Raw genomic sequence first — 56,167 nt, 5'->3', positions numbered from 1 at the left:
CCACGTCGATCACCGACATATTGGTCTGCAGCAGCAGCAAACGCGCCCGATGGAGGCGCAATTCGACGTAATAGCGGGCGGGCGAGCGATGCAGGTATTTCGCAAACAAGCGTTCCATTTGCCGGCTGGAAAGGCCTGCCGCATCGGCCAATTCAGCCCGGTCCAGCGGCTCTTCCAGATTGGCTTCCATTTGCTGGATGACCTGGATGAGCTTGGGATGGCGAACGCCGAGCCGCGCTGTGAGGGCCATGCGCTGATGGTCGTGGCGATCGCGGATGCGTTCATGGATGAACTGCTCCGAGACCGCCGCGGCGAGCTCGTGACCATGCTGCTGCGAAATGAGATTGAGCATCATGTCGAGGGCCGCCGTCCCGCCTGAACAGGTGAAGCGGTTGCGGTCGATCTCAAACAATTCCGAGGTCGTCTCGATCTCCGGGAAATTCTCGGCAAAGCTTGCCAGATTCTCCCAATGGATGGTGCAGCGATAGCCGTTGAGCATGTTGGCTTTCGCCAAAATATGGGCACCGGTGCACAAGGCGCCGATATCCGCCCCCTGCCGCTCGGCACGGCGCAGATGCGCAAACACATTCTTGTCTTCATAGAGATGGCCGTCGACACCGCTGCACAGCATGATGGTGTCGTAGTTGGTGATCTGCTCGACCGAGCCTTCCGGCGTCAGCGGGATATTGTTCGAGGCCTGGACCGGCTTGCCGTCCGACGTGAACAGGTGCCAGCGGTAAAGCTCCTTGCCTGCCACCCGGTTGGCAAGGCGCATCGGCTCGACCGCCGAGGTGAACGCAATCATCGAGAAATTCGGCACCAGCAGGAAAGCGATATCCTGGGGCAGTTTCACCGGCAGATCACCGAACACGGCTGCATTCCCTCTATGAGTGAGCTTGATCCGAAAACGTAAGCCGAGGGAAATATCTCATTTCCGACATGTCGTCCACAGGCAAAATGGCGCATGCGCGACATTGTTTAATCCCATCGGTCAGGAATGCCCGGTTTTCCGCCATTGCGCCAATTTCCTGTAATCTTGCGCGAATAATAGCTGCATCCCTAACGTACGTGTGGTTTTGAGGGCGGAAATCTCAAAACCTTATGAAATGTGGCAGCTTGACCCACGGCGTTAACACGACAATAGATGGCGCGCGATTGGCGGATTCGGGTTTGTTGCCTTGGCATTATCCGGCACCGTAAGTATCGCTGAACCCCGCCATTCGATCGCTATCCGGGGAAACCCCCAAATTGGGAATGCTATGAAGCAGAACTATTCGATCTTCAGCCTGGTCCGGAATGCGCTTAGCTACCACCAAGGCTGGCAGGAGGCCTGGCGCAGCCCGGCGCCAAAGCCGGAATACGATGTCATCATCATCGGCGGCGGCGGCCATGGATTGGCGACGGCCTATTACCTCGCCAAGGAACATGGCATCACCAATGTGGCGGTGATCGAAAAGGGTTGGATCGGCGGCGGCAATACCGGCCGCAACACGACCATCGTGCGTTCCAACTATCTGTGGGATGAATCGGCGCATCTCTACGAACATTCGCTGAAGTTGTTCGAGGGACTGACGCAGGACCTCAACTACAACGTCATGTTCAGCCAGCGCGGCCTGATGAACCTTGCGCACACGCAGCATGACATGCAGGCCCTGCGTCGCCGCGTCTATGCCATCCAGCTGAACGGCATCGACAGCGAGATCCTGACGCCCGAACAGATCAAGGAAATGGTGCCAATCCTCGATTGCTCGGCCAAGGCGCGCTATCCGATCATGGGCGCCAGCTTGCAGCGCCGTGGCGGTGTCGCCCGCCATGACGCCGTCGCCTGGGGTTTTGCCCGCAAGGCGGACGAGCGCGGCGTCGACATCATCCAGAACACGGAAGTCACCGGCTTCAAGATCGTCAACGGCGTGGTCAAGGGCGTGGAAACCACGCGCGGCTTCATCGGCGGCAAGAAGGTCGGCATCGTGGTTGCCGGCCATTCCGGCGTGATGGCGGGCCTTGCCGGCTTCCGCCTGCCGGTTGAAAGCCACCCGCTGCAGGCGCTCGTTTCCGAGCCGATCAAGCCGATCCTCAACACGGTCGTCATGTCGCCGCAGGTCCATGTCTATGTCAGCCAGTCCGACAAGGGCGAGCTGGTGCTGGGCGCCGGCATCGACGCCTACACCTCCTACGCCCAGGTGGGTTCACCGTTCATCATCGAGAACCAATTGAACGCGCTGACCGACCTTTTCCCCTGCTTCGGGCGCCTGCGCATGCTGCGCCAGTGGGGTGGCATCGTTGATACCTGCCCGGATGCCTCGCCGATCATCGGCAAGACACCGGTCGAGAATCTGTTCATCAATTGCGGCTGGGGTACCGGCGGCTTCAAGGCGACGCCGGGTTCGGGCAACGTCTTTGCCCACACCATCGCCACCGGCGAACCGCACAAGCTGGCGCAGCCCTTCGCGCTTGAGCGGTTTACCACCGGCTACCTCATCGACGAGCACGGCGCCGCCGGCGTCGCACACTAATCCCCGAGAGAGACAATCCCATGCTTCTCATCTCCTGCCCCCATTGCGGTCCCCGCGACGAGCATGAGTTCGCTTACGGCCATGAGGCGCATATCATGCGCCCGACGCTGGACCAGCAGAACGCCATGACCGATGCGGAATGGGCCGATTACCTGTTCATGCGCAAGAACCCCAAGGGCGTGCATTTCGAGCGCTGGGTGCATGCCCGCGGCTGCCGCCAATGGTTCAACGTGGCGCGCCATACGGTGACGCACGAGATCATCAAAGTCTATCCGATGGGCGAACCTGCCCCGAAGCTGGAGCAGAAGTAACATGAGCGCGCAGAAGAACCGCGTCGCCACCGGCGGCCGCATCGACCGCTCGAAGCCGGTTCGCTTCACCTTCGACGGCAAGACCTATTACGGCTATCAGGGCGACAGCTTGGCATCGGCCTTGCTGGCCAATGGTGTCACCCTGGTCGGCCGGTCGTTCAAATATCACCGGCCGCGCGGCATCATGACGGCGGGTCCCGAGGAGCCGAACGCGCTCATCGAGGTGGGTACCGGCGCCTACCGCGAACCCAACACGCGCGCGCCGCAGATCGAGCTTTATGATGGCCTCACCACGGCCTCGCAGAATCGCTGGCCGAGCCTTGATTTTGATCTCGGCGCCGTCAACTCAGTGATGAGCCGCTTCCTGCCGTCGGGCTTCTATTACAAGACGTTCAAATGGCCGAAAGATGGCTGGCTGTTCTATGAAAAGTTCATCCGCCGCATGGCGGGCCTTGGCACTGGACCGACGGAAACCGATCCCGATCGCTATGACAAGGTCTATGGCCATTGTGATGTGATGGTGGTGGGCGGTGGTCCTGCGGGCCTCGCGGCTGCCTTGGCCGCCGGCCGTGCCGGTGCCCGCGTGGTGCTGGTCGATGAGCAATCGGAACTGGGCGGATCGCTGCTCTCCGAGCGCGATCGTACGATCGACGGCAAGCCGGCAATCGACTGGGTCGCCGGCGTCCGCGCCGAGCTCGCCAGCATGCCGGAAGTCCGCGTGCTGACCCGCACGACGGCCTTTGCCTATCTCGACGCCAATATGCTGAGTTGCGTCGAGCGCCTGACCGATCATATCGGTCCATCTGCGACAGGTCCGCGTCAGCGCCTGTGGCGCATCCGCGCCAAGGAAGTGATCCTGGCGACCGGCGCCATCGAACGGCCGCTGGTCTATAGCGACAACGATCGTCCGGGCTGCATGCTGGCCTCGGCCGCGCGCACCTATGTCAACCGCTATGGGGCGACACCGGGCCAGCGCGTGGTCATCATGACCAACAACGATACCGCCTATCAGGTGGCGCTCGACCTCACCGCCGCCGGCGTGTCGGTCGCAGCGATCGTCGATCTGCGCACCAACCCGACCGGCGCCCTGCCCCAGGCCGTGCGCGGCAAGGGCATCGAGATCATCGAGAATTCGGCGATCACCCACGTCAAGGGTACGAAGAAGGTCCGCGAAGTCGACGTGCAGGCGCTCACCAGCGATGGCAAGGGCGTCACCGGCAGCGCACGGCACCTCTATTGCGACACGGTGCTGAGCTCGGGTGGCTGGCAGCCGACCGTGCATCTGCATTCGCAGACCCGTGCCAAGGTGGTATGGGACGACGGCATTCAGGCCTTCGTGCCCGGTCCGATCATGCCTGGCCAGAACAATCGCACAATCGGTTCCGCGCGCGGCCTGTTCGGCCTCGATGCGGGCTTGAGCGAAGGCCATCAGGCCGGCACGGAAGCTGCCGCGAAGTTCGGCTTCAGCAATGCGACCGGGAATGCGCCCAGCGCCGAAGCCGAGCCTCAGTCCCAGCCGCTGCGCTCGCTGTGGATCGTGCCGTCCAATGTGCCGGTGGGCCAGGGCGGCAAGCATTTCGTCGACTACCAGAACGATGTGACAGCTGCCGACGTGCAGCTGGCACACCGCGAAGGCTATGTTTCGGTCGAGCATTTGAAGCGCTACACCACGATGGGCATGGCGACCGACCAGGGCAAGACCAGCAACGTCAATGCACTGGCCATCATGGCAGGCCTCAAGAACGTCTCGATCCCGGAAGTCGGCACCACCACCTTCCGCCCGCCTTACACACCGGTCACCTTCGGCGTGTTCGCGGGATCGGACAAGGGCGACTTCCTCGACCCCATTCGCAAGACGCCGATCCATCAGTGGCATGCCGAGCACGGCGCACCCTTCGAATGCGTCGGCCAGTGGCACCGTGCCTGGTACTACCCCAAGGCCGGCGAGAGCATGCATGACGCGGTCAACCGCGAAGTGAAAGCGACCCGCGATTCAGTGGGCATCGTCGACGCGTCGACGCTGGGCAAGATCGACATCCAGGGACCGGATGCCGCCTGGTTCCTCAACATGGTCTATACCAACGCCTGGACCAAGCTGGAGCCTGGCAAGTGTCGCTATGGCTTCATGTGCGGCGAAGATGGCATGGTGTTCGATGACGGTGTCACCAGCCGCATCTCGGAAAACCATTTCCACATGACCACCACCACCGGCGGTGCGCCGCGGGTGATGAGTTGGCTCGAGGAATGGCACCAGTGCGAATGGCCGGACAAAAAGGTGTACTTCACCAGCGTCACCGAGCAATGGGCGGTCTTCGCGCTCAACGGCCCCAATTCCCGCAAGGTACTGGAGAAGGTCGTTTCGGACATCGATCTCTCGGAAGAAGCTTTCCCATTCATGACTTGGCGGGATTGCACGGTGGCTGGCGTCAAATCGCGCATCTACCGCATCAGCTTTACCGGTGAGCTGTCTTATGAAGTCAATGTGCCGCCGAGCTTCGCACTCCATGTCTGGCGTGCATTGATGACGGCCGGCGAAGAATTCAGCATCACCCCCTACGGCACCGAGGCGCTCCATGTGCTGCGCGCCGAAAAGGGCTTTGTGATCGTCGGCCAGGAAACCGACGGCACCATGACGCCGCAGGATCTCGGCTTTGAATGGATCATCGGCAAGGCGAAGCCGGATTTCATCGGGCGCCGCTCGCATCTCCGCTCCGACACCAAGCGGCCGGACCGCAAGCACCTCGTCGGCCTCCTGACTGAGAACCCGAACGATGTGCTGGCCGAAGGCGCGCAGGTCGTGGAGCATGTCAAAGACAAGCCGCCGATGACCATGATTGGCCACGTGACCTCGAGCTATTACAGCCCGAATGCGGGCCGCTCGATCGCCATGGCGGTGATCAAGAACGGTCGCAACCGCATGGGCCAGACGGTCTACCTGCCCTATGAAGGCAAGGTCATCGCGGCCAAGATCAGCAAACCGACCTTCCTTGAGGATGGAGCCCCCGCAAATGGCTGAAGCCTATACCCGCCGCAGCGCGCTGCAGCATTTCGGCCTGACCGCGGCCGCCGCCAAGAGCAATAGCGCCGGTGCCGATCTGCTGATCGGTGAATCCGCCCACCGCGCCATCGTCAATATCCGCGGCAACAGCAGCGATGCAGCGTTCGTTGCCGCCGTGAAATCGGTGACCGGCGTCGATCTGCCGGTGAAGCCAAATACCACGGCTCAGTCGGGTGCGTTCCGCGTCCTGTGGCTGGGGCCGGCCGAATGGTGGGTCGTCACCACCGGTGGCACGGAGGAAAAGCTGGTTGCCGATCTGCGCCAAGCCTTCGCCGGCCAGCATGCCGCGGTGGTCGACGTATCGGAGAGCCGCACGGTCATCACGATCTCGGGCCCCAGTGCCCGTGACGTGCTGGCACGCGGCTGCAGCCTCGATCTTCACCCACGGGTCTTCGGCCCCGGCCAATGCGCGCAGACGGGCCTCACCAAGGCCAACATCCTGCTGGACCAGACAGACGCAACGCCGTCCTTCGACATCTATGTGCTCAAAAGCTTCGGCGATTATCTGTGGCAATGGTTCTGGCTGGTCGGCCGCGACTACAAGTTCGCGATCAAGGCAAACTGAGTTTAATCAGAGGGTCGCACGCACACATCGACCCCAACCGTCATCCTCGGGCATGACGAGAGAGAGAAAGTATCGAAGGGCCGCTGGCGACAGCGGCCCTTTTTCTTTGCTGCAAGGGCGAAGGCACCGCCCGCATGAGGGGGACGCGTTAATAGAGCCCCTCGCCTGACCTAACCCATGCTATCCAGATGGATAATTAGTGCCGAAATTGCCCCGCAGTGCCTCATCATGACCGCCCTCAGTTTGCCCGCACCTACGTCAAAGGCTCTCTATCGCGCCATGCTGTTCATGGCGCTGGGCGTCTTCTTCTTCTCCGTGCTGGACGCGGTGACCAAGAAACTGACGGAGAATTACGGTACCTGGCAGATCAGCGCGACGTCCCGCATGATCACCCTCACCATCATGACGTTCATGATCCTGCGTCAGCATCGCGGCCTCCATGTGCTGCGCACGCGCTTTGTCCGCACGCATCTCATGCGCTCGGTCCTGATTGTCGCCACGACTTGGACCTTCTTCGAATGCCTGCGCTATCTGGAACTGGCTGATGCGATCGCCATCGCCTTTGCGGCACCTTTGTTCATGACCGCGATGTCCGGCCCGATCCTTGGCGAGAGCGTTGGCTGGCGCCGCTGGACCGCTGTGCTGGTCGGCTTTGTCGGCGTCATCGTCGCCCTTGAACCCGGCCGGCATGGCATCAGTTGGGGTGCCGTCCTCGCCCTCATCGCAGCACTCACCTACGCCATGGGGCAGATCTGGCTGCGGCCCCTGACCGGCCGTGAGCAAGGCCACAATATCGTCTTTTATGGGACGCTGTTCAGCGGCCTCACCGTTCTCGGTCCCGCGATCGCCGAATGGCAATGGCCGACGCCGATGGGCTGGGTCCTTTTCCTCACGCAAGGCATCTGCAGCACGCTGGGGCAACTCTCCATGGTGCGCGCCTTCCGTGTCGGCGAAGCGTCGCTGCTGGCACCGCTCGAATACACCGCGCTCGTCTGGGCGGGGCTCTTTGGCTATCTCTTCTGGGGTGACATACCGACCTTGCAGGTGATCGCCGGCGCCACCATCATCATCTGTGCCAGCCTTTACATCGCCCACCGGGAAGCGCAGAAACGCAAAGCATGAAGGTCAAGCCCATCGCCAAGCTGCTCTCGCCCATGGGCGCCATGTTCTTCATGGCTTTGGGCGTGTTCGGCTTCGGTGTCGCCGATGCCAGCACCAAATGGCTGACGGATGGCTATGCGACCTGGCAAATCCTCGCGGTCGGCCGTGTGCCGGCCCTGTTCGTGGCGCTCTACCTCACCTATCGCAACACAGGCAGCCCATTCCGGCTGAAGACCAGCTTCTTCAAGATCCATGCCATGCGCAGCGTACTGATCATGCTGACCGGCTATACCTTCTTCGAAGGGCTGCGCTATCTGCCGCTGGTCGACGCCATCGCCATTGCCTTCGCGGCACCTTTGTTCGTGGCAGCCTTATCCGGCCCGCTCATCAAAGAAAAGGTCGGGCCGCGCCGCTGGATGGCCGTCCTGGTCGGTTTCATCGGTGTGGTGATTGCCCTTATCGCAGCCCCCCGCGGCGATGGCAGTTTCTTTGCCCACCTCAACAAGGGTGCGCTCCTCGTGCTGGGCTCCGCCCTTTTCTATGCGCTCACGCTCATCACCCTGCGGCGCATTTCCGGCAAGGACAGCGCCCACAATATTCTCTTCCACACCTCGGCGGCGACCTTGGTCGTCGTCATCCCGCTCGCCGCGATGGATTGGCACTGGCCGAGCGGGCCGGACTGGGGGATCATGATCCTACAGGGAACCAGTTCAGCACTCGCCCAACTCTGCATGATCAAGGCGTTCCGTAGCGGTGAAGCATCCATGCTGGCGCCCATAGAATATACGGCACTGATCTGGGCAGCGTTCCTGGGTTGGTCGATCTGGCAGGAGATTCCGACACTGCAGACGTTGGCCGGTGCCGCGATCATCATCGCCGCCAACCTCTACATCGCCCATCGGGAGGTGCACCATGCCCGCAAGAAGGACATCGTTCCGGAGAATCCGGCGCTGCCTGAATAGGGCCGTCGGTGTCGCATTCCATGGCCACCAGACACCAAAATGATGAGTAGCTTCTCGTCGTCATGGTCCGCGAAGGCGAACCACCCACGAGTTTGCTTGCAATCGATAAAAGCAACCCGTGCGTCCTCCGCCCTCTCTTAAAGGCGTTGGGCGAAGGATGACGAATGGAAGGCGTTCAGAAGCTCGGCGTCTCTTCGAACGAGAGCAGCTGGTAGATCGGATCCACGTCATGGACGCCGTCTGCCCAGAAGTCGAGATCACGCAGGCGGCCATCGCGCACTGAATATGCCCAGCCATGGACGCTCAAGGGCTGGCCGGACTTCCACGCGTTCTGCACGATGGTGGTGTGGCAGATGTTGCGCACCTGCTGACGGACATTGAGCTCGCACAGCATGTTGAGGCGGCGCTCGATATTCGCCTCGGCTTCCAGCAGCTCGGAATTGGCAGCGTAGATATCTTTGATCTGGCGCAACCAATTGTCGATGAGGCCGAGCTCCGAATTACCCATGGCCGCACGCACGCCGCCGCAGCCGTAATGGCCGCAGACGATGATATGCTCGACCTTCAGCACGTTGACGGCGAATTCCAGCACCGACAGGCAATTGGTGTCGATGTGATAGACCAGATTGGCGATGTTGCGATGAACGAAGATCTCGCCCGGCGGCAGGTCCAGGATCTGGTTGGCCGGAACGCGCGCATCGGAACAGCCGATCCAGAAATATTTGGGTGCCTGCTGTTCCGAGAGGCGCTTGAAATACTCCGGATCCGCGGCAACTTGACGCTCCGCCCACCGGCGGTTGCGCTGGAATACCTCGGCATGGGTCTTTTCGGACATGATGAGCCTTGGGCTATGGACCTGGGACTAGGCAGGAACGCTGCCCTCGCATACCATGCCGCACTGCATCAGAACAATAGGACCGGCATCTGCAATGACCCCACAAACCGCCCCGAAATGGATCAAACCAGCGGTCGATTTTGGTCCCATTCTGATATTTTTCGTTGTTTCAAAGGTCGCTGGCATCATGGCGGGGACCGCCGTGATCATTGTGGCGACCCTTCTTGCTTTGGGGCTCGGCTACTGGGCGACCCGACGGCTGGCCGTGATGCCGCTGGTGACAGCCATTGTGGTGACTGTCTTTGGCGGGCTGACACTGTGGTTCGACGACGAAACCTTTTTCAAGATGAAGCCAACCATCGTGCAGGCCCTATTCGCCGTGATCCTGTTCGGTGGATTGCTGCTGAAGCGCCCGACCTTGCAATATGTGCTCGGCGAGGCACTGAAGCTGACCGATGAAGGTTGGTGGCAACTCACCCGGCGCTACGCCTTCTTCTTCGTTGCGATGGCTGTCTTGAACGAGATCGTCTGGCGGCATGTGTCGACCGACACTTGGATCGACTTCAAAGTGTTCGGCATCCTCGGCCTTACCGTGCTCTTCAGCCTGACACAGATGCCCTTGATGAAGCGACACATGATCGAGACCGGCGGCGAGCAGAGCTGATACCGCCCATATGCCCCCTGCCCTGCTAGCCCTGATGCCGGAGATGAGTGCCGCCGCCGCCGCCCTCCTGTTCGGCACGGTCTTTCTGGCCGGCTTCCTGCGCGGGTTCACGGGCTTTGGGTTTGCCTTGGCCGCGGTGCCGGTCATTACCCTGTTCGTCGAACCGGCCGCCGTCGTTCCGGCCATCCCCATCGTCGCCATGGTGGCTGGCGCCGAACAACTGCGCCGTGCCTGGAAAAGCGCCAATTGGCACGCGATCCAGCGGCTGCTGATCGGCGCCGTGCTGGGCGCACCTTTCGGCGTGCTGGCGCTTACCTATCTGCCCGCCAACATCATGCGCGCCCTCATCGGGCTGGTGCTGCTGCTGGCTGTGCTGGCGTTGTGGCGCGGCTATCGTTTCAAGCAAAGGCCGCCGACCTCGGCGCAGCTCGGCATCGGTTTCCTATCGGGCTTGTTGAACGGCTCAACTGCCATGGGCGGGCCGCCGGTTATCCTGTTCTTTCTGGCATCACCCGAAGGCGTCGCCGTCGGCCGCGCCTCGCTGCTGGTCTATTTCTTCTTTATTTCTGCCTGGAGCATCGTGACACAGGCCGTGGCGGGCCTTCTCGATTTGAAGGTTGTGGTGCTGGCCCTGCTGATGATCCCAATCATGGCCGTCGGCAATATCATCGGCGACCGCCTGTTCGACCGGTCAAATGCCAGCACCTACCAGCGCGTCGCCCTCGGTTTCCTGCTGGCCATTGCCATCCTTGCCATCGGCCGCGCGGCCTTAAGCTAAGCCCCTATTGTGGCACGGGCGGGCCTTTGATAGCCTGCCAGGTATCGTAAAGGATGTAGCAGATTGACTGGGCGTGGGCGCACGATCATCGGGCCGGACGGCAGCATGCTGGGCGCTGGCGACAAGGTGCCGAGCGAACTGGCTATGCAACGCGCCAGCAATGAATCCCGCCGTGTCTATGAAGCCTGGTACAAATTGCGCGTGGCGGACGATTTGCCATCGCTCTCCGACTGGAACGCCGCCGGTGCCGTCCCCGATCTGACGCACAGCATCCTGGTGACGCAAATTCTGCGTGCCGAACACGATTACCGTTATCTCAGCATCGGTCCCCGTGCCATCGAGGTCCGCGGCGACGATCCCACCGGCAAGACAGTGCGCGACTGTTATGAGGGCGAGGCGCTCGACTTCGTTCTGGACAATTACGACCTTGCCATCGCAAATCCCTGCGGCATCGTCGATTTCTCGATCGACGTGGTCAAGGACCACCGGGTCATCGAACTGGAAACATTGCTGTTGCCCCTTGCAGACGATGGCAAGGGGCCGAGCCATGTCCTGGTCTACGGCCACTATCTGATGCGCTAGCATGCACGATACCGTTCACATGAATCCCGCCAGCTGGGACGGCGAGGTGCACTATCTGCCCCAGCCGACCGGACGGTCCAACATGATCGGCATCGTGCAGGCCTATTGGCTCCGCCAGTGCCTGGGCAAGTCGTTCCCGGCACGTGCCGACATCGATCCGCTCTATCTCGGCCTGGTTCTGCCCTATCTGTCGCTGACGCTCATCCAGCCGGAACCTTTCCGCGTGCAATATCGATTGGTCGGCACCGAGGTCGCCCGTTTTTATGGCGGCGAGATGCGCGGCAAATGGGTCGATGAGATGACAATCTGGCCGACCCAGGACATCATCGACACGCACGAGACCTATCGCCGCATCTTCGAGGAGCGCGCGCCGAATTACGGCCTGTCGCTCATCGGTTGGGAAGAGCGCGACGATCACGTCTTCGAATTCGCCCGCTTCCCGATCTCGGAAGATGGCATCACCATCACCCACTGCCTCGGCATCGACGACTTCTCCATGATCGAACCACCCAGGAGCCGGGCGATCTAGGGCAGGATCCTGATTGGCGTGCCATCCGGCACGAGCCGCCAGATCTCCTCGATCTCCGCATTGTCGACGGCGATGCACCCCTCCGTCCAATCCACTTTCGGCGCCGATGCGCCGGGCCAATAATTGGGCAGGCCGTGAATGAAGATATCGCCGCCCGGTGGCGCCTCCAGCGCCGCGCTGGCAGCGCGATCGGCCGGCCGCGGATAGTCGATGTGCAAGGAGAGATGATAGGCGCTGTTCGGATTGCGCCCATCGATCACATAATCGCCTTCCGGCGTCCGCCCGTCACCTTCCCTGCGCTTCGGACCGATCGGATTGCCGCCAAGCCCGATCTCGTAGCTGCGAAGGACGATGCCATCGCGGTGCAATTCCAAACGCCGTGCCGATTTGTCGACAAAGACAAAGTCGGCGACCTCCTCCGCAGCAACCAGCCGGACTGGCGCATGATGGCGCGATAGAGCCGCGACCACGATGCCGGCGGCAAGGACAAGAAAGATAGCGAGGAGCGGGCGGAAGATCATGCCGCCGTCTTACCGACACAGTTGGGCGACCCGAGGGCGGAATTGTGGCGAAAACAAAAAGGGCGCCCCGAGGGACGCCCTTTCCGATTCAATGGTCAGCGGATCACACGTTGCTATCAGGCGTCGCCGATTTCTTCTTGGTGATGAATTCCTTCAAGGCTTCGTCGATCGCAGGATCGAGCGCCGGGGCTTCGTATTCCGAGAGCATGCGCTTGTAGATCTTGTTGGCGCGGGTGGTCGCATCCTGGGCGCCTTCCGCTTCCCACTGTTCGTAGGAATTGTTGTCGGCGATGTTGGAGCGATAGAAGGCCGTTTCGAAATTGGCCTGGGTATGAGCGCAGCCCAGGAAATGGCTGCCGGGGCCGACTTCGCGGATGGCGTCGAGCGCCTGGCCGTTTTCGGTGAGATCGATGCCCTTGGCCAGGGTCTGCATCATGCCGAGCTGGTCGGCATCCATGATGAACTTCTCATAGCCGGCCGAGAGACCACCTTCGAGCCAACCAGCGCCATGGAGCACGAAGTTCGTGCCGGCCTGGAGCGTCGGCAGCAGGGTCTGGGCGCTTTCATAGGCAGCCTGGGCGTCGGCAATCTTGGAGCCGCAGAGCGAGCCGCCGGTCCGGAACGGAATGCCGAGACGGCGGGCGAGCTGACCGGCCGCCAGCGAGACGAGTGTCGGCTCCGGCGTGCCGAAGGTCGGCGCACCGGACTGCATCGAGATCGAGGACGCGAACACGCCGAAGATCACCGGGGCGCCCGGGTTGTAGAGCTGCGAGGTGCCGGCACCGGCCAACACTTCGGCCAGCACCTGGGCCAGCGTGCCTGCCGCCGTCACCGGGCTCATGGCGCCCGCCAAGATGAACGGTGTCGTGATGCAGGCCTGGTTGGCGCGGGCGTAAACCTTCATCGCCCCCAGCATCGTGCCGTCCCAAACCATCGGCGAGTTGGCGTTGATGAGGCTGGTGATGACCGTGTTCTTGGCGACGAACTCCTCGCCGAACAGGATGCGCGCCATGGCGACGGTATCCTCGGCGCGTTCCGGCGCCGTGACCGAGCCCATGAACGGCTTATCGGAGAGCTTCATATGGCTGTAGACCATGTCGAGATGCCGCTTGTTGACCGGCAGATCGACCGGCTCGCATACCGTGCCGCCCGAATGATGGATCGAGGGCGACATGTAGGCGAGCTTCACGAAATTCTGGAAGTCGGCGATGGTCGCATAGCGGCGGCCGCCGTCGAGATCGCGCACGAAGGGCGGGCCATAGACCGGGGCGAAGACCGTGGCGTTGCCGCCGATCTGGACATTGCGCTCCGGGTTGCGGGCGTACTGGATGTATTGCTGCGGGGCCGATTTCTGGACGATCGAGCGCGCCAGGCCGCGCGGGAAGCGGATCCGGGTCCCCTTCACATCGGCACCGGCCTTGGCCCACAGTTCCAGAGCCTCCGGCTCGTCACGGAATTCGATGCCGATCTCCTGCAGGATGGTGTCGGCGTTGCGTTCGATGATGCTGAGGCCCTCTTCGTCCAGCACCGTCACCAGCGGGATCTTGCGCGTGATATAGGGGTTCTGGACGATGACCGGCTTCTGGCGGAGGGCGCGCCTTGCGTCGGCACCACCGCGGGTGCGGCGGCCGGTAACCGGCTGGCCTTCCACGGCGTCAGAAAGCGGTTCCACATTGGACATGATGAGAGGCCTTTCCCGTGAATCAAACTAATAGACCGATGACTTATTCGTCGCCCATATCGGCACCGGAAGGCCAGTTTCTCTAGCGAAAGGGCGACAGCCCCTCACCAGATCGCGCCAAATGCGCCATCCCCGAAAACATTGATTTTGCGGCGCAATAGCCGGACCTGTCCTATTTGCGCCGTAGCACCCGCCGTGGCGCATTTCGGCAATTTGTCGCCCCTGAATGTCCCGGCTCCGGGGCTGATTCGTCTGGCGATGTGCCCAAATCCCGGGGAAAATTGCTGGGAAAACAGCCGGCTAGCGCCGACTTTATGCAGTTCTTGTCGCGCGGCATTTTGCTAATGTCGCAAACAGGCAGCAATCACGTCGCCGCAGCGCCCTATATTCTGCCAGCAATTTTACTTCGGAGTAGCGGGCTATGGCAGAATTTCCGGCAAAGGCGAAGGTCGTCATCATCGGCCTGGGCGGCATCGTGGGGGCATCGATCGCCCATCATCTGGTCGCGCGCGGATGGGATGATATCGTCGGCATCGACAAGTCCGGCGTCCCCACCGATATCGGGTCGACGGCCCACGCCTCCGACTTCTGCTACATGACCAGCCATGACTTCCTGTCCTGCTGGTCGTCGCTCTACTCGATCGATTTCTACAGCAAGCTCGGTCATTACGACCGCGTCGGCGGCCTGGAAGTCGCCCGCGTCGGCGATGACGGCCGCATGGACGAGATCAAGCGCAAGGTCGCCTCGGCGAAGGCCTTCGGGACCCGCGCCCGCCTGGTGACCCCGGCCGAGATCAAGAAGAAATTCCCCCTCATCGAAGAAGACAAGGTCCAGGGCGGCCTCTGGGATCCCGATGCCGGCCTCGTCATCCCGCGCTCGCAGACCGTCGCTGGCAAGCTCGTGGAACAGGCCGAAGCCGCCGGTAAATTGAAAGTCTTCGCCCATACCGCGGCGAAGTCACTCGTGATCGAGAACGGCCGCGTCAAAGGCGTTGTCACTGATCGCGGTACCGTCATGGCCGATTATGTCGTCGTCAGCGCCGGTCTCTGGGGTCGCCTCATCGCCGAAATGGCGGGCGAGGATCTCCCCGTCATGCCGGTCGACCATCCTTTGTGCTTCTTCGGCCCCTATACCGAATTCGCCAACACCGGCAAGGAAATCGGCTGGCCGCTGCTGCGCGATCAGGGCAACTCCGCCTATATGCGCGACACCGGCGATCCCACCACCGCCGAAGGCGGCATGATCGAGTGGGGCTATTACGAAGAGAAGAACCCGCGCATGGTCCATCCGCGCGATCTTCTTGAAAAGGAGCAGGCGCGCCTCTCCCCCTCGCAGCGCGACCTCGACATGGAGCAGATCCTCGAGCCGCTCGAGCGCGCCATCGAACTGACGCCGATCCTCGCCGAGCTTGGTTATGAGGAGAAGCGCTCCTTCAACGGCCTGCTGCAGGTGACGACCGATGGCGGCCCGTCGATTGGCGAAAGCCAGAAGGTGCGCGGCCTGTGGTATGCCGTCGGTGTCTGGGTCAAGGACGGTCCCGGCATGGGCAAGCTCCTCGCCGATTGGATGACCGACGGCCGCACGCCGATCGATCACAATAAAATCGACTTCGCCCGCTTCTATCCGCACATGATGGAAGAGAAGTTCATCGAGGGCCGCTGCGGCGAAGCCGCGCGAAAGATCTACAACCCGGCGGTCCATCCCCGCGAACCCTATGATACCGGCCGCAACGTCAAGCGCTCGCCCTTCTACGAGCGCGAGAAGGAACTCGGCGGCTACTTCATGGAACTCGGCGGCTGGGAACGTGCCCATGGCTACAAGGCCAACGAGCATCTCCTCCAGAAATACGGCAACCGCGTTCCGGCGCGCGAGAACGAGTGGGACAACCGCCATTTCTGGCGCGTCTCCAATGCCGAGCATCTCGCCATGAGCGAGGATTGCGGCATCGTCAATCTCTCCCATTTCTACATGTTCGATGTGGAAGGTCCGGACCATGTCGAGTTGATGGAATGGATCTGCGCCGCCAAGATCGGCGGCGACGCCAATATCGGCAAGGGCATCTACACGCACTTCCTCGATGACGAGGGCATGGTGCGCGCCGATTTGACCGTCATCCGCATGCCTGACCGCATCCGCGTCATCGACGGCGCCGATGCCGGCCCCCGCGATTTCCACTACATCCGCCGCATGGCCGAGGATAAGGGCTACAACGTCAAGGTGACCGACGTTGCCGCCCAGTACGTCACCATCGGCATCTGGGGCCCCAACGCCCGCGTGACCCTGCAGAAAGTCGTCGAAGACCCGGCCGGTCTCGAACCCGCCGCCTTCCCCTTCGCCGCGATCAAGCAGATCAAGATCGGCGGCAAGAACGTGACAGCCTTCCGCATCTCCTATGTCGGCGAACAAGGCTGGGAACTTCACATGAAGTACGAAGACGGCCTCGCCGTCTGGGATGCTTTGCGCTCGACCGGTGTCATGGCGTTCGGCGTCGAGACCTATGCCAACAGCCGCCGCATGGAGAAGAGCCTGCGTCTGCAGAATGCCGACCTTCTGACCGAGTACAACCTCATCGAGAGCGATCTGCAGCGCCCGAAGGTCAAGGAAGCCGATTTCCGCGGCAAGTCGGCGAATATCAAGCACCGTGCACTGCCGAACCAGGCAGCGATGCTCTGCACGCTCGTGATGACCGACAACAAGGACAGCAAGGGTGTGGCGCGTTACCCCGTCGGCATCCTGCCGGTGATGGACCCGGAGACGAAGGAGACGCTCGTCGACGAACTCGGCCGCCGCTCCTTCACCACCTCCATCGCCTACGGCCCCACCATCGGCAAGAACATCGCACTTGCCTATCTGCCCTGGGCCTATTGCCAGGCCGGCCGCAAACTCACCGTCGAATATTTCGGCGAGACCTACCCGGTCGAAGTAGTCTCCATCGGCTACAAACCCCTCTACGACCCGGAGAATCTAAAGCCCCGGACCTGAGGGGCGGTCCTACGATCTGCAGAATCCGGCCAGCGGACAGCGTTTGGTTCGCTGGCCGGATCAGTTTCCGCGTCGTTCCCGCTATCAAGAACCTGGCAGCCAGTGATCCAGACCGGGCAAGTGCGACTGCACTGGGTCTTCTCGGCTGAGACCAAAAAAATGCCCCGCTGAGATTATGCACGTAATCGTCAAATCCGCTCTTCCACGCTTAAGCATGGCTGACGTGCCTGCAGTCCTCGGCAATCGCCGCCAATTCTCAACATTTGACATCAAATTTTGGCGCCCGGTGCCAGGGAGCAAGAAAGAGATGCCGTCGACCGTCTTGCCCAGGATCACCCCCTATTGATACAGATCAACTCGCGCCAAGAAAGGACCGGATAATAAACTCTCTGTAGATTATGCGACCGCTTGGCTGATAGCGACCACGCACCGATCGATCTCATGAGGAGTATGGGAATTGACCGAGCGATTTAAGACGGATCGCTCCGATGACGGCGATTGGCCTAAGGCAAGAATAGCCATTTATGCTGTACTGCTCGGCCTACTGGTCCTTGCCACCGCCTATGCCAGCATTCAACTGACACGCAGGGGCGGTAGCGTCGCCGCGATCTGGATACCCAACGCTATCGCCCTGGCCGCCATCATTCGCGGCCCTCGACAGAGCATGGGTGCCATGCTCGCCCTGGGATTTTTCGGCAACTTCGTCGCCAATCTCCTGGCGGGGGACGCGTATCCACTGGCCCTGGGACTCAGTCTCTGCAACACCGCAGAGGTCGTGATCGGATGGGCGACCTTTCGTCTCGGCACGTCCTGGATAGCCGATCGCAGGAACGACCTTTCCAACCCGCGAACCCTAGTCATCTTCATAATCACTTGCGGCGGACTAGCAGCGGCAGTGGCCGCAACGCTTGCCAGCAGCGTCTTGCGTCTGGTCGATGGAGTATCATTCGCCACGACGTGGCCCATTTGGTTCATGGCCAACTCGGTAGGGATGCTTTCCGTTGCCCCGGTATTGCTGTCTCTCGGCCGCGACGGTGCTGATGGGGTAATCGGCAAGCAGCATATCGCTCTAAATTCCGCGATCATCATAACAGCAGTCGTTGCTGCAGGCTTTGCGGTTTTTGGCAGCAGCCATATGCTCATCTTCTTGATGATCCCGATCGTGCTGCTGCCGGCCTTTCGGGTCGGCTTTGCCGGCGCGGCGTTGACCTGCTGTCTGGTATCGCTGATCGCAGCTGCCACGACCTGGCTTGGGTACGGGCCTTTCAATTCAATCTCTGCGCCGACTGAACAGGGACACATCCAACTGCTGCAAGGCTTTATTCTCGCCATCACGCTGATTGCTCTGCCCGTCGCAGCTGGATCGACGTCCCGGCGCCGCATCGACGTTGAACTGGCGGAGAGCCGCAATGATCTGATGCGCATCATCAACAGCATGCCTGCCATGATCGCTTCCTGGGACAAGACCCTCCATAATCGGTTTTGCAATCGCGCATACATTGAGTGGTTCGGCAAGAGTCCCGAAGAAATTATGACGGGGATGCACATCAAGGATGTGATCGGCCCTAAATTGTTCGGCCTCAATCGAGAGTATATGGAAGCTGCGCTCCGCGGCGAAGCCCAGACATTCGAGCGGGAGATAGTCGACGTGGCTGGCAAGCTGCGCGTCAGCGAGGCGCACTACGTGCCAGACGTGCGAGATGGCAAGGTTGACGGCTTTTATGTTCTGGTCTTCGACATCTCCAAGCTCAAAGAGATCGAGGTGGCGCTACGGGCCGCGAAGCACGAGGCCGAAGGCGCCAATCGCGCGAAGACGACCTTCCTCTCCACAATGAGCCATGAGTTGCGGACCCCGCTCAACAGTATTCTTGGCTACACTGAAATGTTGGCGATTGGATTGGCTGGCCCCATCAATGAGAAGCAGACCGAGTACTTGGGAAATGTGAGGACAAGCGCTGGGTATCTACTGCGCCTGATCAGCGACGTTCTGGACACCAGCATGCTGGAATCCGGCAAGCTGGCGATAGTCAGTGAGGCGGTTGCAGTCCGGCCGATTATAAAGGCGGTAATGGCGGGCCTCGAGGTTCTTGCTATGAAGGCCGACGTAAGCCTCATCGACCGGATCGGAGACATCCCGCCAATTCGCGCCGATGGTACGCGTCTACATCAGGCGCTGCTCAACCTCGGGTCTAATGCGATCAAGTACAATCAGCCGGGAGGACGCGTCGAGTTCTCGGCGGAATGCACCGAGGATGGTATGGCCCGGATCAAAGTCAGCGATACGGGCCGTGGCATCCCCGCAGCGCGCCAAACTGAACTGTTCAAGGAGTTCAGCCGCCTGGGCGCGGAGAGTGGCGCGATCGAAGGAAGTGGCATCGGCCTCGCATTGACCAAACGGGTTGTGGAAGCGATGCACGGCTCCATTGGCTTTGCCAGCATCGAGGGAAAGGGCAGCGAATTCTGGATTGATCTGCCAATTGCGCGGGATATTGAATAGACCATATGGCGCCTCCGTCGCCCGGATCGCCGAACTGGGAACTCAGACCGTTGCAAGAGCGAATGCGCGGAGCAGGTCCGGACCCGCCTCCCATCGTCATCCTCCCCGAAGTCGGAGGATCCACGAGTTGTTTTCTTCAAATTGCCAACAAGCTCGTAGATGGTCGACCTTCGCCGACCACGACGAACCGGCGGCTGGCATCCAGTCTTATCCGTCGTCCCCGGGCGAAGATCCGGGGGGGGGCCAGATACTGTCGTTGGCGAGCGCCTCTGCAATCCAGAACTCATTCGGCCGAGACTGTAACCAGCATCTGCGGTAGAACTGAAATGCAAAAACGCCCCGGTTTTATGACCAGGGCATTTTCGCTTCGCGGCAACGGAGATCAATAGATCGAGAAATCACCTGCCGTGATATCCGGATGATTAAGCAGCGTCACAATAAGCGACATGTCGCTGTGGTCACCGCCATTGGAATCGTAATAGACGTTGCCGGTATTCTTGTCATAGATGATCCGGTCGTCCGCCTGCCCCACGGCATCTGCCTGGGCGAAGGCGCCGGCGGTCAATGTGCCGACCTTGCCGAGGGCCGCAAAGGCGGCGCTCGCCAGCTTGATCGTGTCGGCGGCGGCGTCATAGCTCGTGATGATGTCCGAGTTTTCTGCCGTCGGCGCCACGTCAAAGGCGAAGGAATCGCGGCCGTCGCCGCCCACCAGCGTGTCATGGCCGGCGCCGCCGATCAGCGTGTCGTTGCCGGCGTCACCCGAGAGATAGTCATTGCCGGCATCGCCCCACAATTTGTCGTTCTGAGAGCCGCCATAGGCCTTGTCATCACCATTGCCGGCATGAAGGAGATCGTCATTCTTCTCGCCATAGATGGCATCGTTGCCTGCACCGCCATAGATCGTATCGCCCCCATCGCCACCGCGCAGCGTGTCGTGACCGTCGCCGCTGGTGATGAGGTTGGACTGGGTGTTGCCGGTGCCGGTGAAATTGCCCGAGCCTGTATAGGTCAGATTCTCGACATTGGCGGTCAACTGATACGTCGCAAGTGTGGTATGCACCGTGTCGGTGCCCTGGCTGGCCAATTCTGTCACAACATCCTTGGCGGAATCGACCAGATATGTGTCGGAGCCAAGTCCGCCTTTCATCGTGTCGTTCCCCGTGGTGCCGGCAATATAATCGTCACCCGCCGTGCCGTTGCCGCCTTCGACCTTGTCGGTCAGGCTGATCACGAAATCATGCGACACGCTGAGGCCGCCGGAATCTGTCGACGTCACAGTGACAGTGTGCTGGTTCTGCGTTTCGTAATCGAGGACGGCGCCCGCCTTCACATGAATTTCCGAGCCAATGACCTCGAAGAGTGCGCTGCTGCTGCCGCTCAGCGTATAGACGTGACTGTCTCCGGTGTCCGGATCCGTTGTCGTCAGGGTGGCAACCAGCGTGCCGCCGGCCGCATTTTCATCGAGCGCCGAAATGACCGCTGTCACCGCCGTCGGCGCATCGTTGGGCGGTGTCACCTCGACGATCGATCCGCCCAGCAGCTTTATCAACGTCGCATAGAGGGGATCGATCACGGTCTCGCTCAGGAACAACGTCGCGCCGCCCTGGTTGAGATCGAACAAGGTGGCCGGCAGGCCACTATCCGAATAGGTGATGCCGTTGATGGTGACCGTGGCACCTTGCGCCAGCCAGACATGAGACGTCGAGGCATTGCCGCCCTGGCTGGTCGGATCGATGCTGACGAGATTCTCGCCAGTGATGGAATCGCTCCAGAAGCGGAAGCTGCGGCTATTGTCTTCAGCAACCGCATCGATCAGTACAGTGTTGCTGGACTTCAGATCGTAGCCGGCATCGGTGTTGCCGCTCGCCAGCGTATTTTGAAAGAGTACATTGTAGACGCCGTTTTCCGTGGTGAAGCCGTCGCCGTTCCAATACTGGTTGGTAGCACCGTGGCCGTAATTATTGGCCATCGACACGTCATTGAGCACCACGTCATGCGCGGTTCCCTGGATCAGCACGCCAGAGACGTAGAGCAGGTTGGCGTCGGCCCCAGCCATATCGGCATGGACATCCGAAATATTGATGTCGTGGCTGTCATAACCAATGCGAATGGCGTTCTGCGTATAGCCGGTGACATCGACATCCGTGATGGTCAGGCCGGAAACGGTCGCCGTCGTCGCGCTACCGGATACATAATTTTCAAAGAAGCGCACCACGTTGGTCGCGTCGACATGCTCGATGGTCAGGTTCGACACATCGGCGCCGACGCGAAAGGCACCGTTGCCGACATTGCTGATCGAGAGATCGGAGAATGTCAGATTGTTGGCGCCGCCCAGCAGGCGGAACAGTTCCGACCCCGCATTGTCGCCGTCATGCCAGTCGACCGCACGGCTGCCTGAAATATCCGCCGACATCGGATCGCCGTTGCTGTCGACGCCACGGATCGTCACCGGTGCGTCCTCGGTACCGCCCTTGTTGATCGAAATCTGCGTACTCTGCTGATAGGTGCCTTGGTCCGCGATCAGAAGAACTTCGCCGCCCGGCCCCGCCTGGCCGATGAATTGCGACAACTTGGCGAGTGTGCCGGCATTTTCAGCAGATGATCCGTCCTGCAGTCCGGATCCAGTGGGGGAGATGTAAAGTGTTGCCATGGCCTGATTCCTTGCCGTGAATCGTTGCTGCCGTGCCACTGCGCCCGATCGAGGGCAGGAACCGAACTTCCAGTCCGATGAAGATTCGCAATTGGCTGCGCTGCACAAAAATGCCCCGCGCGCCTTAACATAATATTACTTTCCTAAATTTTATTCAGATATATCAATGGTTTACTATAATGAGAGAGATATCTGTCTCGAATGCCGCCTAACCTCGGCACCGAATTTGTGCCGTTGAATTTCCACCTGGGCCGGTCGAAAGATCAGGCCCGCCCTTCTTTGGAGTCGTCTCATGAGCTTGCGCCGTAATTTGCCGCCCGCCTCGATCAGCGCGCGCGCCCAGGAGATGTTGCGCGAGGCGCCTGCGATCGGCGCGCGGCCCGTGGCGCCGGCGGCACTTGCCGAGCGGAGGCTGGCAAGCGATGCGCTCTACACGCCGGCAGGACGGACACTCGCAGCCAGCCTCGGTGTCATGATCAGTGACGAACAGATCGCGGGCATCAGGACGCAGTGCGTTACGCCTGCGGATGCTTGCGCCACAGACGCCATCCTCTATTTCTTCGGTGGCGGCTATGTGCAGGGATCGCCGGATGAGGATTTGGCAATCACCGCTCGGTTGGCGCATCTCACCAGGCAGCGCCTCTATGCGCCCTGGTACGCCCTGGCACCCGAACGTCCACATCCTGCTGCGGTCGAGGATGGACTGAAGGTCTACAAAACACTCGTCGATCGTGTGAGCGCCGATAAGCTCGCAGTGTCCGGCGAATCCGCGGGAGCTGGATTGGCACTCTCGGTCCTGCTGAAGGCCCACAGTGCTGGCATGCCGATGCCGCGCCGGCTGATGCTGATGTCGCCTTGGTCCGACCTCACCAAGACCGGCGACAGTTTGACAACGCTGGAAGGGCTCGATCCGTCGCTGCATTACGAATTGACGCTGGAACCGGCAGCGCGTGCCTATGCGGGTCGGCTCGATCTCGGCTCACCGGACGTCTCGCCGCTCTATGCGGATTTCCCGCGCGATTTCCCGCGTACCTTGATCACGACCGGTACCCGCGACCTCTTCCTCAGCGACTGCGCGCGGCTCTCGACCAAGATGCGCGCAGCCGGGATCGACGTGGAACTGCGCGTCTGGGAAGGCATGTGGCATGTGTTCGAATTCTATGCCGAACTGCCGGAATCAGATCAGTCCCTGGCCGAAATCGCGCACTTCATCACCGCGCCGGCATGAACATCCGCTTGAGTGTGCTGTCCTTCAGCCAGAAATGATGGAACAGCGCGCCCAGCGCATGGATGACGATAAAGGCGATGAAGAGCGGCTTTCCGATCTCATGCACCTCGCCGATCTCTTCGGACACATAGACTGCGAGCAGGCCCGTGACGGGTACGGCAATCAGCAGCAGATAGAAAACGCCGTGGACGATCCTGGCACCCAGCACGGCGAGCCCCTGGCCGATCGGCTCTGGCGTGCCCTGGAACAGGCGCAGCGCGAGCCGCAAGGCAACCAGAACCAAAATGGCGACACCGACCCAGTAATGCGCGCTAGCCAGGAACTGGTCACTGGCCGACGGCTCGGTGCCGCGCTTGATGGCCCGCTCCACCTCGCCCATGCTTTCGCCGAAGATCAACTGGAACAGGATGAGGAGTGCGATTGTCCAGTGCAACAGGATCTGCAGGCCAGAGTATCCCTGCCGTTCAATCATAGCCATGTCGTCATCCCCTTCTCTGGCACCGGCATGGTTGCCGGCACGGTCATAATCTGGAATATCGACGGTGCAGTCTTTCTATAACCTTACCTTTTTTATGGCCAGCTGTCGTGCTTCACCTTGACGCTGACCACCATCCCCAACCTGCCATCCGCCGCCGGAGTACACTGCCGATATGACCGCCCCGACCTATCCTATTCTCACAGATCGATTGGCCGTTCGCCCGTTTGCCGATAGCGACCTCGCCGCGACGATCGCGCTCTACAAGGTGCCGGAGGTGCTGCGCTATCTCTATGTCGGCCCGCGCACCGATGACGAGATCGCCAAGTCGCTGGAACAGCGCCGTGAGAAGACCGACCTCAAGGCCGAAGGCGACAAGCTGATCCTCGCCATCGAGCTCCGCGAAACCGGCGCCTGCATCGGTGAAGTGATTCTGGTCTGGCTGAGCGAGGTTCACAAATCGGCCGAGATAGGCTTCCTGCTGCATCCCGATTACCAGGGCAAAGGCTACGCGCGTGAAGCCACGTTGCCGCTGCTGAAGTTCGGTTTCGAGGCGATGGACTTCCACCGCATCATCGGCCGTTGCGACGGGCGAAATGCGCCGTCGGCGCGGTTGATGGAGAAACTCGGCATGCGGCGCGAGGCGCATCTGATCGAGAACGAATTCATCAAAGGCGAATGGACCGATGAGTTCGTCTTCGCCATGCTGCAAACGGAATGGCGCCGTCAGTCGAGCCCGGTTGGGCAAGACGCTATCAGGTAAGGCGCCCATCCTCCGGCACGGGGACATTGAACCCGTTGAGGGTCACGGACACCATGCAATACAGGCCAACGAGATAGATGAACTCGGCGGTGCCGGTCTCACCGAACAGGCCGACGGCTTGGCTATAGGTCAGCGGCGGCAGCACGCCGCCGGACACCAGGGCCGAGGCCATGTCATAGGCAACCGCCTCTTCCCGTGTCAGGTCGCCCGGACGCTGGCCGGCGATGATCGTGGCAATCTTATCATCTGGAATGCCGCGCAGTTCAGCCACCAGGACATGGGCGTAGATCTCGTAGGCCGAGCGGAATTTGGCCCCCGTAACCAGGATCGCGATCTCGCGCACCGGCTTGGGCAAGGTCGGTGACGCGGAGAGGGCCTTGACCAGCGCCCAGACCGGCCCACCGAATTGCGGAAAGCGCAGCCAGGGATTCCAGGGACCGATCAATTGTCCGTCCGGATCGATTGCCGTGAACCCTTTGAAATTTGTCTCGATACCCTTGCGCATATCGTCATAGAGCGGGCGTTGCTCGGCGTTCAGGTCTGCCGGCGGGAGAAGTGGCAATCGCATCATTGTCCTCGCGATGTAAAAGCGGCCCGGGAAAATCGGTGCGCTGATTTAACATCATTCGGATGACCGAAATGCTGCGGCATTCGGCCGCCGCGCATTACCGCTCAATGCGTCAGGGCAAGACCTGCATCGCCCTTGAGCGAGAGTGGCAGGCCGAGCCCGCAGCCCTGCAGGACACGGATGGCATTGCTGAGATACCGCAGCGATCGCTCGGCCCGGTCCGCAGCGACTTGGTTGCGCAGCAAGGCCATCGCCGCCGTCATCTCACCGCATTGCGCCAGGCGCAGCAGATCAAGCAGTGCCGCCTCGGACGGATCGACGCCCAGGCACTGCGGATGATGAAAGCRCCACGCCTGCCGCTCGCCTCCCAGCAGAACGGCAAGGAAGGCGCTAAAATCGGCCAGCACCTCCTCGAACATGCCCTCCACAATCTGCACCCTTAGCACCCGCCCATCACCCATCCGCACAGGTTCGAGGCAGGCAATAAACGCCTGCCGCCAATCGCTTCCCGCATGCCTGGATTGCCCCCGCCCGCGGAAGGCCCAGAGGCGGAGGCTTTGGAGCAGAAACCGCTCCAGCCGCCCCAGCTGGTGTAGGGGTCGGGTGAGGTGCGAGTCTGGCTCTTTTTCGGTGTCGGATAAGGGGGTTATGGCTTGTCGGCCCATGTGGCTATCCCGTCTGGAGGCGTGCATTTAGTATTGCATATGCGACTTATTCGCAATACATAAACATGAACAACCCAGGCTACTGCCCCGCCCCATTTCACACGGCGGACAACAAGGTGGCTCCAGGTCATTGAAATCTGCCCACATCCCGGTTAGACACGCGGGCCGTGGCCAATGTTGCGCCGCGAAATGGATGCGCGAAGAGACGGAATTATGAGCAATCTGCTGCATGCGGAAGTGACCGACGTCCACCATTGGACAGACCGCCTGTTCACCTTCAAGACCACGCGGGACCCCGCCTTCCGCTTCGCCAGCGGCCAGTTCACCATGATCGGCCTGGAAGTGAACGGGAAACCGCTGCTGCGCGCCTACAGCATCGCGAGCGCCGCCTATGAGGAATCGCTCGAATTCCTGAGCATCAAGGTGCAGGACGGTCCCCTCACCTCACGCCTGCAGCATTTGAAGACCGGCGACAAGATTCTGATCGGCCGCAAGGCCACCGGCACCCTGCTGCCGACCAACCTGCTGCCCGGCAAGCATCTCTATCTGCTGGGCACCGGCACCGGCCTTGCGCCCTTCCTCAGCCTGGTCAAGGACCCGGAGGTCTATGACCATTATGAGAAGATCATTCTGGTCCACGGCGTACGCCATGCCAACGAGCTGGCCTATGCCGATTTCCTCGAGAAGGAATTGCCGAACCACGAGCTCATCGGCGAGCTGGTGCGCGAGAAGATGATCTATTACCCGACCGTGACGCGCGAGCCCTTCAAGAACAACGGCCGCATCACGCATCTCATCGAGAATGGCAAGCTGTTCTCAGATGTCGGTCTGCCGCCGCTCGACGCACACGCCGATCGCATCATGCTATGCGGCTCGCCCGCCATGCTCGCCGACCTCCGCCCCCTCTTCGAAGCGCGCGGGTTCAGCGAAGGTAGCGTCGCGCAGCCGGGCCATTATGTGATCGAGAAGGCGTTCGCCGAGCAATAAGACAGGCGCTCGCCGTCGGTATTTTCAACCAGGCACGCGGTAGCCGAGCAGGTCGGATTTCTTATACTCGCTGATATTGACCGCATCGCTCTGATTGCCACCGAGGACCTTGATCTTGGTTGCAGTCTCGCCGATGTAAAAAGCGACATGGCCCGAGTTCGCATCGCGCTTGAAGACCACGATGCAGCCCGGTTTCGGCACGTCGATCTTCTTCCCCCAGTTCAACCATGACCGCGCCCACGCGGAATCGGTCCCTTCGAGACCGGCGCGCTCGACACACCAGTTGACGAAAGCCGAGCACCAGAATGTCTCGTCATTCGAGGCTGAGGATGGATCCAGAGTCGTCGAGTGGAGATATTCGACAATACGTGGATTGTCGCCGGATCCCGGGAATTCCTTGACCCCTTGTTCGGCCAGCGCGATGGGCATCCAGGGAAACGTCTTGCCGGCAGGCGATGCGGGAACGACCGCAGCCAGAAACTTATGCGACACCCAGCCGTCCAATTTGCTGGTGGTAATCTTCAGCCAATAGCCATCGCCGGATCGGCTGACCTCGGTTACCACATCTCCGAGTTTTAGAAACCCAACCGGTTTTGCAGTCACAGACGGCGCCTCACGCACATTAAGCATTGTTGCCGTGACATTGTATTGCGCAGGCATGATCGCCCCCTCTGCTGGCCAAGACTGGAAGCTGAAAATCATAGCGCCATTGAGGGCTTGGCGAAATAACTATTTATAGCTTTACTATCAATATCAACAATTATTGATATACTTCACATTCCGCAATGGCCCGGACCTTTTGACGGCCATCTCCAATCACCTCTTTGGCCAGGTCGCAGAATGGGCGGCGGCGCGATGACCACGGCCCAGACCGTGCGTCAGATACGATCGAGGAGATGGTCCTTGCCGACATCAATGCCTGCGATACCGGCACTGCCCGTAGCTTTCGTGATCACCGACGAGAATGATGCCCAACGAGACTAAGGCGAAGCCTATGCCCACAAGCCGACCGAAGGCACCGTAAAGTCACCTCGGCTCGGTTCAGGCCGATAGACGACCTTGGCTGATGACTTGGTCGCCCGGGCGCAATTCGGTGGCCGGGATGGGCTTGGCTGACTTGAGCGCGGCATAGAGCGGCGCGAAGGGCTGGTTCATGGCGGCGAAGAGATCGTCAAATCGGTCCAGCACGAAATAGGTCGATTGAAAATCGTCGATGCGGAAATCCGTGCCCATGACGCGGGCAAGGTCGAACATCACGCGGTGCGGCTTTGGGCTGTCGACGCTGAAAGCTGTTTCGGTGGCCGATGACAACATGCCGGCGCCATAGGCCTTGATCTCGCCGTTCTCGCGGATGAGGCCGAATTCCACCATGTACCAGAAGAGCCGCGCCAGAATCTTGGTAGCGCCGAGACGCATCGCTTCGGCGCCCTTGGCGCCATAGGCCTGCAGATAGTCGGCAAAGATCGGCTGGGTGAGCAGCGGCACATGGCCGAAGAAATCGTGGAACACGTCAGGCTCAACCAGATAGTCGATCTCATGCGGCTCGCGAATCCAGACCGTCACCGGGAAGCGTCGGTTCGCAAGATGCTGGAAGAACGCGGTGTCGGGGATGAGGCCGGGGACAGCGACGATCTCCCAGCCGGTCAATTGGCGGAGGCGTTTGCTGGTCGCCTCGAAGTCCGGAATGCGATCCGGCGACATATCGAGATTGTGCATGCCATCGAGGAATGCCTTGGCGGCGTAACGCTGCGCCACCTTGCTTTGGCGCTGGAACAGTTGCCGCCACAGGCGATGCTCATCTTCCGTGTGGACAGAAAGATCCTGCACGATGCTGAAATCGGCACCGCAGCCGCGATAGTCGCCCCGCAGCTTTTCCTGCGTCGCCAGCCAATCCTGGGCACTCGCCGCGCTGGTATCCGAATGGGAAAGATCTAGGTCGAGCATGGCTGGCCTCACGGGAAATCATCAATGGAACCAGTTTGCGCTGAGATCAGGGGTGATTTTCGGCGAATATCCCTTGCTGCGTTTACATATTGGCGTTTTCCACTATCATTTCCGGACTGGATAGGGGAATTCACCATGCCGGACCTGGATAGTATCGACCTTAAGATCCTGCGTATTCTGCAGCGTGATGGCAGGATCGCGACCACGGACCTCGCCGAACAGGTCGGCCTATCCGCCACCCCCTGCGCCCGGCGCCTGAAGCGGCTGGAGGAGGATGGTTTCATCCGCGGTTATCACGCCAGCCTCGATGCGAAGAAAGTGGGCTGCGGCCTGCAGGCCTTCGTGCAGATCCGGCTCGATGATCATGCGGAGAAAACGGTGGCGGCCTTCGAAGCCGCCCTGCTCCGCCGGCCCGAGGTCGTCGCCTGCTACGCCATCACTGGCAGCAGCGATTTCCTCATTCACGTGATGACATCGGATCTCGACGCGCTGGGCGAATTTTCAACACGCACCCTGCTGCGGATGCCCGGTGTGCGAGATACGCAGTCCAGCATCGTGTTGTCCGTGTTGAAGGCGGACACGGCCGTTCCGCTGGAGATGGCGACCTAGACGGCGCCCGTGAAACTATCGCCAAGATAGGCTCGCTGCGCCGCCTCGTCGCGGCCTGAGCGGAGATAGCGTTTCCAGGCCTGCTGCTCGTGCCAGACGGCGCCGAGTTCCCAGACGCAGAATGTGCCGCGATGGGGCCCCTCCAACGGGAAGATGGCAAAATCGGCGTGGGCGTCGCTGACTTTGGCGTAAACAGATTCCCAGAGCTCATTGTTGCCGCGCCAGGAACTCACCAGCAGGAAATAGAATTCCTGCCCACAGCGATGCAGGATGACGAAACCGAGATCGTCACCGAGATCGATGTTTGTGCGTTGCAGATAGGCCTGTGCCAATTGCCTTACTGCATCCGGCACGGGCAGATCGGCTGGTGCCAGATCGTACCATTTGAGCCTGGCACCTTTCAGCGCGATCGCCTCGCGCGGCGTCACAAGCTTGTCCTGATGGCGGTATTCCGCATTCACGCCGTGCGTCATCAACATGCCTGCGCCAATCTTGCGCGCACCAGCTTGTCCATGCGCGCAAGGCCGCGATCGTTGATGCCGAGCTGCAGCAAATGCTCGTGGGTCGAATGGAGATACTCGGCACAGGAGCCGACCGGGCCGCAGGCCTGGGCAATCATGCCGGCGGCTTCGTCATCGGTCCCGGGCCGGAGATAGCGCCTGTGCTGCCGATTGGAGACAAAGGCGATGGCCTGGATATGGCCAGCCTCTGTCTTGATCCGCGACCAGCGCGGCGTGTAGGCACCCGAAATCATCTCGCGCCGCCAAAGCGCCCTGAGATCGTCCATTTCCGTGGCAGGATTGAGCTGCAGCGCCACGCTGCGACACATGCCGCCGCGATCGAGGGAGAGCATCAGGCCAGGTGCCGCATCCGTGCCGCGAAAGCGCTGGACGATCAGGCAGAAGCGCCGGTGATAGCCCCGCAATATGCCCATTTCGGCTGCCATATGGGTGAAGGCCGGTTTCCAGAGCAAGGAGCCATAGGCGAAGATCCAGATCGGCTGGCCAGCCGGCCTTTCGGCCAGGGTGGCTTCCAGCGACGCCTCGCGCTCGGCATCGGTCAGCCAGCACAGGCTGATCCGATCGGCTTCGCTCAATTCGGGCCAATAGTCGACAGCAAGGGGTGGGGTGCAATTGGGTGCCATGGCCATCAGTGTAACCAATCTCTTGCCTTGAAGCAGCGGGCAGAAAGCCTTACTTTGCAGGTTATATAACAAAGCCGTTATATGAAGAACAAGGCGCGAACGTGGCGCCATACCCTTGGGAACCTGTTGATGACAAATCGTTTTCTGCGCCTCTTGGCTGAAAAGCCCTTTCTCATGGCCGACGGCGCCACCGGGACCAATCTGTTTCAGATGGGTCTCCAGGCGGGCGACGCCCCAGAAATGTGGAATTTCGACCATGTCGATCGGATCGAGGCGCTGCACCAGGGCTTCGTCGATGCCGGTGCCGATATCATCCTGACCAACAGCTTCGGCGGCACGTCGTATCGCTTGAAACTGCACGGCGCGCAGGACCGCGTGGCCGAGGTCAACCAGCGCGCGGCGGAGATCGCCCGGCGCGTGGCGGACCGCAGTGGCCGGGACGTGGTTGTTGCAGGCTCCATGGGCCCCACGGGTGAGCTGTTCGAACCCCTGGGCTCGCTGTGCATGGAAGACGGCATTGCGGCCTTCCGCGCCCAGGCCCTGGCCCTCAAGGCCGGCGGCGCCGACGTGCTGTGGATTGAGACCATGTCGGCTAAGGAAGAAGTGGCGGCGGCCGTCAAAGGGGCCGCTGCGGCAGGCCTGCCCATCGTCACCACCATGAGCTTTGACACCAACGGCCGCACCATGATGGGCCTGACCCCGGCGGACTTTGTCGATTTCGTGCATACGCTGGACCCGAAGCCGGTCGCATACGGGGCCAATTGCGGCGTCGGCGCCTCGGATCTCACCGCCACCATTGTGCAGCTCGCGGCAGCGGCGCGGCCGGGGGACGTCATCGTCGCCAAGGGCAATGCCGGCATCCCGTACTTTGAGGCCGGCAAGATCAAGTATAACGGCACCCCGGACCTGATGGCCGATTACAGCCGCCTCGCCCGGGATTCCGGTGCCCGGATCGTCGGCGGCTGCTGCGGCACCTCGGCCGAACATCTGGCGCATATGCGCGGCGCCCTGAATGCCCATACGCCGGGCGAGAAGCCCAGTGTCGACGCCATTGTCGCCCGCCTGGGGGCGCTGACCGCCGGCGCCTCGGCCCAGCTCTCCGGTGAAGATCCGGTCCAGGCCACCAAGCGCGCCCGCCGCCGCGACCGCACATCGGCTGGCGACGTAGCTTTCTAATCCGGTTATAACCCTCCATCGCCCGCCGCCCGAAAGGCGCGCGGGCCCTTTTACGTTGGATTTCCCCTGATGACTTCGTTTACCGCCCAGCTCAGCGACATTGCCGGCTCCGTGTTCCAGGCACAGGGTCTCGATCCGGCCTTCGGCCAGGTGATCGTTTCCGGCCGCCCCGACCTTGGCCAGTTCCAGTGCAATGGCGCCCTCGCCGCTGCCAAGGCAGCCAAGCAGAACCCGCGGGCCATTGCCGAGAAGGTTGCCGAGGCCTTGCGCGCCAACCMGGTGTTCCGGGAGGTGTCGCTGGCGGGACCCGGCTTTATCAATCTCAGCGTCACTGACGAATATTTCGCCACGGCCATGAACCGGGTCGCCGCCGACCCGCGCCTTGGCCAGCCGACGAAAGCAAAGCCCGACGTCGTGGTGCTGGATTATGGCGGGCCTAATATCGCCAAGCCCATGCATGTCGGCCATCTGCGCGCCGCCATCATCGGCGATTCCATCCGCCGCATTTTCAAGTTCATCGGCGATGAAACGATCGGCGATGTGCATATGGGCGATTGGGGCCTGCAGATGGGCATGCTGATCTCGGAGCTCGAGATCCGCCAGCCGACGCTGCCCTATTTCGACGCCACTTTCACCGGCCCCTATCCCGCGACCAGCCCGGTTACCTTGAGCGAGCTTGAGGAGATGTATCCGAAGGCGTCCGGCGATTGCAAAGCAGACCCGGCACGGCTTGAACGCGCACGTCTCGCCACAGCGGAATTGCAGGATGGCCGCGCCGGCTACCGCGCGGTGTGGCAGCATTTCTTTGATATCTCCGTCGACGCGATGAAGCGCGACTACGGCAATCTCGGTGTCTATTTCGACCTGTGGAAGGGCGAGGCCTGCGTCAACGACCTTATCCCGCCGATGGTCGAGGACATGAAGAAAAAGGGCATCGCCATCGAGGATAAGGGCGCCCTCATCGTCCCGGTGAAGGAAGAGACCGACAAGCAGGACATCCCGCCGCTTATCCTCATCAAATCCGATGGTGCTGCCATGTACGGCACCACGGATCTTGCCACGATCGTCGACCGCGTCAATTGCCAGAACCCTGACCGCAGCGTCTATGTTGTCGATCACCGGCAGAGCCTGCATTTCGTGCAGGTGTTCCGTGCTGCGATCAAGGCCGGCATCAACGGCAAGGGCAAACTGTTCCATCTTGGCTACGGCACCATGAACGGTGTCGATGGCAAGCCGTTCAAGACGCGGGCCGGTGGCGTTATGCGCCTCGACGATCTCATCCAGATGATGTCGGATGAGGCGATGAAGAAGCTGACCGAACATGGGCTCGGCGCCGATTACACCGAGGCGGAGCGTAGCGATATCGCGAAGAAGGTCGGCATCGCCGCGCTGAAATTCGCCGATCTTAGCAACAATCCGATTGCCAATTACATCTTCGACCTTGACCGCTTCTCGCGCTTCGAAGGCAAGACCGGCCCCTATCTGCTCTACGCCGCCGTGCGCGTGAAATCGTTGCTGAAGAAGGCTGAGGCGCAAGGTTTCTGGTCAGCGGACAAGCAGGCCGTCTGGCCGGGAGACAATAAACCAGGTGTCATCCTGGCGCCGGAGGAAGGCGAGCGCGACCTGATGCTGATGCTGGGTCAGATGCCCGATGCCGTCGATGCTGCCTATGCCGAGTTGGCACCGAACCGGATTGCCGATTTCGCCTTCAACCTCGCGCAGACCTTCAGCAGCTATTACAGCGCCTTTCACATTCTGTCGGAAACCGACGTGGCACGGCGCCAATCACGCCTGGCGCTGGCTGAATTGGTTCTGAAGGAGCTGGAGCTGTGCCTGGAGCTGCTGGGCATCACCACGCCTGAACGGATGTAATGACAGCGCCCACGCTCGCATCGGAACGGCTTCTGATGCGGCCGTGGCGCGAGGGCGACCGCGCGGCTTTCGCGGTACTCAATGCCGACCCGCGGGTGACGGCAACCCTGGGCGGCTCGATGAGCGAAATGGACAGCAATGCGCTTGCTGAGCGCATCGCTGATCATATCGACACGCATGGCTGGGGCCTCTGGGCCATTGAGATTCCCGGCAAGTGCGATTTTGCCGGTTTTGTCGGTCTGTCGCGGCCGCGTTTCGAGGCTGCCTTCACACCCTGTGTTGAGATCGGCTGGCGCCTCGCCCATGAGCATTGGGGCCATGGCTATGCGACCGAAGCAGCGCTGGTGGCGCTGGGCTTCGGATTCACTGTGCTCGATCTGCCGGAGATCGTGTCGTTCACGACAACAACGAACCAGCGCTCACGCGATGTCATGGACCGGATCGGTCTGGTCTATGATCCCAGCGCCGATTTCGATCATCCGATGCTGGCGAAGGATCACCCGCTGCTGCGGCACGTGCTCTATCGGAAGCGGAATCCTAGGCGGTAGCTCCAATTCCAACGTGGGAAGCGTCGCAAGCAGAATTTGACAAATCGTCTAAATTAGACTAAATGACCGCGATGAGCCGTAAACTTCCCAAACCACCGGGTACCCTCGCCCTGCATTTCCCGACCGCTGCCGCCATCGCCGCATTGCTGGCGCCGCAGGCCGAGGTGGTCGTCCATGACCTGCTGAGTGATCGTGTCGCCGGCATCTGGAACGCCTTCTCCAAGCGCGAGATCGGCGACCCGTCGCATCTCGGCGACGACCCGGAACTTATTGGTGAGAAGGATGTCTACGGTCCTTACGAGAAGGCCAGCCCCGAGGGCGGGCGGTTGAAGTCGGTCAGCGCCATCCTGAAGGATGAAGCCGGCCGGCGCATCGGCCTGCTGTGCATCAATTTTGATCTCGCCGTGTTCGATCGCGCCATCGATCTGCTCAACGCCTTCACCAAGGCCGAGCAGCCGCGGCCTGAGCCGATGTTCGCCCAGGACTGGCGTGAGCAGATCAACCTTGCCATCCGCGCCTTCCTGCAGGAACGCCGCCGGACCCTGAAGGCGCTCGACCGCGACGACCGTGTGGCGCTGATGGCCTATCTCGAAGAGCGCAATCTGTTCGCCACGCGGAAAGCCGCGCAGCACGTAGCCGATGCGCTCGGCCTGTCCCGCGCCACCATCTACAATCTGCTCGGCGAAGCCCGCAAAGCCTGAAGGACAAAGCCCATGTCGATGCTGCCTGATTTCCGTCTCGAGACATATCTCGGCAAATGGGAGTTTGCCTGCCGTTACCACATGACGGCATCGGACATGCAAACCTTGAGCCTGAAGGAATTGCTGGCCCTGGCAACGCCGGAAGATCGCGCGATCTTCGAAGACCTGCCTTTGCATTACATCGAACCCGCCGGCACCCCTGCCTTGCGCGCCGCGGTGGCTGCCACTTATCAGGGCGTGAAGCCGGAAGATATCCTGGCGTTTGCCGGCGCCGAGGAAGGCATTTTCTGCGCCATGCATGCGCTGCTGGACAAGGACGATCACGCCATCGTTGTCACGCCAAACTATCAATCCAGCGAGGAATTGCCGCGATCCTTGTGTGCCACCACGGGCGTTGCCCTGGATGTCGACAACAATTGGGCCCTCGACCTCAACGTGATGCGTGCCGCCATTCGCCCCAATACCAAGCTCATTGCCATCAATTTCCCGCACAACCCGACCGGCAAAGTGATCGATCGCGCCACCTTCGACGGGCTGGTGGCGCTGTGCCGGCAGCATGGCATCTGGTTGTTTTCGGACGAGGTCTATCGCGGGCTCGAACGCAGGCCGGAACTGCGCCTACCCTCTGCCATCGAAGCCTATGAGAAAGGCCTGACGCTGGGCGTCATGTCGAAGGCCTATGGTTTGCCAGGCCTGCGCGTGGGCTGGATCGCCTCGCGCGACCATGACCTTCTCTATCGCATGGAGCGGGTGAAGCATTACCTTTCCATCTGCAATGCGGGGCCAAGTGAGCATCTGGCTGTCATCGCTCTCAAAGCCACGGACAAGATCATCGCCCGCAACCAGGCGCTGATCACCAAGAACCTCGTTGCGGTTGACGCCTTCTTTGCCGACTTCCCGGACCTCTTTGACTGGCAGCATCCCGATGGCGGCTGCATCGCCTTCCCGCGCTACCTGGGCAAGGACGGCGTCGAAACTTTCTGCCGCCGCCTGGTCGAAGAAGCCGGCGTCGTCTTGCTGCCGGCCGGCCTCTACCGATCGGAACTTATCTCGACGCCCAGTGACCGCTTCCGGATCGGTTTCGGTCGCACCTATGTGCCGGAAGGACTGGCGGCAATGCGTGCCTATCTGCGCAGCAATCAATAGCGAAGATTGACATCCGCGTTCTGGCTCTCCGCCATCACCAGGGCAGCGTTCGGGATATCGTTGCTGCGTGCCCGCGTTTCGGCAGCAGTTTGCGCGAGGCCGTGATCCAGCCAGCGTTGGATGAGGCGCGCTTCGAGAATCTCCATGGGTACCGGCAGGAACACGGTGAGATCAAAGACCGATTTCAATCGCACCCAGGGTTCGCTTTTCAGCAACAGATAATTGCCTTCCACCAGCAGGATGCGCGCTGCCGGCGTGACGAGCCTCGCCCCGGCGCGGGCAAGATCGCGGTCGCGGTCGAAGACGGGGATCGCGACCTCTGCCTCCCCCGCACGCAGTCGCGTCAGCAAGTTCTGGAAACCGTGGGCATCAAAGGTCTGCGGTGAACCCTTCCGCGCCATCAGATTGCGAGCGACGAGAATGTCATTGTCGAAATGATAGCCATCCATCGGCACGACCAGGGCCGGCTGGCCTTCAATGTCCCGATTGAGGCGGTCACACAAGGCGTCGGCGAGCGTGCTCTTACCGGCACCAGGCGGTCCGGCAATGCCAATCATGACGCGCTGACCCGATGCTGCCTTGTCAGCGATCATGCGTGCCAGCGCTTCTTCGCCTATGTCACGAACTGGAGTCAGCGGGGTTTCGCGATATTGCCGGCCGGCTGCGGCAGGCAGATGGAATGAATACCACCGCCACCATAAGCGAGCTCGATGGCCGGCAGTTGCACGATCTCACGCTTGGGAAAGATGCGCGTGGTGATGTCATAGGCACGCTTGTCTGCCTGGCCATCTTCAAAGGCCGGCAGGATGACGGCGCTGTTGGGCAGATAGAAATTGACATAGGACATGGCGAGACGCCGGCCTTCGGCATCGAAGCGCGGGCGTGGCTGCTCGACTTCGACAATCTCCAATTCGCGCCCGGCCGCGTCGCGGGTTTGGCGCAGGCGCTGGAGATTGTCCGCGCAGACCTTGAAATTGGGGTCGGCCGGATCGCTGCAGGATGTTGCCAGGACCACGCCCGGGCGCACAAAGCGCGCCAGATTTTCGACGTGGCCACCGCGCATATCGTCCTGCAAGCCTTCGCCCAGCCAGATGATGTGCCGCACACCCAGCATCTGGATGAGCTGCTCTTCGACCTGTTCCTTGGTGAGGTTTGGATTGCGATTGGGATTCATCAGGACACTCTCGCTGGTCAGCAAGGTGCCTTCGCCATCGCAATGGACGGCGCCTCCCTCGACGATGAGGGAGCCCACATAGCGCCGCATCTCCAGCCGGTCGAGCAGGATTTCGGCCACTGCCGCATCACGTTCGAAATCGTCGAAACGATGGCCCCAGGCGTTCCAGCCCCAGGTCACGCCGGCGAGCTCGCCCGCCGCATTGGCGACGAAACTCGGCCCGATATCGCGCATCCAGCAATCGTCATGGGCGAGCGAGATCTGGCTGACGCCCGTGCCCGTCGCCAAGGAGACCTCGGCAACGTTTTTCGGCTTGGTGATCATCGAAACGGGTTCAAACTCGGCCACAGTATTGGCGAGTTCAGCGACGCAATCGCGCGCCGCATCAAGATGTTCGCCCCAGCTCTCCGCACGGGTCGGCCACGCCATCCAGCAGCGGGCATGAAGCGCCCACTCGGCCGGAACGGAGAAGCCGTCATCAAAGGGTAAGGACATCCGCTCCCCTGGATATTGGTCCGATCATCCGCGCCCGCCGGCATTGAATTTGCCGACCTTTTTTCCTGCCGACGTGAAACCGGCAGGGCATCCGCAGCACGGGATTTGGCGGGATACTGACCTACTTTTTCGCCAAAGGCAAATCGAGGCGAATGCTCAATTCCTTCAACCGTGCCGGCGGCACTTCGGTCGGCGCCTGCATCAGCAAATCTTCCGCCCGCTGGTTCAAGGGGAAGCAAATAACCTCGCGGATATTCTTCTCTTCGGCCAGCAGCATTACGATCCGGTCAATACCCGGCGCCGAGCCACCGTGCGGCGGCGCGCCGAATTTGAACGCGTTCAGCATACCGCCGAATTTGTCCTCGACCACTGAGCTGGGATATCCGGCAATCTCGAACGCCTTGTACATGATCTCGGCGCGATGGTTTCGGATGGCACCCGACGACAGTTCGATGCCGTTGCACACGATGTCGTACTGGAACGCATTGATGGTGAGCGGATCCTTGGTGAGGAGCGCCTCGAGCCCGCCCTGCGGCATCGAAAATGGATTGTGGCTGAACTCGATCTGGTTGGTATCTTCGTTGAGCTCATACATCGGGAAATCGACGATCCAGCAGAATTCGAACTTCTTCGGATCGATGAGGCCCAATTCCTCGCCGAGGCGTGTACGCACGGCACCGGCGAATTTGGCTGCAGCCAGCTTCTTGTCGCAAGAGAAGAACACGGCATCGCCGTCCTTGAGACCGGCCAGTTCCTTCAACTGTGCAAGGCGCGCTTCATCGAGATTCTTGGCGATCGGACCCTTGGGGCCGGCCGCTTCGAAGATCACGTAGCCGAGGCCCGCAGCACCGTTGGTCTTGGCCCAATCATTGAGCTTGTCGAAGAAAGACCGCGGTTTCCCGGCGGCACCCGGTGCCGGAATAGCGCGGACGATGGACCCGCCCTCGATTGCCTTGGCGAAGATCCCGAAGCCGGAACCACGGAAGACGTCGGTAACGTCGGTGATGCGGATCGGGTTGCGCAGATCCGGCTTGTCGGAGCCATAGCGCAGCATCGATTCCTCGAACGGAATCTGCGGGAAAGGCATTGCAGAGACGATCCGGTCCTCGGCAAATTCCTCGAACACGCCATGGAGCACCGGCTCAATGGCCTGGAACACGTCTTCCTGGGTCACGAACGACATTTCGAAATCGAGCTGGTAGAACTCGCCCGGGCTGCGGTCGGCGCGGCTGTCCTCGTCTCGGAAGCAAGGTGCGATCTGGAAATAGCGGTCAAAACCCGCCACCATGAGCAGCTGCTTGAACTGCTGGGGCGCCTGCGGCAAGGCGTAGAACTTGCCGGGATGAAGGCGCGACGGCACCAGGAAGTCACGAGCCCCTTCCGGCGACGACGAAGTCAGGATCGGCGTCTGGAACTCGGTAAAGCCCTGCGCGATCATGCGACGGCGGAGGCTGGCGATGACATTGGCGCGCAGCATCATGTTGCGATGCACCTTGTCCCGGCGCAGATCCAGGAAACGGTTCTTCAGGCGAATTTCCTCGCCGTAATCTTCCTCGCTATTGACCTGCAGCGGCAGAACCTCGGCGGTGCCCTGAACGGTATATTCCTGGATCACGACCTCGATTTCGCCAGTCGGCATGCGCGGGTTGGCCGTTTCCGGGGTGCGGGCGACGACCTTGCCGGTCACCGTCACGACGCTTTCCAGACGGGTCTGCTCAACCTGTTTGAAGATCGGGTTCGAGATATCGAGCACGCATTGCGTCAGGCCGTAATGGTCCCTGAGATCGATGAACACCAGATTCCCATGGTCGCGCTTGCGATGGATCCAGCCGGAGATGCGGACAGTCTCGCCGGTGTCTTTGGCGCGCAATTGGCCGCAAGTATGGGAACGATAGGCATGCATCTGGGGAAGTCCTTGAAAATAACCGGAATTTGCACCGAAACTCGTACCGAAATCGCTGGGCAAATGACGCGGAAAGCGGCGGATTGTCAAGGGTTTCAGCGGAATTCCGCTTATGCAAACGAGGCTCTTCCCTTGACTCGGGCCCTGTCGTTATAGCTAAACGTGATGAACATGGTAGCCGCGAAACAACAACCCTCAGTGATTGCCGACACCGCCAGTTTGGCCACTTTTTGCCAGCGGCTGTCGTCGGAGCCCTTTGTCGCCATCGATACCGAATTCCTGCGCGACAAGACCTATTGGCCGGTCTTGTGCCTGGTGCAGCTGGCTGGGCCGAACGAGGCCGCAGCCATTGATGCCCTGGCTGAAGGGATTGATCTAACGTCACTTTTTGAACTTCTGGCCAATCCCAACGTGATCAAGGTGTTCCACGCCGCCAGGCAAGATGTGGAAATCTTTGTCCGGATGACTGGCAAGGTGCCGACTCCGCTGGTCGACACCCAGGTCGTCGCGATGGTCTGCGGCTTCGGCGATGCCGCAAGCTATGAGACCCTGGCCACCAAGCTGGCCGGCGCCCGGATCGACAAATCGTCGCGCTTTACCGATTGGTCACACCGGCCGTTGACCGAAAAGCAGCTGACTTATGCTCTGTCCGACGTCACGCATTTGCGGACGGTCTATGAAAAGCTGCACGCCAAGGTAGAAAAATCTGGCCGTGGCCACTGGGTCGAGGATGAGATTGCCATCCTGACCGATCCCAATACCTACCGTGCTGATCCCAACAATGCCTGGATGCGCCTGAAGACCCGCAGCGACAAGCCGCGCTTCCTCGCAGTCCTCAAGGAAATCGCCGCGTGGCGGGAACGAGAGGCCCAGGCCCGCGACCTGCCGCGCAACCGGCTGGTCAAGGACGAGACACTGCTCGAGATCGCGGCTCATCCTCCCCGGGACGTCGACGCCCTATCACGCTGCCGCGGCCTGTCACGCAGCTTTGCCGAGGGCAAGCTCGGCGATGGCGTCCTTGCGGCCGTCCTCCGGGGCCTGGATATGCCTGAGAGCGAAGCGCCAAAGCTCGACCCGCGGCCGGACATCCCGCCGGGATTGGGCCCGATCATCGAGCTGCTACGCGTGCTGCTGAAGTTCCATTGCGATGAGAATGAAGTGGCGCAGAAGCTGATCGCCAGCGCAGGCGATCTTGAGGCCCTAGCCGCCAATGATCATGCCGATGTTCAGGCCCTGAAAGGCTGGCGGCGCGAGATTTTCGGCGAAGAAGCCTTGAAGCTGAAGCACGGCAAGCTGGCGCTCACCACCGCCGGCAAGAAGGTCAAGGTCATCACCCTCGATTAGGGTGGCACAGCTTGCAGCGTCATGCCCGGGCTTGACCCGGGCATCCACGTTTTCCAAGGCACGAGTGGATCCCCGGGTCTTCGCCCGAGGATGACGATTAAATCAAGTTACAACGCCGTTTCCAGTTGGACGATGCTGTCGATGACCATATCGGCGCCATGATCCATCAGATGCTCGCGTAGGCTGACACCCGTCAGCACGCCGATCGCACGCCCTGCCCCACCAGCACGCGCCATGGCCATGTCATGGGGGCTGTCACCCACCACGGCAATCATCGCCGGGCGCAGATTGACGTGGGCGGCAAAGGCCTCGACCATTCCGCCGCCTGGTTTGACGCCATGGCCGGTATCGAAGCCACAGATAAAATCGAGCGAGCCGTGGACGCCGAAGCGCGCCATGGAAGCGCGGGCAGATTCTTCACTGTCCATCGTCGCTATTCCCAGCGACAGACCGCGCGCGCGCAGCCGGGTGAACAGCACGTCGAGATCGGTGACCGGCGTTGCCGCGGTCGCCTGGCGCTTCAAGAACAGCTGATGCACTTCGGCATAAACGGCATCGGCATCAGTGCGGCCGGCAAGGCTTGTCCAAAGCTCGGCAATCTCGCGGTTGCTGCCGGAGGCGATCGGCGATCCTGGGATGTATTTCCCCGTGTCCGGGTCCTTGCCGCTTTCCTTCAGGATGTGACGGGCCTTTGCCGGATCACCGCGTGCGACCATCAGGGCCGCCTCTTCGGTGACAGGCCCCCAGGTCTTGTAGAAATCGAACAGGGTCCCATCCTTGTCGAACAGGATGGCATGGATCGCGTCGGAAATTTGAGGCACTGGCTACACCGCCACCTGGTTCGGAGCTGACGTATTCACCTTGGCATATTCGGTCTGCCGCAACATGCCACGATAGATTTCATGCTCGCCCACGACCCCCAGCAGCGCACCGTCATCGCCAAGAAGGATCATCGGCCGCTTGGTCTGCTGGCGCACGGTGACCGCAGCCCGCATCGGCGTCCGGTCGAGACCTGTCACCATCTGGTTGCTTTCTGCGATGGCCGCCATGTCGAGGTCGCTGGCATAGGTGACGAATTCACCTGGACGTCCGTTGACCATGAGGTTGATCGGACGGCCGGCTTCATCGAGCTGGCAGCGGCACCGCCCGGCACGATCGAGCTGGATGAAGCTCGATCCTGGTTCGCGCACCAGATCGCTTGCCGGCCGCATCAGGGTGCCGCCTTTCAAGACGGTCAGCGGATTCATCGAGGCCACGAATTGGCGGACATAGTCGTTGACCGGGTTGAGGATGATCTCCTCCGGCACCGCGAACTGCACGACCTTGCCAGCCTCCATGATGGCGATGCGCGTGCCGATCTTGAGCGCCTCGTCGAGATCGTGGCTGACGAAGATGATCGTCTTCTTCAGCTTGCGCTGCAATTCGATGAGTTCGTCCTGCAGATGTTCGCGGATGAGCGGATCGAGGGCCGAGAACGGCTCGTCCATCAGCAGAATTTCGGCTTCCGTTGCGAAAGAGCGTGCGAGACCGACGCGCTGCTGCATGCCGCCCGAGAGTTCGTGTGGGAACTTGTTGGCAAAGCGGTCGAGACGCACGAGTGCGATCTTCTCGTCCACGATCCGGTCGCGCTCTGCTTTCTCCATGCCGCGAATATCGAGGCCGAATCCAACATTGTCGCGCACCGTCAACCAAGGCATCAACGCAAATTGCTGGAACACCATCGAGATGCGGTTGCGGCGCAGGTCCCGCAACGTTTCCTCGGAACAATTGGCGACGTCGACCTCGCCCTTTTTCGTCGCCACCATGACGTGGCCGCGCGATACCTGGTTGAGACCGTTGACACAGCGGAGCAGTGACGATTTGCCGGAGCCGGATAGCCCCATGAGAACGAGGATTTCGCCCTCATTGACGAAGAGAGACGCGTCGTGGACGGCAACCAGTGAACCGGTCTTGTCGAGGATGCTGTCGCGCCCCTCGCCAGCGTCCAGCAAAGACAAGGCTTCCTTGCTACGTTGGCCGAAGATGACATCGACATTTTCGAAGCGGACGGCGTTAAGTGAGCTCATAGTCTGATCCTCCGCCTACGACTTCGGTTTCTTGGTATATCGACGTTGCCTGATGATGCGGTCAAGGATGATGGCTAGAATGACAATCGTGATTCCACCCTCCACGCCCAACGGAACATTACGTTGATTGAGAGCACGAATGACCGGCGCACCGACACCACCGGCACCGACAAGTGTTGAGATAACCACCATCGACAGAGATAGCATGATAGTTTGATTGACGCCCGCCATGATCGTCGGCAACGCCGCTGGCAACTTTACTTTGATCAGCAGCTGCCACTTTGTGCAGCCAAAGCTCTCGCCAGCCTCGATTAGCGGCTTCTGCACCTGACTAATTCCAAGATAGGTCAGTCGAATTGGCGATGGCACCACAAATATGACGGTCGCGATCAAGCCGGGCACTGGGCCAAGGCCGAAGAATATCAGCACTGGGATCAGATAGACGAACGTTGGCAAGGTCTGCATCAAATCCAGGATTGGACTCAGTACTTGATAAATGATGGGGCGCCGCGAAGCCATGATGCCGACGGGCACACCTATGAGCAACGATACCAATGTGGCGTAGAGCACTAGTACGAGCGTCTCGATTGTCGGCTTCCAGAGATCGAAGTTGAGCGTCAACAGCAATCCGAACACAACAAATACGGACAACTTCCAGCTGCGTTGCAGAAAGTAGGCCAGTGCGGATGCCAGTAGGATAAAAACAAGCGCTGGGACCGACAGAAACACGTCGACGCTGCTTTGAATGATCGCATCGAGAAAAGTGGTCAGGCGGTCAAACGCGAATTCAAAATTGTCCCGCAGCCACTCAACAGCAATCTTGCTCCATTCACCCAATGGAACTCGGTGTTCCCGCGCCGAAATCCATTTGGCGATCTCGTTCAGCCATTCCATGCTCTGCCCCCAGCAATGTTCGGCGATATTATCTGAGCTTTATGAAGAAAAGCGGCCTTGGCAAGGAATCCCTTGGCCAAGGCCGCCCATATCACAGCATTCGAATTAGAGACCGAGGTTCTTCTTCACAGCGGCAGCACCGTCCTGACCGTCGAAGGTCGTGACGCCAGCGAGCCAGGTGTCGAGTACCGCCGGGTTGGCTTTCAGCCATGCAGCACCGGCTGCTTCGCCATCCGTGCCAGCGAGGACTTCCTTCATGACATCGGATTCCATCGGCAGCGTGAATTCAAGATTGGCGAGCAACTTGCCGATATTGGCGCAGTCGGCGGTATAGCCGGGGCGAGTCAGCGCATTGATCTTCGCTTCGCCGAAGCCGTCTTTTTCGAAGCCGGAGAGGTAATAAAGCGGCATACCGCCCATGACGGGATGCGGTGCCCAGCCCAGGAACACAATCCATTCCTGCTTCTTAATGGCCTTTTCGGCCTGGACCAGCATGCCCTGTTCCGAGGATTCCACCAGTTCCCAGCCATCGAGGCCGTTCGCCGGATCGTCGATCTTGGCCTGGACGATCTTGTTGCCGTCATTGCCCGGTTCGATGCCGTAGAACTTGCTCTCGAACTTCTCACCATTGGCGGCAAGGTCCTTGAGGTCCTTCACGCCGGCATCGGCCACATATTGCGGCACCACGGGGCCGTAACCGGCGCCCTTCAGGTTCGGCTGCAGGGAATCGATCGACTTTTCATCGAGATAGGGCTGCACGTTGGCGGCGTTGGACGGCATCCAATTGTCGAGGAACAGGTCGAGATCCTTGTTCTTCAGACCCTCGAGGATGATCGGCAGGCCGAGGACATCATCCTTCACTTCATAGCCGAGCGGCTTCACGATGTTCTTAAAGAGGCCGTTCTGGGCGGTATTGTCGGTCCAGCCCACATCCGCCATGCGGATGGTCTTGCAGGAATCAGCTTCGGCCGCCTGCGCCGCCGAATTGGCCGCAACAGCCAAAACCAGCGACATCGCCGAAGCGGCGAGCAGTTTACGCATCAACATTGGTGACTCTCCCATTTTCCGTTGCCATCCCTTGAGCCTGCCCCACACAGGGTTCCCTGTGCTTTTCGGTCGTTCTACGCCCGGTCGATCTTGTGCCGCGCTTGAGGGCGACTTCAAAGTTAGGGGCAAATTGGCAAAAAAGTTTCGCCAGGACGCCATATTATCGTCGGTAGACGGCAATTCCCACAGTTTTTTTTGATTGATCGTCCAATATAAAACCATCAGGATGCCTCTCCCGCGGTTTAGGGGCGGGCAAGACGGATTGTGGGGCGCGCTGACCGGGCCGGCAATAGGGTCCCGGATCAAAGTTCCGCGAGGAAAGCGATGCCAAAAGTTGGGATGGAGGAAATCAGGCGCCGGCAATTGATCGATGCGACCATCGCCTCGATCCACGAAATCGGCTTTGCCGATGCCAGCCTGTCGCGCATTTCCGCCAAAGCCGGGGTTTCGACCGGGATCGTCCATCATTATTTCAAGGACAAGGCCGACCTACTGGAGGCCACCCTGCGCCAGTTGGGCGATCGCCTGCGGGATTCGGTGGTGGAGCGGCTGAAGGATGCAAGCTCGCCGGTCGAACGGTTGCTGGCGGTGATCGACGGCAATATCGGCCCGGACCAGTTCACGCCGCAGGGCGTCTCGGCCTGGCTCGCCTTCTGGGCCCAGGTGCCGAAGAACGTGCGTCTTGCCCGCGTGCAGAACATCATCATCTCGCGTCTCCACGACAATCTGGTTCATGCCCTCAAGCTGATGGGCCGGCACGATGCGGATGACATTGCGCGCGTCACGGCAGCCCTCATCGACGGCCTGTGGCTGCGCGCTGCCCTCTCAACACAGGGCCCTGACCCGCGCGATGCGCGACGCCTGGTGCTCGACTATCTCAATGCCAAGCTCGACATGAAACTTGGGTAAGCTCTCTGGGGAACAAAGTTATGAAGTTTGATGCCACCTTCGACTATGTCATCGTCGGCGCCGGTTCTGCCGGCTGCGCGTTGACCAATCGCCTGAGCGAAGACCCGACTCTCAAGGTCTGCGTGCTTGAGGCCGGGCCGAAGGACCATTGGTGGAACTGGCAGATCCATATGCCGGCAGCATTGATGTATAACCTCTGCCACGAGCGCTACAATTGGTACTACCACACGGAACCGCAGCCCTTCATGGACAACCGCGTCATGTATTGGCCGCGGGGGCGCGTGCTGGGCGGATCTTCGTCCTTGAACGCCATGGTCTATATTCGCGGCCATGCCTTGGATTACGATCGCTGGGCTTTCAAGGAAAACTGCCCCGGCTGGTCGTATCAGGAAATTCTGCCCTATTTCAAACGCGCCGAGACACGTGAAGCAGGCGGTGACGCCTATCACGGTGATAGCGGCCCCTTGAACGTCCATACCGGTGATCAACAAAATCCGCTGTTCGACGCGTTCATCGAAGCAGCCCAGCAGGCCGGTTATCCTTACACCAAGGACATGAACGGCTATCAGCAGGAAGGCGTCGGCCGGATGGACATGACCATCAAGAACGGCCGCCGCTGGTCCGCGGCTCAAGCCTATCTGCGCACGGCGGAGAAGCGTACCAACGTCACCGTGGAAACGCGCGCCCTCACCACCCGCATCATCCTCGAAGGCAAGCGTGCCGTTGGCGTCGAGTTTGTGCAGGATGGCCAGGTCAAGCGCTACCGGGCCGATCGCGAAGTCATCTGTTCCGGCGGCGCCATCAACTCGCCGCAGCTTTTGATGCTGTCCGGCATTGGCCCGGCCGATCACCTGCGCGAAGTAGGTGTCGAGGTGAAGCACGATCTGCCGGGCGTCGGGCAGAATCTGCAAGAACATCTGGAGATGTATATCCAGCAGCAATGCGTCAAACCGATCACGCTCTATACCTATACCAAACCGGTGCCGATGGCCTTGGCCGGCATGCGCTGGTTCATGGATCACAAGGGCGTCTGCGCCTCCGCACAGCTGGAGGCCGGTGGCTTCATCCGCTCGTCAGCCGGGTTCGAACATCCCAACCTGCAGTTCCACTTCCTGCCCTCGACCGTCAACGATCATGGACGCAAGAACGGCACATCCCACGCCTATCAGGTCCATATCGGCAACATGCGGCAAGAGGCACGCGGCTGGATCAAGCTGAAGTCGAACAATCCCAAGGATCACCCGCGCATCCAGCCCTTCTATCTGCAGACAGAGAATGATCGGCGCGAGTTTCGCGACGCCGTCAAATTGACCCGCGAGATCTTTGCGCAGAAGGCCTTTGACCAATATCGCGGCCCGGAAATCAACCCGGGCGACAATGTGCGAACCGATGAGGAGATCGATGCCTTCATCCGGCGCCGGGGCGACAGCGCCTATCATCCCTCCTGCTCCTGCAAGATGGGCACCGATGACATGGCGGTGGTCGATCCGCAGGCACGGGTTCATGGGGTGGAAGGGTTGCGCGTGGCCGACGCCTCGATCATGCCCTCGATCGTCAGCGGCAATCTCAATGCCCCGACCATCATGATGGCTGAGAAGTGCAGCGACATGATCCTGGGCAAGACACCCCTGCCTGCCGCCAACGCGCCAGTCTATGCCTCGCCGAACTGGCAGACTTCGCAGCGCTAGTGGGTAAAGAACCCCGGCGATCAGCGGTCGCCGGGATCCTCGTCATTGTAATAGAATTCCGGCAGCGGATCGGTACGCGGATCGAGTGCGTTCGCGATCGCTGAGGTTGTCTGCATCGAGACGAAGGTAGTCTGTTCCGCGGCAGGGCGTGCCTGGCGTGCCAGCATGCGATAGGCGGTAAAGATGACGATGGCCGAGGCGACAACCGCGAGATAAACGAACAGCGCCGACGGCCCGAAGCGACCCATGAAGAAGGACGCGATCAACGGCCCCACGGTCCCACCAATCGCCCAGACCAGCAGCAGGCCGCCTGAGGCGCCCACCATGTCGGCCCGGTCGACATAGTCGTAAGCCTGCGCCACGGCCAAGGGATAGATCGTGGCAAGCGCGCCACCGAGGAAGACGACCGCCACCAGCAGCGTGGTGAGCGACGCACCACCAAAGCTGAACACGCTGAGGACAGCACTGGACACGACGCACATGATCAGCACGAACAACAATACAGTACGGCGGTCGTAGCGGTCCGAGAGACGGCCGATCGGCCATTGCATGACCAGGCCGCCGAAGATCGGGACGCCCATGAAGAGCGAGATCTGTAAAACGGTAAGGTGCAGGCTGCTGGCATAAATGGCGCCAAGCGCATAAAACGCGCCGGAAAGCATGCCGGCACCCCAGGTCGCGATGACACCCAGCGGCGACGCGCGGTAAAGAACACGCAGGCCCAGCCGCTTGACGCCGCCCAACTCCGGGCCAGCAACCCTGGTCAGCACCACCGGCACCAGCGACAGCGACATCAGCAGCGCGCCGAGACAGAACAGGCCAAGACCTTCGATCTCCAGCGCATTGATCAACAACTGTCCGATGAGTGAGGCGAGATAGGTGGTGACGAGATAAATCGACAGGACCTGCCCGCGACCGTCATTGCTGGTCTTCACGTTGAGCCAGCTTTCGATGGTCGCATAGAGTGCTGCGACGCAGAAGCCGGTCAAGGCACGCATGACAGCCCAGAGTGTTACATCGAACACCAAGGCATGGACCAGCGAGGTCGCCGTGGCGAGCGCCGCAAATGCCGCAAAGGCACGGATATGGCCGACACGACGAATGATACCCTGCCCCAGGACGCTGCCAACCATGAAGCCCAGGTAATAAGCCGACATGACCAAGCCAGAGATGTCCGGCGAGACCTTCTCGATTCCGAGGCGCACCGGCAAAAGAATGCCGATCAGGCCATTGCCCAACACCAGCAGGCCAGCGCCGAACAAAAGCGAGAAAACGGGCCTAAGAACGAGCAGCACGAGCATCCACCTGCGGCAAGGGTTTGGGCGAATAGACCACAAAGAGCAGGCCAATCAGCGTGAGAATGCCGGCGACAATTTCGATCACCGACAATTCCTCGCCCAGCATCAAGGCCGACGCCGCGATTCCGAAAATCGGCACCATGAGCGAGAACGGCGCCACGACACTCGCAGAATAGAGCCGCAGCAGATAGACCCAAAGCGAGAAACCGATGATGGTCGAGGCCCAGGCGATATAGAGCACGGACAATATGCCACTCCAACTGAGACCAGACAGCGTCGCCATGATGCGGTCCGGCCCCTCGAAGGCATAGGAGAGTCCCATCATCGGCAGGGGTGGAATGATCGCTACCCAGATGATGAGGTTGAGCATGTTGGGTGCCTTCGCCTGCTTCATCAGGATGTTGGCGTAGCCCCAGGCGCAAGCTGCCGCGACCACGAGCACCAGGCCAATAAGACTGGTCTCCTGCGCACGCTCAAAGCCGATAAGCGCCAAGCCACAGGTGGCCAGGCCGATACCGGCCAGCTGCGCCGGCCGCAGGCGCTCACCCAGTAGGATGGCGGCAAAGATAACCGTAAACAGCGCCTGTGCCTGGAGAACCAGGGAGGACAGGCCCGCCGGCATGCCAAGATCCATCCCCAGAAACAGCAGGCCGAATTTTACCACGCCGAAGACAAGGCCAATGGACAGAATCCAGCGCCAGCTGACGCACGGCCGCCCCACAAACAAAATCATCGGCACCAGGACCGCTACAAAGCGCAGCGCTGAGAGCAAAAAAGGCGGAAAGTCCTTGAGCCCGATCTTGATTGCGACAAAATTGATGCCCCACAGGGCTGCAACCAACAGGGCCAGGGCGATATGCTTCGATTTCATGGTGTAGCTTCCATGACAGGCGGACCTGACGGACAATAGGCTGGCTACCATGCCCCAGTTTCGGATTCGGAAACAAGGGCGCAGCTTGGACAAGAATTCATGAGGGAGTGCCCGATTTGACGGCCGAGACTTTCATCCTGCACCCACAATTGACCAAAGATACGATGGTCATCGGCGACTGGGCGCTGTGCCGCCTGCTGCGCATGAACGACCGCACCTATCCTTGGCTCATCCTGGTCCCGAAACGTGCCGGCATTCGCGAGATCATTGATCTTGCGGAAGATGACCAGCAGCAGTTGATGAGGGAGATCGCTAAGGCGAGCCACGCCCTGCGCCAGATCCATACACCTGACAAAATCAACGTAGCTGCCCTTGGCAATGTGGTGCCGCAGCTGCATGTCCATGTCATCGCCCGCTTCACCAGCGACCCTGCCTGGCCGCGGCCGATCTGGGGAGTGCATCCTACAGAGCCCTTTGCTGACGCTGATGCCAAGGCAGAGGTGACCCTTTGGCATAGTGTGTTGCGGCTCGCTCAGTAGGCCAGGCGGCTGCTATGCAGATCGTGGCCCATCAATATTGAAATGAGGTGGGCGGCCATCACAAAACAGATGGCGATGGCAATGAACTGCAAGGCCAGCCAAGGCACGCCGTGAATGCGCCGTTCATAAGGCTGGCGCATCTGCAGGTTGGCAAGCACCGTCACTGCCAGCGCAACGGCAAAAACAGAGAGGCTGACAAACAAGCCCGGGCCGCCGATCACGCTCAAAGCTCCCGGATGATACGGCGCAGGACCGTCGCAGCCGCCGGTGCCACCGCCGTGACAAAGCGCGGAAAATCGAGATGGCTATCAGCGCCGGCAAGATCGCTGAGACAGCGCACCACGACCACCGGCAATCCCAACAAGGCCCCCACTTGCGCCACCGCGGCGCCCTCCATCTCGACGGCATGCGCCGCAAATTCGGCATGCAGGCGCCGCCGCACCAGCTCGCTGTTGATGAACTGATCACCGCTCAGGATGCGCCCCATCAGCACGCGGCGCCGGCGATCGCTGTGGGATGCGGATGGCAGCAGGTCCGCCGGCAGATCGGGAAGTGCAATCTCGGCCGCTGCCAACGTAAGGCGGCGAGCAAGATCAGGTTCCATATCGAAAGAGAAATCGCGCCGGTGTTCGCCCAGCGGCGGAACACCTGGCCGGTAGGATGTCAGGGCACTGTCCTGCAAGTGCCCGTAATCATGTTGCACGAGGGAATGCGCGATGACGGTATCGCCTATGTGCAGGTCCGGATCGAGCCCACCGGCCACCCCGCTCACCACCAGGCCACGGCAGGCAAATTCCCGCGCCAGCAAGGCTGCGATCACTGCCGAGGCAACCTTCCCCACCCCGCTTTCAGCGACGACCACATCATGTCCATCCAATTGACCCAGAGTAATGGTCCGGCCCAGCAGTTCCCGCGTTTCGACGAACGTCATGAGCTCCCTGAGTGCGGCTTTTTCTTCCGCCATCGCGCAAATCACGGCAAGAGGAGCGTTCGCGTTCGACATGATCTCGGTCTGTTGAATGGTACAGTTGCAGAGGAATCGTAATCATGACCGGTGACGGCGTCTATACCGGTGATCCGCACCGGCATCCGAACCGTATCAATATATCGTTCTAAATAGGTTTTGGAATGCCCGTCTCCGCCCCGATCTTGCTTTGGTTGCGCCGCGATCTGCGGCTTTCCGACAATCCGGCCCTAGCTGCAGCCGCGGCAACGGGAAATCCGCTCATTCCCGTATTCGTCGACGAGGAAGAAGTCAGATATCCGAGGCGCAATGGCGTTTGTCGCCGAAAAATCGGCGGCGCGTCGAGCTGGTGGCGCGGCCGAAGCTTAATCGCCCTCGCGGCTGCGTTCGAGAGGTGTGGATCGAAACTCGTCCTGCGGCACGGCAGTGCCCTCGATCAACTCCTGGCGCTGGTCGAGGAAACTGGCGCCAGGCAGATACACTTCAACCGCAGGTTCGAACCACACGACCTCGCCCAAGATGCCGCCATCGTAAACGAACTCGGCAGCCGCGGCATTGAGGTGCTGGAGCATGAAGGCAACCATCTCCACGAGCCCTGGGCTCTTAAGACCCTCACCGGTGATCCGTTCCGGGTCTTCACGCCTTTCTGGCGGCGTCTCGTCAAGAGCTACCGGCCCCCGGCGAAATATGCTGCGCCCAAGAGCCTGGCTACGCCCAGCGTCTGGCCGAACTCCGCCCGTCTCGCCGATTTCCAGGTGACGGCACCGTGGGCTACCCGAATGAACGACCATTGGGAGCCAGGTGAAGCCGGCGCCTTTGCTCTGATGGAGGCGCTGAGGGGCAAGCTCACAGATTACGGTAGCCACCGCGACCGGCCCGACATCGCCGGCACATCCCGCCTAAGTCCTCATCTCGCCTGGGGCGAGATTAGTGTTCATGACATCTGGCGGCGCCTGGCCGACGACGGCAATCCAGTCGAGAACGGCTTTTTGCGCGAACTCGGCTGGCGCGACTTCAATACGCATCTGCTTTATCACTTTCCAAAGCTGCCGGCGGAGAACTGGAGCCCGCTGTTTAACAGCTTTCCATTCGAAAGGTCGGCGCACCATCTGGCTGCGTGGCAGAAAGGCTTAACCGGGTATCCGATCGTTGATGCCGGCATGCGCGAATTGTGGGCCACCGGCTGGATGCACAACCGCGTCCGCATGATCGCTGCCTCGTTCCTCATCAAGGACCTGTTGACCGATTGGCGTGAGGGCCAAGCTTGGTTCTGGGATACGCTGGTCGATGCCGACCTCGCCCAGAATGCCGGCAACTGGCAATGGGTTGCCGGTTCCGGGGCCGATGCAGCTCCCTATTTCCGCATCTTCAACCCGACCACGCAAGGCATCAAATTCGATCCCAATGGCAGCTATGTTCGCCGCTGGGTTCCGGAACTACGCCAACTGCCGACAAAATTCATTCATGAACCTGCGGTAGCACCACATGCCGATCTCGCGGCTGCCGGTATTGCACTTGGCCGCGATTATCCTGCTCCGATTGTCGATCACGCTGAGGCCCGCCTCCGTGCGCTGGCTCTCTACCGGGGGCTTGAAAAGCAACAAGACTAAAGAGGTGCCGGCGTCGAGACCGAAAGCCAAGCAACGCACGTTGTTCTAGAGACAAAAAAAGCCCGCGACCATGCAGTCGCGGGCTTTTCGAGGAAACACACAATCCGCTTATTCGGCGGCGGAAGCCACCTGGTTCAAGCCATGGCGCAGGCGCAGGGCGGTCTCACGGTGATCGTTGGTCGGCTGATAGAACACCGAGAATTCCTTCAAGGCCTCGGCATAACCCTCAATGCGCTTCTCTGCCGGCGGCTCGATCGTGTCGATGCCGACGCGCAGCATGAACAGATACTGATCGCGCAGCACTTGACCAATGGCGCGGATTTCCCCGCGATAACCAAGGCGATCGCGCAGCACCCGCGCATAGGAAAAGGCGCGACCATCCGTGAATTTCGGAAACTCGAGTGCCACCAGTGAAATCCGGTCGAGATCGTCGGCCAGCAGCAACGGCGACTGGTCGCCTTTCAGCGAGACGCCGATGGCGCTGTTGCGTTGACGCAGGGCATCGCGCTCGGCTTGCCAGCGCTCGAACGAGACGATGACCTTGGCACCGTCCGGCAGCGTGGCGTCATCCGCCACCCGCACCCATTCATTCGGCTGCGGGACGCCGTTCTTTAGAACTACCATAGACCTTCTCCTTGAAGGGTTCGATGCCGACGCGACGGTAGGTGTCGATGAAACGTTCGCTGGGTTCGCTGCGCAGATCGATATAGGTGTCGATCACCGTCTCGATAGCGTCGGTGATCTGGTCATACGAGAAAGCCGGACCTAGGATCTTGCCGATCGAGATGTCCTCGGCAGATGAGCCGCCCAAGGTCACCTGATAGAATTCCTCGCCCTTCTTATCGACGCCCAGGATGCCGATATGGCCGACATGGTGGTGGCCGCAGGCATTGATGCAGCCCGAGATATTGAGGCGCAGTTCACCGATATCGCTGAGGCGCTTCGGATCGCTGAAACGGCGCGACAGGCGCTGCGCCACCGGGATCGAACGCGCGTTGGCGAGGTTGCAATAATCAAGCCCCGGGCAGGCGATGATATCGCTCACGAAGCCGATATTGGGCTCCGCCAGATTAACCGCCTTGAGCTTCGTCCAAAGATCGAAAAGGTCCTGCTTGCGCACATTGGGCAGCACCAAATTCTGGCGATGCGTGACGCGGATCTCGCCAAAACTATAGGCGTCAGAGAGATCGGCCATCAGATCCATCTGATCGGCTGTCATGTCGCCTGGCGCCGCCCCAACCGGCTTCAGAGAGACCGAGACTGCGATATAGCCGTCGACCTTGTGCACATCCGTGTTCGCGCGCACCCAGCGGCCGAAATCGGCATCGGCCTTCTTCTTCGCCTCAAATTCGGGAATATAGGCCGGCAGCTTTTCGTAAGCCGGCGGCGCGAAATAGGTTCGGATGCGCGCCACTTCGACGTCCGGTAGCTTGAGGACCGTGTCCTTGATGCGCAGCCATTCTTCTTCGACCTGACGCCCGAACTCTTCGGCACCCAGCGACTGGACCAGAATCTTGATACGCGCCTTGTAGATGTTGTCGCGGCGGCCATGCATGTTGTAGACGCGCAACGTCGCATCGAGATAGGAGAGCAGATCTTCCTTGGCGACAAAGGCCTTCACCAGCGGACCGATGATCGGCGTGCGGCCCTGGCCACCGCCGGTATAGAAGGCAAAGCCCATCTCGCCGGCATCGTTGCGCACGATCTTCAGGCCGATGTCATGGGTGCGCATCGCGGCCCGATCGGTATCGGTGCCGATCACGGCAATCTTGAACTTGCGCGGCAGATAGCTGAATTCCGGATGCAGGGTCGACCATTGGCGGATGATTTCGCCCCAAACGCGCGGATCGTCGACTTCATCGGGTATTACGCCAGCCAAATGATCCGCCGTCACATTGCGGATGCAGTTGCCGCTGGTCTGGATGGCATGCATCTCGACCTCGGCGAGATGCGCCAGCAGATCCGGCACATCATCGAGACGCGGCCAGTTATACTGGATGTTCTGCCGGGTCGTGAAATGGCCATAACCCTTGTCGTAGCGGCGCGCGATGAAGGCGAGCTTGCGCATCTGCGTTGACGACAATTCGCCATAGGGAATGGCCACGCGCAGCATGTAGGCATGGAGCTGCAGATAGAGGCCGTTCTTCAGGCGCAGTGGACGGAACTCTTCCTCGGTCAGCTCGCCGGCCAAGCGCCGCGCGACCTGGCCGCGGAACTGCTCGGTCCGCTCACGGACGAAGGTGGCATCAAACTGGTCGTAGCGATACATCGCCGTTACTCTCTTTAATCTGCGATCCGAGCCGTCCAGGACCCGTGATCGATATCGAAGGTCGCATTGTGCGCAGCGCGGATACGTTCGCGCGCACTGGTCGGTTTCGGCCCGTCATTGTCCACTTCGACCTCAATGAGATAGGGACCAACGACCACGCGCTGCTTCACGAATTCCTGCACCTCGGCCAACGCTGCATCAGCTGAAGGTTGGTCGGCATAGACGGTGCCTTCGGCAAAGGAATCGGACCAACCCTTGCCGGCAACCCAATAGATGGATTCACCGCCGAGCAGCCACTGCGCCGTTACCATCTGATTGAGTGGACGATCGTTAGCCATCACATCACCTCGAATTCGCCGCCAGCGCGGGCAGAACATGGTTTGAGCGCGCCTTCAGAAGAACAATCCGCTGGCCGGCGGCGCGCGCGCGCGCCATCATTTGCTCGCCATTGGCATCCCATACCTGCCGGCGCGCATCGCGGCGCGCCATGTCGACGATGGCAGGGGCTATGCGGGTATCGAACAGAACCAGGTCCGCCTGCTGCAAGGCGCGCAGATCGCCAAGTGTCATCAGATCAGGATCATTCATATCGACGGTCAATTCAGTGACGATTCCAGCATTCGGCGCCAGGGCGTCCTTGCCGTTGATGGCGCGGATCACTTCGCGCGCGGCTTGGCGTTCCTGCCCGGCCAGCAAAGCTGCAGCAATGGGGCCGTCGAAGAAACCGGCCCAGAAGCGGCGGCGGCTGTCGTGATCGGCGATGCGCGCGTGAACGGCACCCCGGAAGCGTCGTGCAAAACTAACAAGCCGCTCGATGCCGTGGGGAATGGCGACCTCGACCGCAGCACGAATCCTCTGCGCGAGAACCGGCGAGCCGCCGTTGGTCGAAATCGCCACGACGATCTCGTCGCGATCGACAATCGCCGGCATGATGAGATCGGAAAGCTCCGGACGGTCGACCACATTGACCAGGATTCCGGCGCGGCGCGCAGCCGCTGATACGGCAAGATCCAGCGTATCGTCCTCAGTCGCGCTGAACA

At 60.7% G+C, this 56,167-nt stretch carries 53 protein-coding genes (2 of these 53 only partly in view); 26 read left to right on the top strand and 27 right to left on the bottom strand.

Going from position 1 to position 56,167, the window contains the following annotated elements; translation table 11 throughout:
* Positions 1-871: the 5' portion of a GlxA family transcriptional regulator gene (locus AC1DWZ_RS23275; protein WP_477171344.1), read on the bottom strand. Its footprint begins 134 nt before the window's first position; only the first 871 of its 1,005 coding nucleotides appear in the window; the start codon lies at positions 869-871; the stop codon falls past the left edge of the window.
* Positions 872-1,259: 388 nt separating this feature from the next.
* On the opposite strand from AC1DWZ_RS23275, the gene AC1DWZ_RS23270 reads away from it, so the two are divergent.
* The 6 genes from AC1DWZ_RS23270 to AC1DWZ_RS23245 all read left to right on the top strand — a co-directional run bounded on the left by AC1DWZ_RS23270 (position 1,260) and on the right by AC1DWZ_RS23245 (position 8,510).
* Positions 1,260-2,513: a sarcosine oxidase subunit beta family protein gene (locus tag AC1DWZ_RS23270; RefSeq protein ID WP_477171343.1), complete on the top strand. Its 1,254-nt coding sequence runs from the start codon at positions 1,260-1,262 to the stop codon at positions 2,511-2,513.
* Between the two features lie 20 nt (positions 2,514-2,533).
* Positions 2,534-2,824, top strand: coding sequence for a sarcosine oxidase subunit delta (locus AC1DWZ_RS23265; protein WP_477171342.1), 291 nt, complete (start codon positions 2,534-2,536; stop codon positions 2,822-2,824).
* A gap of 1 nt (position 2,825) precedes the next feature.
* Positions 2,826-5,840: a sarcosine oxidase subunit alpha gene (locus tag AC1DWZ_RS23260; protein ID WP_477171341.1), complete on the top strand. Its 3,015-nt coding sequence runs from the start codon at positions 2,826-2,828 to the stop codon at positions 5,838-5,840.
* Positions 5,833-6,447 carry a sarcosine oxidase subunit gamma gene (locus tag AC1DWZ_RS23255; protein ID WP_477171340.1) on the top strand — a complete coding sequence of 205 codons (615 nt, stop codon included), beginning with the start codon at positions 5,833-5,835 and terminating at the stop codon, positions 6,445-6,447. The genes AC1DWZ_RS23260 and AC1DWZ_RS23255 overlap by 8 nt, the downstream gene beginning before the upstream one ends.
* A 228-nt stretch (positions 6,448-6,675) precedes the next feature.
* Positions 6,676-7,569 carry a DMT family transporter gene (locus tag AC1DWZ_RS23250; protein WP_477171339.1) on the top strand — a complete coding sequence of 298 codons (894 nt, stop codon included), beginning with the start codon at positions 6,676-6,678 and terminating at the stop codon, positions 7,567-7,569.
* Positions 7,566-8,510, top strand: coding sequence for a DMT family transporter (locus AC1DWZ_RS23245; RefSeq protein WP_477171338.1), 945 nt, complete (start codon positions 7,566-7,568; stop codon positions 8,508-8,510). Before AC1DWZ_RS23250 ends, AC1DWZ_RS23245 begins: the two co-directional genes overlap by 4 nt.
* 175 nt (positions 8,511-8,685) lie before the next feature.
* On the opposite strand, the gene can is transcribed toward AC1DWZ_RS23245, so the two are convergent.
* On the bottom strand, positions 8,686-9,345 hold the full coding sequence (can, locus tag AC1DWZ_RS23240; RefSeq protein ID WP_477171337.1) for a carbonate dehydratase: 660 nt from the start codon (positions 9,343-9,345) through the stop codon (positions 8,686-8,688).
* A gap of 94 nt (positions 9,346-9,439) precedes the next feature.
* On the opposite strand from can, the gene AC1DWZ_RS23235 reads away from it, so the two are divergent.
* From AC1DWZ_RS23235 to AC1DWZ_RS23220, 4 genes are all read left to right on the top strand, one after another.
* A complete protein-coding gene (locus AC1DWZ_RS23235) occupies positions 9,440-10,009 on the top strand; it encodes a septation protein A (RefSeq protein WP_477171336.1) in 570 nt (189 codons plus the stop codon).
* A gap of 10 nt (positions 10,010-10,019) precedes the next feature.
* Positions 10,020-10,787, top strand: coding sequence for a sulfite exporter TauE/SafE family protein (locus AC1DWZ_RS23230; RefSeq protein WP_477171335.1), 768 nt, complete (start codon positions 10,020-10,022; stop codon positions 10,785-10,787).
* Between the two features lie 63 nt (positions 10,788-10,850).
* Entirely contained in the window at positions 10,851-11,369 is a 519-nt protein-coding gene (locus AC1DWZ_RS23225) for a PAS domain-containing protein (RefSeq protein WP_477171334.1), read from the top strand.
* 19 nt (positions 11,370-11,388) lie between these two features.
* Complete coding sequence (locus AC1DWZ_RS23220) at positions 11,389-11,898, top strand: PAS domain-containing protein (RefSeq protein ID WP_477171333.1); 510 nt, start codon at positions 11,389-11,391, stop codon at positions 11,896-11,898.
* Here the strand turns inward: AC1DWZ_RS23220 and AC1DWZ_RS23215 are convergent.
* Positions 11,895-12,419 carry a L,D-transpeptidase family protein gene (locus AC1DWZ_RS23215; protein ID WP_477171332.1) on the bottom strand — a complete coding sequence of 175 codons (525 nt, stop codon included), beginning with the start codon at positions 12,417-12,419 and terminating at the stop codon, positions 11,895-11,897. The two genes, AC1DWZ_RS23220 and AC1DWZ_RS23215, sit on opposite strands and share 4 nt — an antisense overlap.
* A gap of 103 nt (positions 12,420-12,522) precedes the next feature.
* Positions 12,523-14,100, bottom strand: a complete 1,578-nt coding sequence (locus tag AC1DWZ_RS23210) for a trimethylamine methyltransferase family protein (RefSeq protein ID WP_477171331.1) — start codon at positions 14,098-14,100, stop codon at positions 12,523-12,525.
* Positions 14,101-14,521: 421 nt separating this feature from the next.
* Here AC1DWZ_RS23210 and AC1DWZ_RS23205 point away from each other — a divergent pair, with 421 nt between their 5' ends.
* Positions 14,522-17,083, top strand: coding sequence for a GcvT family protein (locus AC1DWZ_RS23205; RefSeq protein WP_477171330.1), 2,562 nt, complete (start codon positions 14,522-14,524; stop codon positions 17,081-17,083).
* Between the two features lie 457 nt (positions 17,084-17,540).
* On the top strand, positions 17,541-19,580 hold the full coding sequence (locus AC1DWZ_RS23200; protein ID WP_477171329.1) for a sensor histidine kinase: 2,040 nt from the start codon (positions 17,541-17,543) through the stop codon (positions 19,578-19,580).
* 382 nt (positions 19,581-19,962) lie between these two features.
* Here AC1DWZ_RS23200 and AC1DWZ_RS23195 read toward each other — a convergent pair whose 3' ends face one another.
* A complete protein-coding gene (locus AC1DWZ_RS23195; RefSeq protein WP_477171328.1) occupies positions 19,963-22,230 on the bottom strand; it encodes a cadherin domain-containing protein in 2,268 nt (755 codons plus the stop codon).
* A 292-nt stretch (positions 22,231-22,522) separates the two neighbouring features.
* Between AC1DWZ_RS23195 and AC1DWZ_RS23190 the strand changes: the two genes are divergently transcribed.
* On the top strand, positions 22,523-23,458 hold the full coding sequence (locus AC1DWZ_RS23190) for an alpha/beta hydrolase (protein ID WP_477171327.1): 936 nt from the start codon (positions 22,523-22,525) through the stop codon (positions 23,456-23,458).
* On the opposite strand, the gene AC1DWZ_RS23185 is transcribed toward AC1DWZ_RS23190, so the two are convergent.
* Positions 23,442-23,936 (bottom strand): cytochrome b, encoded by a 495-nt coding sequence (locus AC1DWZ_RS23185; RefSeq protein ID WP_477171326.1) that lies wholly within the window; start codon positions 23,934-23,936, stop codon positions 23,442-23,444. The two genes, AC1DWZ_RS23190 and AC1DWZ_RS23185, sit on opposite strands and share 17 nt — an antisense overlap.
* A gap of 172 nt (positions 23,937-24,108) precedes the next feature.
* On the opposite strand from AC1DWZ_RS23185, the gene AC1DWZ_RS23180 reads away from it, so the two are divergent.
* Positions 24,109-24,696, top strand: coding sequence for a GNAT family N-acetyltransferase (locus tag AC1DWZ_RS23180; protein WP_477171325.1), 588 nt, complete (start codon positions 24,109-24,111; stop codon positions 24,694-24,696).
* Here the strand turns inward: AC1DWZ_RS23180 and AC1DWZ_RS23175 are convergent.
* Together AC1DWZ_RS23175 and AC1DWZ_RS23170 are read right to left on the bottom strand one after the other, a co-directional pair.
* Positions 24,689-25,258, bottom strand: a complete 570-nt coding sequence (locus AC1DWZ_RS23175; protein ID WP_477171324.1) for a carboxymuconolactone decarboxylase family protein — start codon at positions 25,256-25,258, stop codon at positions 24,689-24,691. The genes AC1DWZ_RS23180 and AC1DWZ_RS23175 overlap by 8 nt on opposite strands.
* A 110-nt stretch (positions 25,259-25,368) precedes the next feature.
* Positions 25,369-25,701, bottom strand: coding sequence for a hypothetical protein (locus AC1DWZ_RS23170; protein WP_477171323.1), 333 nt, complete (start codon positions 25,699-25,701; stop codon positions 25,369-25,371).
* Between the two features lie 441 nt (positions 25,702-26,142).
* Between AC1DWZ_RS23170 and AC1DWZ_RS23165 the strand changes: the two genes are divergently transcribed.
* On the top strand, positions 26,143-26,916 hold the full coding sequence (locus AC1DWZ_RS23165; RefSeq protein ID WP_477171322.1) for a ferredoxin--NADP reductase: 774 nt from the start codon (positions 26,143-26,145) through the stop codon (positions 26,914-26,916).
* Positions 26,917-26,940: 24 nt separating this feature from the next.
* On the opposite strand, the gene AC1DWZ_RS23160 is transcribed toward AC1DWZ_RS23165, so the two are convergent.
* Both AC1DWZ_RS23160 and phhA read right to left on the bottom strand, forming a co-directional pair.
* Positions 26,941-27,576, bottom strand: a complete 636-nt coding sequence (locus AC1DWZ_RS23160) for a TIGR02594 family protein (RefSeq protein ID WP_477171321.1) — start codon at positions 27,574-27,576, stop codon at positions 26,941-26,943.
* Between the two features lie 381 nt (positions 27,577-27,957).
* Positions 27,958-28,860 (bottom strand): phenylalanine 4-monooxygenase, encoded by a 903-nt coding sequence (phhA, locus tag AC1DWZ_RS23155; protein ID WP_477171320.1) that lies wholly within the window; start codon positions 28,858-28,860, stop codon positions 27,958-27,960.
* A gap of 135 nt (positions 28,861-28,995) precedes the next feature.
* Here phhA and AC1DWZ_RS23150 point away from each other — a divergent pair, with 135 nt between their 5' ends.
* On the top strand, positions 28,996-29,469 hold the full coding sequence (locus tag AC1DWZ_RS23150) for an Lrp/AsnC family transcriptional regulator (protein ID WP_477171319.1): 474 nt from the start codon (positions 28,996-28,998) through the stop codon (positions 29,467-29,469).
* Here the strand turns inward: AC1DWZ_RS23150 and AC1DWZ_RS23145 are convergent.
* Both AC1DWZ_RS23145 and AC1DWZ_RS23140 read right to left on the bottom strand, forming a co-directional pair.
* Positions 29,466-29,948 carry a hypothetical protein gene (locus AC1DWZ_RS23145; protein WP_477171318.1) on the bottom strand — a complete coding sequence of 161 codons (483 nt, stop codon included), beginning with the start codon at positions 29,946-29,948 and terminating at the stop codon, positions 29,466-29,468. The genes AC1DWZ_RS23150 and AC1DWZ_RS23145 overlap by 4 nt on opposite strands.
* Positions 29,942-30,619, bottom strand: a complete 678-nt coding sequence (locus tag AC1DWZ_RS23140; RefSeq protein ID WP_477171317.1) for a gamma-glutamylcyclotransferase — start codon at positions 30,617-30,619, stop codon at positions 29,942-29,944. The genes AC1DWZ_RS23145 and AC1DWZ_RS23140 overlap by 7 nt, the downstream gene beginning before the upstream one ends.
* Positions 30,620-30,742: 123 nt before the next feature.
* Here AC1DWZ_RS23140 and bmt point away from each other — a divergent pair, with 123 nt between their 5' ends.
* The 5 genes from bmt (at position 30,743) to AC1DWZ_RS23115 (ending at position 36,056) form a co-directional block, all read left to right on the top strand.
* Entirely contained in the window at positions 30,743-31,789 is a 1,047-nt protein-coding gene (gene bmt / locus AC1DWZ_RS23135; RefSeq protein WP_477171316.1) for a betaine--homocysteine S-methyltransferase, read from the top strand.
* Positions 31,790-31,858: 69 nt separating this feature from the next.
* Complete coding sequence (argS, locus tag AC1DWZ_RS23130; protein WP_477171315.1) at positions 31,859-33,661, top strand: arginine--tRNA ligase; 1,803 nt, start codon at positions 31,859-31,861, stop codon at positions 33,659-33,661.
* Positions 33,661-34,209: a GNAT family N-acetyltransferase gene (locus AC1DWZ_RS23125; protein WP_477171314.1), complete on the top strand. Its 549-nt coding sequence runs from the start codon at positions 33,661-33,663 to the stop codon at positions 34,207-34,209. The genes argS and AC1DWZ_RS23125 overlap by 1 nt, the downstream gene beginning before the upstream one ends.
* A gap of 71 nt (positions 34,210-34,280) precedes the next feature.
* Positions 34,281-34,910 (top strand): helix-turn-helix transcriptional regulator, encoded by a 630-nt coding sequence (locus AC1DWZ_RS23120; protein WP_477171313.1) that lies wholly within the window; start codon positions 34,281-34,283, stop codon positions 34,908-34,910.
* Positions 34,911-34,922: 12 nt separating this feature from the next.
* Positions 34,923-36,056: an aminotransferase class I/II-fold pyridoxal phosphate-dependent enzyme gene (locus AC1DWZ_RS23115; RefSeq protein WP_477171312.1), complete on the top strand. Its 1,134-nt coding sequence runs from the start codon at positions 34,923-34,925 to the stop codon at positions 36,054-36,056.
* Here AC1DWZ_RS23115 and AC1DWZ_RS23110 read toward each other — a convergent pair.
* The 3 genes from AC1DWZ_RS23110 to aspS all read right to left on the bottom strand — a co-directional run bounded on the left by AC1DWZ_RS23110 (position 36,050) and on the right by aspS (position 39,628).
* A complete protein-coding gene (locus AC1DWZ_RS23110; protein WP_477171432.1) occupies positions 36,050-36,673 on the bottom strand; it encodes a nucleoside triphosphate hydrolase in 624 nt (207 codons plus the stop codon). The genes AC1DWZ_RS23115 and AC1DWZ_RS23110 overlap by 7 nt on opposite strands.
* Before the next feature lie 14 nt (positions 36,674-36,687).
* Positions 36,688-37,725 (bottom strand): agmatine deiminase family protein, encoded by a 1,038-nt coding sequence (locus tag AC1DWZ_RS23105; RefSeq protein ID WP_477171311.1) that lies wholly within the window; start codon positions 37,723-37,725, stop codon positions 36,688-36,690.
* Between the two features lie 121 nt (positions 37,726-37,846).
* On the bottom strand, positions 37,847-39,628 hold the full coding sequence (gene aspS, locus AC1DWZ_RS23100; RefSeq protein WP_477171310.1) for an aspartate--tRNA ligase: 1,782 nt from the start codon (positions 39,626-39,628) through the stop codon (positions 37,847-37,849).
* A gap of 165 nt (positions 39,629-39,793) precedes the next feature.
* Here aspS and rnd point away from each other — a divergent pair, with 165 nt between their 5' ends.
* Positions 39,794-40,972, top strand: a complete 1,179-nt coding sequence (gene rnd / locus AC1DWZ_RS23095; protein ID WP_477171309.1) for a ribonuclease D — start codon at positions 39,794-39,796, stop codon at positions 40,970-40,972.
* Positions 40,973-41,079: 107 nt separating this feature from the next.
* Here the strand turns inward: rnd and AC1DWZ_RS23090 are convergent, their stop codons facing one another.
* From AC1DWZ_RS23090 to AC1DWZ_RS23075, 4 genes are all read right to left on the bottom strand, one after another.
* Positions 41,080-41,793 (bottom strand): HAD family hydrolase, encoded by a 714-nt coding sequence (locus AC1DWZ_RS23090; protein WP_477171308.1) that lies wholly within the window; start codon positions 41,791-41,793, stop codon positions 41,080-41,082.
* 3 nt (positions 41,794-41,796) lie between these two features.
* A complete protein-coding gene (gene choV / locus AC1DWZ_RS23085; protein WP_477171307.1) occupies positions 41,797-43,038 on the bottom strand; it encodes a choline ABC transporter ATP-binding protein in 1,242 nt (413 codons plus the stop codon).
* A 15-nt stretch (positions 43,039-43,053) separates the two neighbouring features.
* Complete coding sequence (gene choW, locus AC1DWZ_RS23080; RefSeq protein WP_477171306.1) at positions 43,054-43,932, bottom strand: choline ABC transporter permease subunit; 879 nt, start codon at positions 43,930-43,932, stop codon at positions 43,054-43,056.
* Between the two features lie 105 nt (positions 43,933-44,037).
* Positions 44,038-44,979 (bottom strand): glycine betaine ABC transporter substrate-binding protein, encoded by a 942-nt coding sequence (locus tag AC1DWZ_RS23075; RefSeq protein ID WP_477171305.1) that lies wholly within the window; start codon positions 44,977-44,979, stop codon positions 44,038-44,040.
* 324 nt (positions 44,980-45,303) lie between these two features.
* Between AC1DWZ_RS23075 and betI the strand changes: the two genes are divergently transcribed.
* Positions 45,304-45,888 carry a transcriptional regulator BetI gene (gene betI, locus AC1DWZ_RS23070; protein ID WP_477171304.1) on the top strand — a complete coding sequence of 195 codons (585 nt, stop codon included), beginning with the start codon at positions 45,304-45,306 and terminating at the stop codon, positions 45,886-45,888.
* A 20-nt stretch (positions 45,889-45,908) separates the two neighbouring features.
* A complete protein-coding gene (betA, locus tag AC1DWZ_RS23065; RefSeq protein ID WP_477171303.1) occupies positions 45,909-47,576 on the top strand; it encodes a choline dehydrogenase in 1,668 nt (555 codons plus the stop codon).
* Between the two features lie 20 nt (positions 47,577-47,596).
* Here betA and AC1DWZ_RS23060 read toward each other — a convergent pair whose 3' ends face one another.
* Both AC1DWZ_RS23060 and AC1DWZ_RS23055 read right to left on the bottom strand, forming a co-directional pair.
* Positions 47,597-48,871, bottom strand: a complete 1,275-nt coding sequence (locus tag AC1DWZ_RS23060) for an MFS transporter (protein ID WP_477171302.1) — start codon at positions 48,869-48,871, stop codon at positions 47,597-47,599.
* Positions 48,855-49,745 carry an EamA family transporter gene (locus AC1DWZ_RS23055; protein WP_477171301.1) on the bottom strand — a complete coding sequence of 297 codons (891 nt, stop codon included), beginning with the start codon at positions 49,743-49,745 and terminating at the stop codon, positions 48,855-48,857. Before AC1DWZ_RS23055 ends, AC1DWZ_RS23060 begins: the two co-directional genes overlap by 17 nt.
* A 116-nt stretch (positions 49,746-49,861) precedes the next feature.
* Between AC1DWZ_RS23055 and AC1DWZ_RS23050 the strand changes: the two genes are divergently transcribed.
* Positions 49,862-50,284 (top strand): HIT domain-containing protein, encoded by a 423-nt coding sequence (locus AC1DWZ_RS23050; protein WP_477171300.1) that lies wholly within the window; start codon positions 49,862-49,864, stop codon positions 50,282-50,284.
* Here the strand turns inward: AC1DWZ_RS23050 and AC1DWZ_RS23045 are convergent.
* Positions 50,278-50,511, bottom strand: coding sequence for a hypothetical protein (locus AC1DWZ_RS23045; protein ID WP_477171299.1), 234 nt, complete (start codon positions 50,509-50,511; stop codon positions 50,278-50,280). The two genes, AC1DWZ_RS23050 and AC1DWZ_RS23045, sit on opposite strands and share 7 nt — an antisense overlap.
* Positions 50,508-51,287 carry a 5'-methylthioadenosine/adenosylhomocysteine nucleosidase gene (locus AC1DWZ_RS23040; protein ID WP_477171298.1) on the bottom strand — a complete coding sequence of 260 codons (780 nt, stop codon included), beginning with the start codon at positions 51,285-51,287 and terminating at the stop codon, positions 50,508-50,510. Before AC1DWZ_RS23040 ends, AC1DWZ_RS23045 begins: the two co-directional genes overlap by 4 nt.
* A gap of 125 nt (positions 51,288-51,412) precedes the next feature.
* Here AC1DWZ_RS23040 and AC1DWZ_RS23035 point away from each other — a divergent pair, with 125 nt between their 5' ends.
* Positions 51,413-52,858: a cryptochrome/photolyase family protein gene (locus AC1DWZ_RS23035; protein WP_477171297.1), complete on the top strand. Its 1,446-nt coding sequence runs from the start codon at positions 51,413-51,415 to the stop codon at positions 52,856-52,858.
* A gap of 108 nt (positions 52,859-52,966) precedes the next feature.
* Here the strand turns inward: AC1DWZ_RS23035 and AC1DWZ_RS23030 are convergent, their stop codons facing one another.
* The 4 genes in view from AC1DWZ_RS23030 to AC1DWZ_RS23015 are tightly spaced (at most 14 nt apart) and all read right to left on the bottom strand, a layout consistent with a single transcriptional unit that may run on beyond the window.
* A complete protein-coding gene (locus AC1DWZ_RS23030; RefSeq protein WP_477171296.1) occupies positions 52,967-53,482 on the bottom strand; it encodes a DUF934 domain-containing protein in 516 nt (171 codons plus the stop codon).
* Complete coding sequence (locus AC1DWZ_RS23025; RefSeq protein ID WP_477171295.1) at positions 53,445-55,127, bottom strand: nitrite/sulfite reductase; 1,683 nt, start codon at positions 55,125-55,127, stop codon at positions 53,445-53,447. Before AC1DWZ_RS23025 ends, AC1DWZ_RS23030 begins: the two co-directional genes overlap by 38 nt.
* 14 nt (positions 55,128-55,141) lie before the next feature.
* Positions 55,142-55,465: a DUF2849 domain-containing protein gene (locus AC1DWZ_RS23020; RefSeq protein WP_477171294.1), complete on the bottom strand. Its 324-nt coding sequence runs from the start codon at positions 55,463-55,465 to the stop codon at positions 55,142-55,144.
* 4 nt (positions 55,466-55,469) lie between these two features.
* Positions 55,470-56,167 carry the 3' portion of a precorrin-2 dehydrogenase/sirohydrochlorin ferrochelatase family protein gene (locus AC1DWZ_RS23015; protein WP_477171293.1) on the bottom strand. It continues 226 nt past the right edge of the window, so the window shows 698 of its 924 coding nt (coding positions 227-924); its start codon lies off the right edge, out of view; its stop codon occupies positions 55,470-55,472.

The sequence above is a fragment of the Dongia sp. P2_B8 genome, from assembly GCF_056404715.1.
This window is presented reverse-complemented; position numbering and strand designations above follow the sequence as displayed.

What these genes read in the sequence shown, in the direction of transcription:
- AC1DWZ_RS23180 (WP_477171325.1), top strand. Translation starts at nt 24,109, where the DNA reads ATGACCGCCCCGACCTATCCTATTCTCACAGATCGATTGGCCGTTCGC.
- AC1DWZ_RS23210 (WP_477171331.1), bottom strand. Translation starts at nt 14,100, where the DNA reads ATGTCCAATGTGGAACCGCTTTCTGACGCCGTGGAAGGCCAGCCGGTT.
- AC1DWZ_RS23145 (WP_477171318.1), bottom strand. Translation starts at nt 29,948, where the DNA reads ATGTTGATGACGCACGGCGTGAATGCGGAATACCGCCATCAGGACAAG.
- AC1DWZ_RS23255 (WP_477171340.1), top strand. Translation starts at nt 5,833, where the DNA reads ATGGCTGAAGCCTATACCCGCCGCAGCGCGCTGCAGCATTTCGGCCTG.
- AC1DWZ_RS23040 (WP_477171298.1), bottom strand. Translation starts at nt 51,287, where the DNA reads ATGTCGAACGCGAACGCTCCTCTTGCCGTGATTTGCGCGATGGCGGAA.
- AC1DWZ_RS23230 (WP_477171335.1), top strand. Translation starts at nt 10,020, where the DNA reads ATGCCCCCTGCCCTGCTAGCCCTGATGCCGGAGATGAGTGCCGCCGCC.
- AC1DWZ_RS23250 (WP_477171339.1), top strand. Translation starts at nt 6,676, where the DNA reads ATGACCGCCCTCAGTTTGCCCGCACCTACGTCAAAGGCTCTCTATCGC.
- AC1DWZ_RS23190 (WP_477171327.1), top strand. Translation starts at nt 22,523, where the DNA reads ATGAGCTTGCGCCGTAATTTGCCGCCCGCCTCGATCAGCGCGCGCGCC.
- AC1DWZ_RS23035 (WP_477171297.1), top strand. Translation starts at nt 51,413, where the DNA reads ATGCCCGTCTCCGCCCCGATCTTGCTTTGGTTGCGCCGCGATCTGCGG.
- aspS (WP_477171310.1), bottom strand. Translation starts at nt 39,628, where the DNA reads ATGCATGCCTATCGTTCCCATACTTGCGGCCAATTGCGCGCCAAAGAC.
- phhA (WP_477171320.1), bottom strand. Translation starts at nt 28,860, where the DNA reads ATGCTCGACCTAGATCTTTCCCATTCGGATACCAGCGCGGCGAGTGCC.
- AC1DWZ_RS23030 (WP_477171296.1), bottom strand. Translation starts at nt 53,482, where the DNA reads ATGGTAGTTCTAAAGAACGGCGTCCCGCAGCCGAATGAATGGGTGCGG.
- AC1DWZ_RS23260 (WP_477171341.1), top strand. Translation starts at nt 2,826, where the DNA reads ATGAGCGCGCAGAAGAACCGCGTCGCCACCGGCGGCCGCATCGACCGC.
- AC1DWZ_RS23245 (WP_477171338.1), top strand. Translation starts at nt 7,566, where the DNA reads ATGAAGGTCAAGCCCATCGCCAAGCTGCTCTCGCCCATGGGCGCCATG.
- AC1DWZ_RS23265 (WP_477171342.1), top strand. Translation starts at nt 2,534, where the DNA reads ATGCTTCTCATCTCCTGCCCCCATTGCGGTCCCCGCGACGAGCATGAG.
- betI (WP_477171304.1), top strand. Translation starts at nt 45,304, where the DNA reads ATGCCAAAAGTTGGGATGGAGGAAATCAGGCGCCGGCAATTGATCGAT.
- AC1DWZ_RS23185 (WP_477171326.1), bottom strand. Translation starts at nt 23,936, where the DNA reads ATGGCTATGATTGAACGGCAGGGATACTCTGGCCTGCAGATCCTGTTG.
- AC1DWZ_RS23115 (WP_477171312.1), top strand. Translation starts at nt 34,923, where the DNA reads ATGTCGATGCTGCCTGATTTCCGTCTCGAGACATATCTCGGCAAATGG.
- AC1DWZ_RS23195 (WP_477171328.1), bottom strand. Translation starts at nt 22,230, where the DNA reads ATGGCAACACTTTACATCTCCCCCACTGGATCCGGACTGCAGGACGGA.
- AC1DWZ_RS23220 (WP_477171333.1), top strand. Translation starts at nt 11,389, where the DNA reads ATGAATCCCGCCAGCTGGGACGGCGAGGTGCACTATCTGCCCCAGCCG.
- AC1DWZ_RS23105 (WP_477171311.1), bottom strand. Translation starts at nt 37,725, where the DNA reads ATGTCCTTACCCTTTGATGACGGCTTCTCCGTTCCGGCCGAGTGGGCG.
- AC1DWZ_RS23075 (WP_477171305.1), bottom strand. Translation starts at nt 44,979, where the DNA reads ATGTTGATGCGTAAACTGCTCGCCGCTTCGGCGATGTCGCTGGTTTTG.
- choV (WP_477171307.1), bottom strand. Translation starts at nt 43,038, where the DNA reads ATGAGCTCACTTAACGCCGTCCGCTTCGAAAATGTCGATGTCATCTTC.
- AC1DWZ_RS23020 (WP_477171294.1), bottom strand. Translation starts at nt 55,465, where the DNA reads ATGGCTAACGATCGTCCACTCAATCAGATGGTAACGGCGCAGTGGCTG.
- AC1DWZ_RS23055 (WP_477171301.1), bottom strand. Translation starts at nt 49,745, where the DNA reads ATGAAATCGAAGCATATCGCCCTGGCCCTGTTGGTTGCAGCCCTGTGG.
- AC1DWZ_RS23150 (WP_477171319.1), top strand. Translation starts at nt 28,996, where the DNA reads ATGCCGGACCTGGATAGTATCGACCTTAAGATCCTGCGTATTCTGCAG.
- AC1DWZ_RS23270 (WP_477171343.1), top strand. Translation starts at nt 1,260, where the DNA reads ATGAAGCAGAACTATTCGATCTTCAGCCTGGTCCGGAATGCGCTTAGC.
- AC1DWZ_RS23235 (WP_477171336.1), top strand. Translation starts at nt 9,440, where the DNA reads ATGACCCCACAAACCGCCCCGAAATGGATCAAACCAGCGGTCGATTTT.
- AC1DWZ_RS23125 (WP_477171314.1), top strand. Translation starts at nt 33,661, where the DNA reads ATGACAGCGCCCACGCTCGCATCGGAACGGCTTCTGATGCGGCCGTGG.
- AC1DWZ_RS23160 (WP_477171321.1), bottom strand. Translation starts at nt 27,576, where the DNA reads ATGCCTGCGCAATACAATGTCACGGCAACAATGCTTAATGTGCGTGAG.
- choW (WP_477171306.1), bottom strand. Translation starts at nt 43,932, where the DNA reads ATGGAATGGCTGAACGAGATCGCCAAATGGATTTCGGCGCGGGAACAC.
- AC1DWZ_RS23140 (WP_477171317.1), bottom strand. Translation starts at nt 30,619, where the DNA reads ATGGCCATGGCACCCAATTGCACCCCACCCCTTGCTGTCGACTATTGG.
- AC1DWZ_RS23165 (WP_477171322.1), top strand. Translation starts at nt 26,143, where the DNA reads ATGAGCAATCTGCTGCATGCGGAAGTGACCGACGTCCACCATTGGACA.
- AC1DWZ_RS23205 (WP_477171330.1), top strand. Translation starts at nt 14,522, where the DNA reads ATGGCAGAATTTCCGGCAAAGGCGAAGGTCGTCATCATCGGCCTGGGC.
- betA (WP_477171303.1), top strand. Translation starts at nt 45,909, where the DNA reads ATGAAGTTTGATGCCACCTTCGACTATGTCATCGTCGGCGCCGGTTCT.
- bmt (WP_477171316.1), top strand. Translation starts at nt 30,743, where the DNA reads ATGACAAATCGTTTTCTGCGCCTCTTGGCTGAAAAGCCCTTTCTCATG.
- AC1DWZ_RS23215 (WP_477171332.1), bottom strand. Translation starts at nt 12,419, where the DNA reads ATGATCTTCCGCCCGCTCCTCGCTATCTTTCTTGTCCTTGCCGCCGGC.
- rnd (WP_477171309.1), top strand. Translation starts at nt 39,794, where the DNA reads ATGAACATGGTAGCCGCGAAACAACAACCCTCAGTGATTGCCGACACC.
- AC1DWZ_RS23120 (WP_477171313.1), top strand. Translation starts at nt 34,281, where the DNA reads ATGAGCCGTAAACTTCCCAAACCACCGGGTACCCTCGCCCTGCATTTC.
- AC1DWZ_RS23025 (WP_477171295.1), bottom strand. Translation starts at nt 55,127, where the DNA reads ATGTATCGCTACGACCAGTTTGATGCCACCTTCGTCCGTGAGCGGACC.
- can (WP_477171337.1), bottom strand. Translation starts at nt 9,345, where the DNA reads ATGTCCGAAAAGACCCATGCCGAGGTATTCCAGCGCAACCGCCGGTGG.